This is a genomic window from Anoxybacillus sp. UARK-01 (assembly GCF_002075365.1).
Taxonomy (GTDB): domain Bacteria; phylum Bacillota; class Bacilli; order Bacillales; family Anoxybacillaceae; genus Anoxybacteroides; species Anoxybacteroides rupiense.
Genome location: NZ_NASY01000046.1, coordinates 1 through 57671, shown reverse-complemented (window position 1 = coordinate 57671; position 57671 = coordinate 1). Strand labels below are relative to the sequence as shown.

Below are 57671 nucleotides of genomic sequence, written 5' to 3'. Positions count from 1 at the left end.
ATAATAAGTCGATGGTTTCACATCGTTCTAATGATATAATCGGTGTAATGTTTGGAATATTGGGGAGCGACATATTTCGTTTACCTCCTAAATAAGCTTTTTGTTCCGAATCCTTTACAGGTTTTCCTTTCATCATAAGTCCAAGAATGATGGATGCTCTTTTGCTCGCTAGACATTCCATACATGCAGTTTTTCAATTGAGAACAAAACAAAGAAAGATGGGCCATGCTTTGATCGATAATGGTCTCATCAAGAGGTCTCTTGAAACAATGAGTTCTGTAGCAACCAATCGCTCCTCACCTGTGCCATCTTCCCTGACGCTTTCTATTTCATGCATTTGCCTATATCATATGTAAAAAATAAGCAGATGTTACCCCAGTAGAAAATATGTTAAAAATAAAAAAGCTGGTATGCCATGATGCATCCAGCTTTTCTCACTTGAATTAAGCGATTTGGTGTACAGACCAAACAATTCCAGACGATGTACCACCTAAATTTAACCCGATTGTTAAACCATTTGCGACATAAAATAATCCGATTTGATCCCCTGCTGTCAGTTCAACGTCTCCACTTAATGTAACAGTGCCGCTTCCAAGAACGGCTCTTAAAGTTAAAACTAATGCGACGTTCACGTTTAATACAGGGAATAGGCCCGTTATTAAGTCTGTCGTGGTAGGGGCAATACGCCTGACAACAAACGCTGGATTTACACCTGCTCCTAAACTGATAGTCAGTGCAGCAGATGTCTGATAATTAATAGTGGCTGAAATAGAATATCGACCCGTTGCTGGAACTGTATAGGTTCCTGTCACTTCATTAAAGCTAGGATTATCATAATAAGGGGACGATACGGTCCATCCACCAATCTGAGTAGAAGCCGTAACCCCTGGCGCAGTAGTGAATGCAGAAAAACCATTTGCTGCAAACACCGGACCCGTTGCTCCTGTTGGACCTGTTGCTCCCGTCGCTCCCGTCGGACCCGTTGCTCCTGTCGCTCCCGTCGGACCCGTCGCTCCTGTTGGACCCGTCGCTCCCGTTGGACCCGTCGCTCCTGTTGGACCGATTGGACCCGTCGCTCCTGTTGGACCGATTGGACCCGTCGGACCCGTCGCTCCCGTCGGACCCGTTGCTCCTGCTGGACCCACTGGACCCGTTGCTCCTGTCGCTCCCGTCGGACCCGTCGCTCCTGTTGCTCCCGTTGGACCCGTCGGACCCGTCGCTCCTGCTGGACCCGTCGGACCCGTCGCTCCTGCTGGACCCGTCGCTCCCGTTGGACCCGTCGGACCCGTTGCTCCTGTCGCTCCCGTCGGACCCGTTGCTCCTGCTGGACCCACTGGACCCGTTGCTCCTGTTGGACCCGTCGGACCCGTCGCTCCTGTTGCTCCCGTTGGACCCGTCGGACCCGTCGCTCCTGCTGGACCCGTCGGACCCGTCGCTCCTGCTGGACCCGTTGCTCCTGTCGCTCCCGTCGGACCCGTCGCTCCTGTTGGACCCGTTGCTCCTGCTGGACCCACTGGACCCGTTGCTCCTGTCGCTCCCGTCGCTCCTGTTGGACCCGTCGCTCCTGCTGGACCCACTGGACCTGTTGCTCCCGTCGGACCCGTTGCTCCTGTCGCTCCCGTCGGACCCGTCGCTCCTGTTGGACCCGTTGCTCCTGCTGGACCCACTGGACCTGTTGCTCCCGTCGGACCCGTCGCTCCTGTCGCTCCCGTTGGACCCGTTGCTCCTGTCGCTCCCGTCGCTCCCGTTGGACCAGTTGGACCCGTTGCTCCCGTCGCTCCTGCTGGACCCACTGGACCTGTTGCTCCCGTCGCTCCCGTTGGACCGGTTGGACCCGTTGCTCCTGTCGCTCCCGTCGCTCCCGTCGCTCCTGTTGGACCCGTCGGACCCGTCGCTCCTGTTGGACCCGTCGGACCCGTCGCTCCTGTTGGACCCGTCGCTCCTGCTGGACCCACTGGACCTGTTGCTCCCGTCGGACCCGTTGCTCCCGTCGCTCCCGTCGGACCCGTTGGACCCGTCGGACCCGTTGCTCCCGTTGGACCCGTCGGACCCGTTGCTCCCGTTGGACCCGTCGCTCCCGTCGGACCAATCCCTCCGCTCGGCATAATTTGAGTAACTTGGCGCAATTTGTTATCCAATAATAATTCCTTCTTCATTGCCATCGCCAACGTACTTTGAACACTCTCATTGATTTCTAATATATCTTCAAGTGTCGATGGCGTTGGCAATCCAGGAATGGTACCTAAAGCATATTGAATTTTTTCTCCTTCTGCATTTACAATATGTGCTATTCCTATTTCCTCCATCGCTATTGAAGCTAAAAGCAAATTGATGACATCATCTCGATTTAAAGAAATAGTTGGAGTAATATTTGGTAAATTAGGCTGTGACACTTCTTTCCCTCCACTCGTATTTTTGACGGTTACAGACTTCTCTTCTTAACGATCCATTGCTATAAAACCGTCATCCATAATCAACTCAATACAAGCCGTAATCACTACCCACTATTCTGAGCATATCGACAAATAGATCTTTAACTATCGCCCTGCCATAACACCACCTATTCATAACTCAAATCAATATCTTCTTTAAGTTATTCAATAGTAGAACAAATAGTGTAGGATAATTTCCATTTGTTTGTTAAATTTTCCAAATTAGGCATTCGTCTTATGAAGAGCACATGAAAATACAAGAGAAAATGATTAGGGAACAAATCCATTGAAGAACAAGAAAGGATGATTAGCTGGGGAAAAGGTTGGCCCAAACAAAATAAAAAGACTCTCGAACCATAAAAAGATCGAGAGTCCTGCTTTGAAATATTAACGTTTTGAGAATTGTGGTGCACGACGAGCGCCTTTGAGACCGTATTTTTTACGCTCTTTCATGCGTGCATCGCGAGTTAATAAGCCAGCACGTTTTAATGGTTGACGGTACTCTGGATCTACCTCTAATAACGCGCGAGCAATGCCGTGGCGAATAGCGCCTGCTTGGCCAGAGAAGCCGCCTCCATGTACGTTAACTAATACATCATAGCTGCCTAATGTTTCTGTCAATACAAGCGGCTGTTTTACCACTTCAATCAAAGCCTGAGATGGAATGTACTCTTGAATATCACGATTATTGATGACAATACGTCCGTCACCAGGAACTAAGCGTACACGTGCAACAGAACTTTTGCGACGGCCTGTGCCATAATATTGTACCTGTGCCAAAATAATACCCTCCTTAATCGATTATCCGCGAAGTTCGTAAACTTCTGGTTTTTGTGCTTGATGTGGATGTTCGCTTCCTCTGTAAACATGCAATTTTTTAAACATTTGACGGCCAAGGCGACCTTTTGGAAGCATGCCGCGAATAGCTCCTTCAAGCATTTTCTCAGGATAGTTTGTACGCATTTCAAGCGCTGTTCTTACTTTTAATCCACCTGGATGCAAGCTGTGGCGGTAATATAGCTTATCCGTTAATTTGTTCCCAGTTAATTCAATTTTCTCTGCATTAATAATAATAACATGATCACCAGTATCAACATGTGGTGTGAAAGTTGGTTTATGCTTGCCGCGTAAAATTGCCGCAACTTCGCTTGCAAGACGACCTAACGTTTTGCCTTCAGCGTCAACAACGTACCATTTACGTTCTACTTCGTTTGGCTTTGCCATATAAGTTGTACGCATGATTTTCCCTCCTAAAATAAAAAATAAACGAAACGTTATATATTTATCTGAACACGATTATTTTTCCGGGGCTAATCGTGGCTCTAAAATACATACCATATGATATGATATCTCTTTCCGTTGCCAATGTCAAGAAAATGTTACACCAGGATTAGTTGTCATAAAACACCTGCCATAAGTAGAGTCCATGCGGGGGGGCCGTTCTTCCCGACAGGCGGCGATCTCTTCCTTCTAAAATGGAAGGAATGCAGCTCCAGTGCCTTTTTCCTTGCCCGATTTCCAGCATCGTACCAACAAGGATTCGAACCATATTATATAAAAAACCGTTCCCGATCCATTGAAACTCTATGCCATCATCCGCTACAAGCAGATTCGCTTCATAAATGGTCCGTACCCGATCCTCTATCTCGGTTTTTGCCGAACAAAAGCTGGTAAAATCATGAGTTCCCTTCACAAGCTGTAGTGCTTGCTTTATTGCTTCATCGTTAAGCGGATACGGATAATGATAAGAATAATAGCGAGAAAATACATCTTGTTCAGATGCTGTCCTGATTTTATAACGGTATTCTTTTCCCACTGCGCTAAATCTAGCATGAAACGAAGCATTTACTTCTTGTACTTGGCGAATCACAATATCATCTGGCAACATGGCATTCAGCGCTTTTTTCCATCCTTCTGTCGGAAGCTGCAATGGCGAATCAAAATGAATGACTTGTCCATATGCGTGAACACCTGCATCCGTTCTTCCTGACGCAACTACCCGGATCGGATCTCCTTTATGCATCTGTAATAAAACGCGTTCTAATTCCCCTTGTACCGTTCTTTGGTTAGGTTGAATCTGATATCCACCAAAATGCGTTCCATCATAAGAAATAATACATTTCCAACGTTTCATGTTTCCATTCTCCATTAAGATCGCAATAAAAATAATGCAGCAGCTAATATAGCAACGGCTAACAGCAAGACTGTGTCGATCCCCTTCCATGTCAAGACGCGATATTTAGTGCGCCCTTCTCCCCCTCGATATCCTCGTGCCTCCATTGCGATTGCCAGCTCTTCCGCACGTTTAAAGGAGTGGATAAATAATGGGACCAGCAATGAAACAATCGCTTTCATCCTTTCACCCAACGGCCCGCCGTAAAAATCAACACCCCTAGCCGCCTGTGCCTTCATAATTTTCTCTGTTTCATCCATTAATGTAGGAATAAAACGAAGGGAAATAGACATCATGAGCGCTAGTTCATGGACAGGTATACGAAATCGTTTTAATGGGCCAAATAAGCTTTCGATGGCGTCTGTTACCTCGATCGGAGTGGTTGAAAGCGTCAGCAAGGTAGTGATGAGAACGAACAAGAGAAAACGAAGGGAAATAAATATCCCTTGTTGAATCCCGCCTTCATAAATGGCAAATGGTCCAATCTGATACAGAACACTTCCCTCTTTCGTCATAAAAACATGAAGTAAAAAAGTGAACAATACAACCCAGAGAACGGGTTTGATTCCCTTTAAAACAAATAAAAACGGAACTTGCGATAAGAAAAGGAGCAAAAGCGTAAAAGCCGTTAAAATCGCATAAGTTACCCCATTATTTGCTAAAAAGACGATACCCACATAAAAAAATACTAAAAGAAGCTTAGCCCGAGGATCCATTCGATGGATCACAGAGTTACCTGGAACGTATCGCCCAATAATCATCTTATTCATGCTCATTCACCTTAGCGAATAGCTGCTTAATGCCTGCTATGAGTTGTTCCATTGTTAGACATGGGGAAGGAATTTCTTGTCCCACTTTCTCCTCGAGCCGTCGCTTTAACAACACCGTTTCCGGCACATCTAAGCCTAAATGCAGCAAAGAGTCCAAATCATGAAAAATTTGCTGCGGCGTTCCTGTTTTCCAAACCGTTCCCTTATGCATAACGACGATATAATCTGCATACTTTGCTGCATCTTCCATACTGTGAGTAACTAAAATCGTGGTTAGTTGTTTTTCGCGGTGCAGACGAGCGAACATCTCCATTAAATCTTTACGACCTTTTGGATCTAAACCTGCCGTTGGTTCATCTAAAACAATCACATCTGGTTCCATCGCTAATATACCCGCAATAGCAACACGGCGCATTTGGCCGCCGCTTAAATCAAACGGAGATTTATTCAGCACTTCCTCAGGCAGTCCGACTAATGAGAGAGCTACCTTGGCTCTCCTTTTCGCTTCCTCCTCTGAAACGCCAAAATTGATGGGGCCAAAACAAATATCTTTCTCTACCGTTTCCTCAAATAATTGATGTTCAGGAAATTGAAAAACAATTCCCACCTTTTGACGCAGTGGCTTCAGCTGTTTCGCTTGTTTGGCGCTATGAATGACATAATCACCAACGCATACCATACCTTTTGTTGGCTGCAATAGCCCATTTAAATGCTGCAGCAATGTAGATTTTCCAGATCCAGTATGGCCGATAATCGCCACGTAAGTGCCACTTTTTATCGATAAATTGACATCGTATAAAGCTCTTTGTGAAAACGGTGAATTCGCCTGATAAATATGTTCTACTTGTTCAAATACAATGTCCATAATTCATTCACCAGCCCCTCTAGCGACGCATCATTCAATTGAAGGGGAAGCCCCGCCTGCTTTAATTCATTTCTTATTTTAATGACAAAGGGAAGATCTAAACGAATTTCCTCCAGCTTTTCTCCCAAAGAGAAAATTTGCTGTGGTGTTCCCTCAGACATGGTCTCGCCACGGTTCATCACAATCATTTTATCCGCTTTCATCGCCTCTTCTAAATCGTGGGTGATAGAGATGACAGTCATATGGTGTTTCACTTTTAGCTTTTCGATGGCCCCAATAACCTCTCTCCTTCCGCGCGGATCAAGCATTGAGGTAGCCTCGTCTAAAATAATGATATCTGGCTGTAACGCAATCACTCCAGCAATAGCGACTCTCTGCTTTTGTCCCCCTGATAAATGATGAGGCTCTCTTAACAAAAATTCTTCCATTCCTACTTGCTGAATAGCAGACTTCACACGCTCAATCATCTGTTCCCGAGGAACTCCGTTATTTTCCAAACCAAAAGCAATGTCATCTTGCACAGTAGTTCCAACAAATTGATTGTCTGGATTTTGAAAAACGATGCCCATGCGTTTGCGAATACTCCAAATCGTTTCTTCATTTAGCAACTGATCAAATACTTTGATGATGCCGCTTTTCGGCTTTAATAGACCCATGAGAAGCTTCGCAATCGTCGATTTGCCAGAGCCATTATGGCCAACAATGGCGACCCATTCACCTTTTTTGATTTGAAAGCTAACATTGCGAATCGCATCATTCGGTTGATTAGGATATTGAAAGAAAAGATTTTCTACTGATACCGCTATTTCTTCCACTCTTCTTCTTCCTCTCATCTCGATCTATATAGATGCAACTTAGCCTCTTAACTTTTGCATGGATATGCAGTCATGGTAAGTTACATCTATACACCGTGGCGCTTGTTGAGCATTACGCGTATATGAAGGCTTTACCATTTGTCCCTGTGTGAGCTGGTGATGACCCGATTGCTTCGGCGGTTGCGTGACGGAACGACACCGCTTCCTCACAAATAGGTTGTCTGTAAAGAGGCTTATGGGTCGGCACCAAAGCGTGACCGAGACCAGTCATCTCCTTGTCTCCCAATCATCAATTTTTACACATACCGTTCGTTCCAAGTCATAGAACCCAAGGCTAACCAATGAAGCGATTGGATCTAACACCACGGAATATCTATCTCTACTCTTTACTCTACTACATCACATATTCAAAAGGGAAATAAAAAAAGGGCATAGATCCAGTTCAAAATAAACTGTCTCGCCCTTGTTAGTCAACCGAATCGTATTAAACGAGTTCAATAACAACCATTGGAGCGCCGTCGCCACGACGTGGTCCAAGTTTCATGATGCGAGTGTAGCCGCCTTGACGCTCTTGGTAGCGAGGAGCGATATCGCTAAATAATTTTTGAATCGCATCCTGACCAGTTTCTGTGTTTGCTACCTCTGGGCGGATAAATGCAGCTGCTTGACGACGAGCATGTAGATCGCCGCGTTTTCCTAAAGTAATCATTTTTTCTACTACAGAGCGCAATTCTTTTGCACGAGTTTCTGTCGTTTCAATGCGCTCATTAATAATTAAATCCGTAGCTAAGTCACGAAGTAACGCTTTACGTTGAGCGCTTGTGCGTCCTAATTTTCTGTATGACATGAGAGATGTCCCTCCTTTTTTGAATAACTTGTAACATGAAAATGCCTAGTTAATCAAATGTTAACTAGTCATCTTTACGCAACCCTAACCCTAGCTCCTCAAGCTTTGCTTTGACTTCCTCAAGGGATTTCCGTCCTAGGTTGCGCACTTTCATCATATCTTCTTCTGTTTTCTGTGCGAGCTCTTGAACAGTGTTGATTCCTGCACGCTTCAAGCAGTTATAGGAACGAACGGACAAATCGAGTTCCTCGATTGTCATTTCAAGCACTTTTTCCTTTTGGTCTTCTTCTTTTTCAACCATGATTTCTGCATTTTGTGCTTCATCTGTAAGACCGACGAAAATATTTAAGTGCTCTGTCAAAATTTTAGCGCCAAGAGCAACGGCTTCTTTCGGACCAATGCTTCCATCTGTCCATACATCCAGCGTTAACTTATCATAGTTGGTCACTTGCCCAACACGAGTGTTTTCTACTTGATAAGATACGCGCGATACCGGTGTATAAATCGAATCGATAGGGATAACACCTATTGGCTGATCCTCGCGTTTATTCGCATCAGCTGGAGTATACCCACGTCCGCGTCTTGCCGTCATTCTCATGCGAAGATGACCGCCTTCAGCAAGCGTAGCAATATGAAGATCCGGATTTAGTATCTCAACATCGCTGTCGTGAGTAATATCCGCAGCCGTGACAACTCCTTCACCCTGTACATCAATTTCAAGCGTCTTTTCTTCTTCAGAGTAAATTTTCAACGCAAGTTTTTTAATGTTTAAGATCATTGCTGTCACATCTTCTACGACGCCTTCAATTGTTGAAAACTCATGCAGTACACCATCTATTTGAATAGATGTCACAGCGGCACCAGGGAGTGAGGATAATAGGATACGACGTAAGGAGTTACCCAAAGTTGTACCATATCCACGCTCAAGTGGTTCAACGACGAATTTGCCATACTTGGCATCTTCGCTGATTTCAACCGTCTCGATTTTTGGCTTTTCGATTTCGATCATGATCTATACATACCCTCCTTCAAAACGTCGAAACCCCGACCAAACGATATGCGTCTAATCGAAATTCCCCCATGAATCAGTTCCCGAATGTGCGCATTAAATGAGTAAAGCTTCTCTGCTAGAAAACGATATCATATCCCATTATTGACAAGAGGATACAAAATCTATACAGAGAAATTAAACACGGCGACGTTTTGGCGGACGGCATCCATTATGTGGAACAGGAGTAACATCTTTAATTGCTGTAATTTCCAATCCAGCAGCTTGAAGTGCACGGATGGCAGCCTCACGACCAGCGCCAGGACCTTTTACGTTTACCTCAATAGTTTTCATACCATGCTCCATCGAAGCTTTCGCAGCTGCTTCTGCAGCCATTTGTGCCGCAAATGGAGTAGACTTACGAGAACCTTTGAACCCTAATGCACCAGCACTTGACCAAGAGATTGCATTGCCATGGACATCAGTAATTGTCACGATTGTATTGTTAAATGTAGAACGAATATGAGCAATACCTGATTCAATATTTTTTTTCACGCGGCGTTTGCGTGTATTTGTTTTACGTGCCATTCGTTCATGTACCTCCTTTGCCTAATTATTTTTTCTTATTCGCTACTGTGCGGCGCGGACCTTTACGTGTGCGAGCATTGTTTTTCGTATTTTGACCGCGAACTGGCAAGCCGCGGCGATGACGAAGGCCACGATAGCAGCCAATTTCCATCAGACGTTTAATATTTAAAGATACTTCACGACGAAGATCTCCTTCTACTTTTAAGCGGTCAACAATTTCACGGATTTTCCCTAATTCTTCTTCTGTTAAATCGCGAACGCGAGTATCTTCAGAAACACCTGCTTCTGCTAGAATTTTTTGTGCAGTTGGTTTACCGATACCGTAAATGTATGTTAAAGAAATAACTACACGTTTCTCACGAGGAATATCTACACCTGCAATACGTGCCATAATTTTTACACCTCCTTAAAAATTACCCTTGTTTTTGTTTGTGTTTTGGGTTTTCGCAAATTACCATAACTTTTCCACGTCTGCGAATGACTTTACATTTTTCGCAGATTGGTTTCACTGATGGTCTGACTTTCATGATTTTTTACCTCCTTGTTCATGCGGAGTACTGATTATTTATAACGGTACGTAATTCTGCCACGAGTTAAATCGTACGGAGATAATTCTACCGTAACTTTATCTCCAGGTAAAATACGAATGAAATGCATGCGAATTTTACCAGAAACATGTGCTAACACTGTGTGGCCATTTTCAAGCTCAACCTTAAACATTGCATTAGGCAATGTTTCAACAACTGTTCCTTCCACTTCAATTACATCGTCCTTCGCCATGGATCGGCTCTCCCTTCTTCGAATCAGTAACATATTTCATTAATGCATAACGCAATTTACCGTTTGTCACACGACCAGTTTCAAGGATGCTGTTTTTAACTTCCGGGGAAATAATGTCTAGCAACTTTATATGCTGGACATTCTTCTTTTTCGGGAAGTCAAACTTCCGCTTGCTTCCATCAGCAAGCAGAACAAACCGCTCATCAACGATTCCAACAACGACAGCATATTGCCCTGCTTCACGACCATGTGTAATCAACACAATTTGTCCGATTTGGCATGGTGAGCCTGTATGCAATGATTTCACCTTCGATTAGAGGGTAGTTAAAATCTCATAGCCGGTCTCTGTAATGGCGATTGTATGCTCAAAATGAGCGCACATTTTTCCGTCTACTGTTACAACTGTCCAATCATCTTCAAGCGTTCTTACATAACGGCTCCCCGCATTCACCATCGGTTCAATGCACAATACCATGCCTGGCTTCAGCCGTGGCCCTTTATTTGGCGGGCCATAATGTGGAATTTGCGGGTCTTCATGTAAGTTTTGACCAATTCCATGCCCGACATACTCGCGGACAATTGAAAAATGGTGTGCTTCTACATATGTTTGAATAGCATGAGAAATATTGGATAAGCGGACTCCTGGCTTCGCTTCCTTTAAACCTATATATAAAGATTGTTCCGTCACTTCTAGAAGCTTTTTCGTTTCGTCAGCAATTGGGCCGACTGGATACGTCCAAGCTGAATCAGCGTGGTAGCCATTATATTGAGCACCGATATCAATGCTAATGATATCGCCCTCTTCTAAAACGCGGTTACCAGGAATGCCGTGCACCAGCTCTTCATTCACTGAAGCGCAAATGCTACCCGGGAATCCGTTGTATCCTTTAAAAGAAGGAGTGGCTCCATGCTGGCGAATGACTTTTTCAGCGATTTGATCAAGCTCTTTAGTAGTGATTCCAGGCTGAATATGTTTTTGCAATTCTTGGTGAGTAAGGGCTACGATTCGCCCAGCTTCACGCATCACTTCGATTTCACGAGGGGTTTTGCAAATGATCATTACTTTAAGCCCCCAAGCAATTCACAAATATCCGCAAAAACCTGTTCAATTTCCTGTTGTCCGTTAATGTTGTGCAAATACCCTTTAGACTGATAAAAATCAAGCAACGGCTGTGCTTGCTTCATATTGACTTCCAAACGGTTCGCAACCGTTTCGGCATTGTCATCTGCACGCTGGTAAAGCTCTCCACCACACTTATCACAAACTCCTGATTGGGCAGGTGGATTGAATACTAAATGGTATGTGGCACCGCAGTCTTTGCAAATGCGTCTTCCTGTCAAACGTTCCATTAAAATTTCTTTATCTACTTGAATATTAATAACGGAATCAATCGAACGGCCAAGCTCCGTTAGCATGCTTTCTAATGCTTCCGCTTGAGCTACTGTTCGTGGGAACCCATCAAGCAAAAATCCTCTTTGGCAATCGTCTTTGCTTAAGCGTTCACGAACGATGCCGATTGTTACTTCGTCTGGTACAAGATCGCCACGATCCATGTATTCTTTAGCTTGTAATCCTAATGCTGTTCTTTCTTTAATAGCTGCTCGAAACATGTCTCCAGTTGAAATATGAGGAATCTCATATTTCTCCACAATTTTTTCTGCCTGTGTCCCTTTTCCGGCACCTGGCAATCCCATTAAAACTAAGTTCATCATAGTTCCCCCTCAACTCTAGTGAGGTAGAGGGAATGAACTCCCCCGCAAACCTCTTTACTTAATGAAACCTTTGTAATGTCGTTTAACTAATTGACTTTCAAGCTGCTTCATGGTTTCAAGCGCAACTCCAATCACAATCAGCAAGCTCGTTCCACCGATTCGAGCAGAATCTGGCAAATTAGCAACCTTGACAAAAAATACAGGAAGAACAGCGATTACTGCTAAAAATATTGAACCAACAAATGTGAGACGATAAAGAACTTTGGTTACGTATTCTTGAGTGTTTCTTCCTGGGCGAATGCCTGGAATATATCCACCTTGTTTTTTCAGATTGTCCGCCATTTGCTCCGGGTTCACTTGAACAAAGGCATAAAAGTACGTAAAGGCAATAATTAATGCCACATATATAATCATACCAACTGGCTGTGTATAATCAAACGTTTTCTTGATCCACAATGTTACATCATTCGAGCCGAAAAACGATGCAATTGTCGGTGGTGCAACAATAAACGACACCGCAAAAATAACAGGAATAACCCCTGCCGGATTTACTTTTAACGGCAAATGAGTAGAGTGACCGCCTACCGGACTGCGTCCCTCCAATCGCTTTGCATACTGAATTGGAATCTTTCTAAACGCTTGTTGAACGTAGATGACTCCAACAATGATGGCAATCACAGCTAAAGCGATAAGAAGCACCGTTACAATTCTTAAAAATAGTTGATCACCAGCGTTTTCAAACTGCTGGGCGTAAATTTGGTTAAGAGTAGAAGGGATTCCCGAAACGATACCCGCAAAGATGATAATGGAGATTCCGTTTCCTACTCCCTTTGCTGTAATTTGTTCTCCTAACCACATTAAAAACGATGTACCCGCAGTTAATACAAGCGCGATAAGCAAATATGTCGGCACTCCAGGATTTTTAATTAACATGCCATTTGTCATATTGTTAAAGCCGTATGACATACCGAATGCTTCGATGAAGCCAAGCACAATCGTAAAGTAGCGGGTAAACTGAGCTAATTTACGTCGTCCAACCTCTCCTTGTTTGGACCATTCCGTAAATTTAGGAACAACATCCATCTGTAGCAGCTGTACGATGATGGATGCTGTAATGTAAGGCATAACCCCCATAGCAAAAATGGAGAAGTTTTTTAAAGCCCCTCCCCCAAATGTATTGAGAACGCCGAACACATTTAACTGGTCTTGCATTTTCAATACATCAGCGTTCACGCTTGGAACAGGAATAAACGTCCCAATCCGGAACACAATGAGCATAAGGAGGGTGAACAGAATTTTCTTTCTTATGTCACCCACACGCATAAAGTTGGAGATTGTTCGAAACATTAAATCACCTCAGTTTTACCGCCAGCAGCTTCAATCGCTTCTTTTGCAGCAGAGGAGAATTTATGTGCTTTCACTGTTAATTTTTTCTCAATTTGACCATTTCCTAAAATTTTCAAACCAGCTTTTAGCTTGCTGATTACACCTGTTTCTAAAAGAAGCTCAGGTGTTACTTCTGTGCCATCTTCAAAGCGGTTGAGCGTATCAAGATTTACGATCGCATATTCTTTTCGATTGATGTTTGTAAAGCCGCGTTTTGGAAGACGACGGAATAAAGGAGTTTGACCACCTTCAAAACCAAGTCTTACACCGCCACCTGAACGAGCATTCTGTCCTTTGTGACCTTTACCAGACGTTTTACCGTTACCAGAACCGATACCACGACCCACACGGTTACGCTCTTTGCGGGAGCCTGGTGCTGGTTGTAATTCATGAAGTTTCATCGCGAGGCACCTCCTTATACTAATTATTGTTCTAGCTCTTGTACTTTCACAAGATGCGATACTTTATTAATCATTCCGCGAATCGCTGGATTATCGTTATGAACAACTGTTTGATGCAATTTTCGCAAACCTAAAGTTTTTACAGTGACACGTTGATCTTCAGGACGACCAATCACGCTGCGAGTGAGGGTAATCGCTAATTTTTTCGCCATTTGTATTTCCCTCCTTATCCTAACAGTTCCTCAACTGTTTTACCACGCAATTTTGCTACATCTTCTGCGCGTTTCAATTGTTTTAAGCCGTCGATTGTCGCGCGCACCATGTTGACAGGCGTGTTAGAACCGATGGATTTAGATAGAATGTCACTTACTCCTGCTAATTCAAGTACTGCACGAGCTGGACCACCTGCGATAACTCCTGTACCTTCAGAAGCCGGCTTTAAGATGATTTCACCCGCACCAAAGTGGCCGACTACTTCATGAGGAATGGTTGTACCAACGATCGGCACTGTAATCAAGTTTTTCTTAGCATCTTCAATCGCTTTGCGAATCGCATCTGGAACCTCTTGAGCCTTTCCAGTTCCAAATCCGACATGACCGTTCTTGTCACCAACAACAACAAGAGCAGCGAAACGGAATCGACGTCCACCTTTTACTACTTTTGCTACACGGTTAACGGCAACTACGCGTTCTTCAAGTTCAAGTTTATTTGGATCAATGCGACGCATCTCTGTCCCTCCTTTATAATTAGAATTCTAACCCAGCTTCGCGAGCAGCGTCAGCAAGTGCTTTTACACGGCCATGATATAAGTATCCACCGCGGTCAAATACTACGCTTTTAATTCCTTTTTCTAATGCGCGTTTTGCAACTAATTCGCCCACTTTTTGTGCTGCATCTACATTTCCAGTTGCGTCTAAGTTGAACTCTTTATCAAGTGTAGAAGCACTAACAATGGTTACAGCTTTGACATCATCAATAATTTGCGCATAAATGTGCTTGTTGGAACGGAACACATTTAAGCGTGGACGTTCAGCAGTTCCAAATAATTTTCTCCGAACACGAGCATGTCTTTTTTTGCGAACTGCGTTTTTATCAAGCTTAGTGATCATTTCCGTCACTCCTTTCATTTACCTAAGCAGCATTATTTCTTACCTGTTTTACCTTCTTTACGACGTACAACTTCGCCTTCGTAACGAATACCTTTTCCTTTGTATGGTTCTGGAGAGCGTACCGCACGAATGTTTGCTGCTAATTCACCAACACGTTGTTTGTCCGCACCTTTAACAACAATTTTTGTTTGTGAAGGAACCTCAATTTCAAGACCCTCTTCTGGCTCAATTTCAACAGGATGAGAGTACCCGACACTAAGAACGAGCTTTTTGCCTTGTTTTGATGCACGATAACCGACCCCTACTAATTCAAGGCCTTTCTCGTATCCTTTTGAAACTCCTTCCACCATGTTCGCCAATAAGCTGCGTGTTGTACCGTGAAGAGTACGATGCTCTTTTGCATCACTTGGACGAGAAACTGTGAGAATATTGTCTTCCACTGTGATTGTCATATCAGGATGGAAAGCACGAGTCAATTCGCCTTTCGGTCCTTTTACTGTAACGGTGCTGCCGTTAACTGTTACTGTTACACCTGCAGGAATTTCGATTGTTTTTTTACCAACACGTGACATAACTTGACACCTCCATTCTTAAAAAGACTGATTACCAGATGTATGCTAACACTTCGCCGCCAGTTCCTTTTTGACGCGCTTCTTTATCTGTTAAAATTCCTTGAGACGTAGAGATAATAGCGATACCTAAACCGTTCAATACACGAGGCACTTCATTAGCTTTGGCATAAACGCGCAAACCAGGCTTGCTGATGCGTTTAAGACCAGTAATAACGCGCTCATTATTTGGACCGTATTTTAAGAAAATACGGAGAACACCTTGTTTGTTATCTTCGATGTATTCGACATCACGAATGAAGCCTTCACGTTTTAAGATTTCTGCGATTTCTTTCTTCATTTTCGAAGCAGGGACTTCAAGTTTTTCGTGACGCACCATGTTCGCATTACGAATGCGAGTAAGCATATCTGCAATTGGATCTGTCATCACCATTATGTTTTACCTCCTTCCCAATTCACGGGTTGATTACCAGCTTGCTTTTTTCACACCAGGAATTTGACCTTTATATGCTAATTCACGGAAACAAATACGGCAAAGTTTAAACTTGCGATAAACGGAGTGTGGACGTCCGCAGCGTTCGCAGCGAGTGTACGCCTGAACTTTAAACTTTGGTGCGCGTTTTTGTTTCGCGATCATTGATTTCTTAGCCACATTTTCGCCTCCCTCTTTTTATAAATGGGATTCATTATTTTTGGAACGGCATACCAAGCAATGTTAACAACTCACGAGCTTCCTCATCAGTGTTTGCTGTTGTAACGATCACAATGTCCATACCACGAACTTTGTTGACTTTATCGTAGTCAATTTCAGGGAAAATTAGCTGTTCTTTGATCCCTAATGTATAGTTACCGCGGCCGTCGAATGATTTTTTTGATACGCCGCGGAAGTCGCGAACACGTGGAAGAGAAACAGAGATTAATTTATCAAAAAACTCATACATGCGCTCTCCGCGTAATGTGACTTTCGCTCCGATTGGCATACCTTCACGAAGACGGAAACCAGCGATTGATTTTTTCGCACGAGTGACAACTGGTTTTTGACCAGAAATTAATGCTAGCTCTTCAACAGCATTGTCCAATGCTTTCGCGTTTTGCACCGCATCACCAACACCCATGTTGATGACGATTTTTTCGATTTTTGGAACTTGCATTACAGATTTATAGTTAAACTTGCTCATAAGAGCAGGAATAACTTCTTTTACATATTTTTCTTTTAGGCGGTTCATGTAAGTACCTCCTTTCTCACATCACGATTATTTATCTAAAATTTCACCAGATTTTTTCGCGTAACGTACTTTTTTTCCATCTACTAATTTATAGCCTACGCGAGTTGGAGTTCCTGTTTTAGGATCTAAAGGCATTACGTTTGAAACGTGAATTGGTGCCTCTTTGCTAATAATACCGCCTTGAGGGTTTACTTGAGATGGTTTTGCGTGTTTTTTAACGATGTTTACTCCTTCTACAAGCACTCGGTTTTTCTTAGGGAACGCTGCAAGTACAACCCCTTGCTTTCCTTTATCTTTACCAGAGATTACTTGTACTTTATCACCTTTTTTTACATGCATCGTAGTTCGCACCTCCTTGAAAGGCTTTTCCTATTCATTAAATCACTTCTGGAGCTAGAGAAACGATTTTCATAAAATCTTTTTCACGTAATTCACGCGCAACTGGGCCGAAAATACGAGTTCCGCGTGGGCTTTTGTCGTCACGGATGATCACGCATGCGTTTTCGTCAAAGCGAATGTAAGAGCCGTCTGCGCGACGCACACCACGTTTTGTACGAACCACAACAGCTTTTACAACTTGACCTTTTTTAACAACGCCACCTGGTGTTGCGTCCTTAACAGTCACTACAACAACATCGCCGATGTTCGCATAGCGACGACCGGAACCACCTAACACTTTAATGACAAGCACTTCACGCGCACCAGAGTTATCTGCAACCTTCATACGAGTTTCTTGTTGAATCATTTACGAAACCTCCCTTCGGAATTATATCAATCATCCGAACATCATTAAAGAATAATCGCTTTTTCCACTACTTCTACAAGACGGAAACGCTTTGTTGCAGAAAGCGGACGAGTTTCCATGATTTTTACGATATCGCCAACTTTTGCTACGTTGTTTTCGTCATGCGCTTTATATTTTTTGGAGTATTTAACACGCTTTCCATAAAGCGGATGTTTTTTGTATGTTTCTACAAGAACCGTCACCGTTTTGTCCATTTTGTCAGACACAACGCGGCCAATGTATACTTTACGTTGATTGCGTTCACTCATGTCGCGAACCTCCTCTCAAGCGTTTATTTATTAGCAGCAATCTCTCTCTCGCGAACGATCGTTTTCATGCGGGCAATAGATTTACGCACTTCGCGAATGCGAGCTGTGTTTTCTAATTGGCCTGTCGCTAATTGGAAGCGAAGGTTGAATAATTCTTCTTTTAAAGATTTAATTTTTTGTTCAATCTCGGCAGTGGTAAGGTCACGGATTTCTTTAGCTTTCATTAGATTCACCACCAATTTCTTCACGTTTTACAAACTTACACTTAATCGGAAGTTTATGAGAAGCTAAACGCAATGCTTCGCGTGCTACTTCTTCAGAAACACCCGCAATTTCGAACATTACTTTACCAGGTTTTACAACCGCTACCCAACCTTCAGGCGCCCCTTTACCGGAACCCATGCGCACTTCTAAAGGTTTTGCTGTATAAGGCTTTGAAGGGAAAATTTTGATCCAAACTTTACCGCCACGTCTCATATAACGAGTCATCGCACGACGAGCAGCCTCGATTTGACGGTTCGTAATCCAAGCAGATTCTAATGCTTGTAATCCATATTCACCGAAATGCACTTCTGTACCGCCTTTTGCGCGGCCTCTCATGCGTCCACGATGTTCACGACGGAATTTCACGCGTTTTGGCATTAACATAATTAATTTCCTCCTTCCTCAGTTTTCTTTTTCGCAGGAAGGACCTCTCCACGATAAATCCATACTTTCACACCGATTTTTCCATATGTTGTATCCGCTTCTGCTGTTGCATAGTCAATGTCAGCACGAAGAGTGTGGAGTGGAACTGTTCCTTCACTGTAGTGTTCAGAACGAGCGATATCGGCACCGCCTAGGCGACCAGATACCATTGTTTTAATTCCTTTTGCACCAGCACGCATTGTGCGTTGAATCGCTTGTTTTTGTGCACGACGGAACGATACGCGGTTTTCAATTTGACGCGCAATATTTTCAGCTACTAATTTCGCATCTAAATCCGGTTTTTTGATTTCTAAAATGTTGATATGAACACGTTTTCCAGTTAGTTGGTTAAGAGCTTTGCGAAGCGCTTCGACTTCTGTGCCGCCTTTACCGATAACCATGCCTGGTTTAGCAGTATGGATCGTAATGTTGATACGGTTAGCTGCACGTTCGATTTCTACTTTAGAAACAGCCGCATCGCTTAAACGTTTCGTGATGTACTCACGCACTTTAAGGTCTTCATGCAAAAGATCCGCATAATCTTTTTCAGCATACCATCTTGATTCCCAATCACGGATAATACCGATGCGAAGACCGACTGGATTCACCTTTTGACCCACTGATTATCCCTCCTTCTTTTCTGAAACAACGATCGTAATATGGCTTGTGCGTTTGTTGATCGCGCTCGCACGACCCATTGCGCGAGGACGGAAGCGTTTCAATGTTGGACCTTCATCCACATATGCCTCTGTTACGACTAAATTGTTAACATCCATATCATAGTTATGCTCTGCATTCGCTACAGCAGATTTCAATACTTTCTCAATAATTGGAGAAGCAGCTTTAGGAGTATGACGAAGAATCGCTACTGCTTCACCTACTTGCTTTCCTCGAATCAAATCAATCACTAAACGAGCTTTACGAGGAGCAATACGAACTGTTCTAGCAACAGCTTTAGCTTGCATAAATGAGCCTCCTCTCATTAACGTTTTGTTTTCTTATCATCGCCAGCATGACCTTTGTATGTGCGCGTTGGTGCGAATTCACCAAGCTTGTGTCCTACCATATCCTCTGTAATGTACACAGGTACATGTTTGCGTCCATCATATACCGCGATTGTGTGACCGATGAATTGTGGGAAAATCGTCGAACGACGAGACCATGTTTTAATTACTTGTTTTTGTCCAGTCTCATTTAACTTTTCAACTTTTTTCATTAAATGATCATCACAAAAAGGACCTTTTTTTAGGCTGCGACCCATAAATAAACCTCCCTTCGTGATTGTTCTACGGTTCTTAAGAACCGTAGTTCAACCCCGTTATTTTTTACGACGACGTACAATAAATTTATCGGATTTATTTTTCTTTTTACGAGTTTTGAATCCAAGAGTTGGTTTACCCCATGGAGTCATTGGCGACTTGCGTCCGATTGGTGCTTTACCTTCACCACCACCATGTGGGTGATCAACAGGGTTCATAACGGAACCGCGAACAGTTGGACGGATGCCTAACCAACGAGCACGTCCTGCTTTACCAACATTGACAAGCTCATGTTGTTCGTTACCTACTTGACCAATTGTCGCACGGCAAGCACCTAAAATCATGCGAACTTCACCAGAAGCTAAACGAACAAGAACATACTTGCCTTCTTTACCAAGCACTTGTGCAGATGTACCAGCAGAACGAACAAGCTGTCCACCTTTTCCTGGTTTCAATTCAATGTTGTGTACTAAAGTACCAACAGGGATATTCGCAAGCGGTAGTGCATTCCCTACTTTGATGTCCGCTTCTGGACCAGACATGATTTCCATGCCTACTTCTAAGTTTTTAGGAGCGATAATATAACGTTTTTCACCATCTACATAGTGAATCAACGCAATGTTCGCTGAACGGTTTGGATCGTACTCGATTGTAGCAACGCGTCCTGGAATGCCATCTTTGTCGCGTTTGAAATCGATGATACGATATTGACGCTTATGACCGCCACCTTGGTGACGAACTGTCAACTTACCTTGGTTGTTACGACCACCTTTTTTCTTTAAAGGCGCAAGCAATGATTTCTCTGGCTTGTCAGTTGTGATTTCTGAGAAATCAAGAACTGTCATGCCACGGCGACCGTTGGACGTTGGTTTGTATTTTTTAATCGCCATGTCGGTTTCCCTCCTTCTCTGTTAAACTTATACTTCGAACAATTCGATCTCTTTGCTGTCTGGTGTTAATGTCACAATCGCTTTGCGACGGCGGTTTGTAAGCCCGCTATAACGGCCAACTCGTTTGAACTTTCCTTTGTAGTTCATGATGTTGACTTTCGCAACCTTTACGCCAAAAATTGCTTCGACAGCATCTTTTACTTCTGTTTTGTTTGCTTTTACATCCACTTCGAATGTATATTTTTTCTCAGCCACTAAATTCATTGAGTTTTCAGTGATAACGGGGCGCTTAATAATATCGCGAGGATCTTTCATTATGCAAGCACCTCCTCTACTTTTTCCACGGCTGCTTTTGTAATCACAAGCTTATCGTGGTTTAACACATCAAGCACGTTGATTCCGTTAGCAGCAACCACTGTTACTCCAGGAATGTTGCGTGCCGATAGCATGATATTTTCATTGATGTCCGCTGTTACGATTAACGCTTTGCGGTCTGCAGAAAGATTGCTTAAAATTTTCACCATTTCTTTTGTTTTTGGTGCTTCTAAAGCTAAGTTGTCTAATACAACAATGTTATTTTCAAGAACTTTTGAAGACAAAGCAGATTTAATAGCTAAACGACGAACTTTCTTTGGAAGCTTGTAGCTGTAACTGCGTGGAACTGGACCAAACACAGTACCGCCGCCACGCCATTGTGGAGAGCGGATCGAACCTTGACGAGCACGTCCAGTACCTTTTTGGCGCCATGGTTTACGGCCACCGCCGCTTACTTCAGCGCGATTTTTCGTTTTGTGCGTTCCTTGACGCAAAGAAGCACGTTGCATAATCACTGCTTCAAATAACACATGTTTATTTGGCTCAATACCAAATACGGAATCGTTTAATTCAATTTCTCCAACAGTTGCTCCGTTTTGGTTGTACAATGCTACTTTTGGCATTGGATAATTCCTCCTTTCTTAAAAAAGTTATTTCACTTTTGCTTTAACCGCACTTTTGATCACAACAAGTCCTTTATTTGGACCAGGTACATTTCCTTTAACAAGAAGCAGATTACGTTCTACATCTACTTTTACAATTTTCAAGTTTTGAACTGTAACACGTTCTCCGCCCATGCGACCTGGCAATTCTTTCGATTTAAATACGCGGTTTGGCGCAATAGGACCCATTGAACCAGGACGGCGATGATAGCGAGAACCGTGAGCCATAGGTCCACGAGATTGGCCATGGCGCTTAATTGCACCTTGGAATCCTTTACCTTTTGAAACTCCTGTTACATCGATCATATCGCCCTCAGCGAAAATATCAACTTTGACTTCCTGACCAACTTCGTATTCCGCTGCGTTAGCACCGCGGATTTCACGGATGAAGCGCTTAGGTGCCGTGTTCGCTTTGGCTACATGACCTTTTTCCGGTTTGTTGGCTAACTTTTCGCGTTTATCTTCAAAACCTAATTGGATTGCTTCATAGCCATCATTTTCAACTGTTTTCTTTTGAAGAACAACGTTAGGAGTCGCTTCAATTACCGTTACCGGAATTAGATCGCCGTTTTCTGCGAATACCTGCGTCATACCAATTTTTCTCCCTAAGATTCCTTTGGTCATTTGTCACACCTCCTATAAATTCGTTTTTACAATTAAAGCTTGATTTCAATATCGACACCGGATGGTAAGTCCAAACGCATTAATGAATCCACAGTTTGTGGAGTTGGGTTTACGATATCGATCAAACGTTTATGTGTACGCATTTCAAATTGTTCACGAGAGTCTTTATACTTGTGAACAGCACGTAAAATCGTATAAACAGTTCTTTCTGTTGGTAATGGAATCGGCCCAGATACTTTTGCACCTGAACGTTTTGCTGTCTCTACGATTTTCTCAGCAGATTGATCAAGGATTCGATGATCGTAAGCTTTTAAACGGATACGAATTTTTTCTTTTGCCATTATTTTCCCTCCTTCTTCGCCTATTTTAAAAATAGACATTCTCCGTGGAAATTTCCTCACACTCGCCATGGCAAAGCGGCCGGGTGTGTCAGCAACCTTCCACTTCATCGCAGTCAAAGACCAACATTAGATATTATACAGATATCTATAATGAAATGCAAGCAAAATCTCGCTTTGCATCCATTGTTTTATCGTAAAACTGATTTTCGCTACAGCTTATCAACGCGTGTCAAAAATGCCTGAATCCATTGTAGACGAATGGGGACATTTATAAACCTATTGGCCTGAATTTCATTATTGAGATTTAGGCCCCTATTTCTTGAGTCTATGTTGAAAATACTTTCATATCGACATGATTTGATTCTCATATGAGCGGATGATGATTTACTTTTGCAGTCAAACGATCATGAGTTTTAATAGATATCATCATATGTATACAAGCATGGAGACAATAAGTGATTCGATTAGATCTAGCACCACGAGTTTTTATTATTTATGAGAACCAAAACATAGCAAAACACAATTTTCATCTTTTTGATGGCGACGCAACTTTCCGTCATAGACAAGTAATGAAGACAACGCTGCCCAGATAGATTTTCAACAATAAAAAAGGGTTTGCTTGAAGCAAACCCTTTCTATGATTATTCAATGATAGAAGATACAACGCCAGCGCCTACTGTACGTCCACCTTCGCGGATAGAGAATTTTGTACCTTCTTCAATCGCGATAGGTGCAATCAATTCTACTGTCATTTCGATGTTGTCGCCAGGCATAACCATCTCTACGCCTTCTGGCAGAGTGATGATACCAGTAACGTCAGTTGTACGGAAGTAGAATTGTGGACGGTAGTTAGAGAAGAATGGGGTATGACGTCCACCTTCTTCTTTAGATAATACGTAAACTTCTGCTTTAAATTTTGTGTGTGGTGTGATTGTGCCTGGTTTTGCAAGTACTTGACCACGTTGGATTTCATCGCGAGCAACACCGCGAAGAAGTGCACCGATGTTGTCACCAGCTTCTGCTTGGTCAAGAAGCTTACGGAACATTTCTACACCAGTAACTGTTGTAGATTTTGGCTCATCAGCAAGACCGATGATGTCTACAACGTCACCAACTTTTAAGATACCGCGCTCAACACGACCAGTAGCAACTGTACCACGACCAGTGATCGAGAATACGTCCTCAACTGGCATCATGAATGGTTTATCAGTGTCGCGTTGTGGAGTTGGGATATACTCATCAACAGCGTTCATAAGCTCAACGATTTTAGCTTCCCATTCAGCGTCACCTTCAAGAGCTTTTAACGCAGAACCTTTGATTACTGGGATTTCATCGCCAGGGAATTCGTATTCAGACAATAGGTCACGAACTTCCATTTCAACAAGTTCTAATAATTCCTCGTCGTCTACCATATCGCATTTGTTTAAGAATACTACGATGTATGGTACGCCTACTTGGCGAGAAAGAAGAATGTGCTCACGAGTTTGTGGCATTGGACCGTCAGCAGCAGATACTACAAGGATCGCGCCGTCCATTTGTGCCGCACCAGTGATCATGTTTTTCACGTAGTCAGCGTGTCCTGGGCAGTCAACGTGTGCATAGTGGCGGTTGTCAGTTTCGTACTCAACGTGTGCAGTTGAGATTGTGATACCGCGCTCACGCTCTTCTGGAGCAGCGTCGATTTGATCGTATGCACGAGCTTCTGCTTTACCTTGTTTCGCAAGAACAGTTGTGATTGCAGCTGTTAAAGTTGTTTTACCATGGTCAACGTGGCCAATTGTACCAATGTTAACGTGTGGTTTAGAGCGTTCAAATTTCGCTTTAGCCATTATAGATATCCTCCTTAAATAATAAATTTCATTTTAATTTTTAAGTATATTGAATGCTTGGAAGCAAACATGCAAGCATGTCCGCTCCCAAGTCTTACATAAGTATTTATACTTGAACAATGCTAGAAAATCAATTATTCACCTTTATTTTTTTTGATGATTTCCTCAGCAATGCTCTTTGGAACTTCTTCATAGTGATCGAACACCATGGAGAATACTCCGCGTCCTTGCGTATTAGAACGCAATGAAGTGGCATATCCGAACATTTCGGATAATGGAACCATCGCGTGTACCACTTGCGCGTTACCGCGAGCCTCCATGCCTTCTACGCGTCCGCGGCGAGAAGTAATGTCACCCATAATGTCACCAAGGTATTCTTCTGGAATGACAACTTCTACTTTCATAATTGGTTCAAGTAATACTGGGTCACATTTTGTTGCTGCGTTTTTCAATGCAAGAGAAGCAGCAATTTTGAACGCCATTTCACTTGAGTCTACATCGTGGTAAGAACCATCGAATAGTTTCGCTTTGATATCAACAACTGGATATCCAGCAAGAACACCATTTTGCATTGCATCTTCAAGACCAGCTTGAATTGCCGGGATATACTCTCTTGGAACAACCCCACCGACAATCGCATTCTCAAATTCGAAGCCTTTTCCTTCTTCGTTTGGCGTAAATTCAATCCAAACGTGACCGTATTGACCGCGACCACCAGACTGACGTACGAATTTACCTTCTACTTGAGCAGACTTGCGGAATGTTTCGCGGTATGCAACTTGCGGAGCACCTACATTCGCTTCTACTTTGAACTCACGACGCATACGGTCAACAATGATATCAAGGTGAAGCTCACCCATACCCGCAATAATGGTCTGACCTGTTTCTTGGTCTGTCCATGCACGGAATGTTGGGTCTTCTTCTTGTAGCTTTTGCAACGCTGTGCTCATTTTGTCTTGGTCTGCTTTTGATTTTGGTTCAATCGCAATTTGAATAACTGGCTCTGGGAATGTCATAGATTCCAAAATAACAGGATCTTTTTCATCGCACAGAGTATCTCCAGTCGTTGTATCTTTTAAACCTACTGCTGCAGCGATATCACCCGCATATACTGTAGAAATTTCTTGGCGGTGGTTCGCATGCATTTGTAGAATACGACCGATACGTTCACGTTTACGTTTTGTCGAGTTCAATACGTATGAACCGGAATCTAATATACCAGAATATACGCGGAAGAACGTCAACTTACCAACGTAAGGGTCTGTCATAATTTTAAACGCTAATGCTGCAAATGGAGCATCATCGCGAGATTCACGCACTGTCTCTTCTTCTGTATCTGGAACAACCCCTTTAATTGGCGGGATGTCCACTGGAGCAGGTAGGTAATCTACGACTCCATCTAGCATTAACTGAACACCTTTGTTTTTGAAAGCAGAGCCGCAGAATACTGGGAAGAATTCAACAGAAATAGTGGCTTTACGGATTGCTGCCTTTAATTCCTCTGTTGTAACCTCTTCTCCTTCTAAATATTTCATCATTAATTCTTCATCAAGCTCCGCTACTGCTTCAATCAATTTCCCGCGATATTCTTCTGCTACATCGCGGTAATCTTCTGGAATTTCAATGCGCTCAATGTTTTTACCTAATTCATCGTGGTAATGATAAGCGCACATTTCAACAAGATCAATAATGCCATTGAATTGATCTTCAGCGCCAATCGGCAATTGGACCGGATGAGCATTCGCTTGCAAACGGTCATGAAGTGTTTTAACAGAATATAAGAAATCAGCGCCGATTTTGTCCATTTTGTTAACGAATACAATACGAGGAACACCGTATGTAGTCGCCTGACGCCATACCGTTTCAGTCTGAGGCTCTACCCCAGATTGCGCATCAAGTACTGCTACTGCTCCGTCTAAAACACGTAAAGAACGTTCAACTTCCACTGTGAAATCTACGTGTCCTGGTGTGTCGATAATGTTAATACGATGACCTTTCCATTGAGCTGTTGTCGCCGCAGACGTGATGGTAATCCCGCGCTCTTGCTCTTGTTCCATCCAGTCCATCGTAGCAGCGCCTTCATGCACTTCACCGATTTTATGAACGCGACCTGTATAGAAAAGGATACGTTCCGTTGTTGTCGTTTTACCGGCATCGATATGAGCCATGATACCAATATTGCGAGTGTTTTCTAAGGAGAACTCTCTTGCCATCTTGGTTTTTTCTCCTTCCTTGATAAGTTAAGTATCTTAATTTAATAAATAGTTGCAAATATAGGAAGATAGGTGAGTATACGAACAAGGTCAACACCTGATCGTCTTCACCTATTTTCCTCATTGGACATAAAAGATCCATCGTTTCATTAAGGCAATACGATTACCAGCGATAGTGAGCAAATGCTCTGTTTGCCTCTGCCATTTTGTGAGTATCTTCGCGTTTTTTCACAGATGCTCCTGTATTGTTTGCAGCATCTAAAATTTCGTTTGCTAAACGCTCTTCCATCGTTTTCTCACCACGAAGACGAGCGTAGTTTACTAACCAACGAAGACCTAATGTTGTGCGGCGGTCAGGACGAACCTCTACTGGAACTTGGTAGTTCGCACCACCAACGCGACGTGCACGCACCTCAAGAACAGGCATTACATTTTTTAATGCTTGTTCAAATACTTCCATCGGATCTTTGCCAGTGCGTTCACGAATAATATCGAACGATGTGTAAAGAATTTTTTGCGCCTTTCCTTTTTTACCATCAATCATGATTTTGTTGATGAGGCGTGTTACGAGTTTCGAATTGTAAATTGGATCTGGTAGTACATCTCTTTTCGCAACCGAACCTTTACGTGGCATAGTTTTTCCTCCTTTCAAGAAAAAAATCCTATTTTTTCAATTGTCATCATCTGTTATTTTTTAGCAGCTTTTGGTTTCTTAGCACCGTATTTAGAACGGCCTTGCATACGGTTAGCCACACCTGCAGTATCTAATGCACCGCGAACGATGTGATAGCGCACACCCGGCAAGTCTTTAACACGGCCACCGCGAATTAATACAACGCTGTGCTCTTGTAGGTTGTGGCCGATACCCGGAATGTATGCTGTTACCTCGATTCCGTTTGATAAACGCACACGGGCGTATTTACGAAGCGCTGAGTTTGGCTTCTTCGGCGTCATTGTACCTACACGTGTACATACACCGCGTTTTTGCGGAGAAGCAACGTTCGTTTGTATTTTTTTGAAGCTGTTATACCCTTTATTTAAAGCAGGGGATTTAGATTTCACAACTTTTTTCGTACGGCCTTTGCGTACTAATTGGTTAATTGTAGGCATAATAAAAATCCTCCCTTCACACATAAGTTCAAGTCCACACATCCAGGTGGCTCATTATTTATGCAAAAACAAAGTTTTTGTAGAAAATCCACAAAAACAGTTTTAACGAATAATCGCAACAGCTGCTGCCCTTACTTGGATTTTACATGCTTCTCCAAGCTTCTTCATTGAATCTACCTTTGTTACAGGGACGCCTGCCTTGTTTGCTGCTTCCATAATTTTAGTGGTAATGGCTGGATCAACATCCTCGGCAACCACTACTTCCTGTGCGCTTCCTTCTTTTAGGGCGCGCATTGTTTGCTTTGTTCCCACTAACACTTGTTGAGCCTGTAATACTTTTTCATAAGACATATGCCATATCCTCCAAAGCAACAGGTTTTCGGAACACCTTTATTACATTAACATGTTCTACATGACATTGTCAACTCTTATTTGATGAATTTGTTACCGGCAGGTCTTACCTGCCGGTAACTCCATAAATCATGATTTACTTGGTTGTTACTTGTTCATCCTGATGCTGTTTAACCGCAGGCTTGATTTTTCGATAACGCGCCATTCCCGTTCCGGCTGGCACAAGCTTACCGATGATCACATTTTCTTTTAAGCCAAGCAATTCATCGCGCTTACCTTTGATAGCTGCATCCGTTAACACACGCGTCGTTTCTTGGAATGAAGCAGCGGATAAGAACGAATCTGTTTCGAGTGACGCTTTTGTAATACCAAGAAGCACCGGGCGAGCCGTAGCTGGACGTTTTCCTTCAAGCAGAACCTGCATATTCGCATCTGTAAATTGATGAACATCAAGCAAGGTACCTGGGAGTACATCTGTGTCTCCAGCGTCAATGACTCGAACTTTGCGAAGCATTTGACGCACCATCACTTCAATATGCTTATCGCTAATTTCTACTCCTTGCATCCGGTATACTTTTTGCACTTCACGCAATAAGTACTCTTGAACAGCCGTGATGTCTTTTACTTTGAGGAGCTCCTTCGGATCAATCGATCCTTCTGTCAACTCTTGACCTCTCTCAACTTGCTTTCCTTCTTGAACTTTTAATCTTGCGTTGTATGGAGCCGTATATGTCCGTGTCTCAACCTCGCCTTTTACGACGATTTCTTGTTGACGGTCTCTCGTTTCATTAATAGCAACGACGACACCATCGATTTCAGAGATGACCGCTTGCCCCTTCGGATTACGCGCTTCAAATAGCTCCTGAACCCGAGGCAAACCTTGTGTGATATCGTCTCCTGCTACCCCACCTGTGTGGAATGTACGCATCGTTAGCTGTGTACCAGGTTCACCGATGGATTGGGCAGCGATAATGCCAACTGCTTCTCCTACTTCTACTTCTGCACCAGTAGCAAGGTTGCGGCCATAACATTTTTTACATACTCCATGGCGAGTGTTGCATGTAAAAGCAGAACGAATCCATACTTGATCAATGCCGGCTTTAATAATAGCGTTAGCAATATCCTCCGTGATCATTTCGTTCTCTTTTACTAGAATTTCTCCTGTTTCTGGATGTTTCACTGTTTTCCGCGCATAGCGTCCTACTAGACGCTCCTCTAGCTTCACAATCACTTCTGTTCCATCAGTTAGTGATTTCACAAGCATACCACGGTCTGTACCGCAATCATCTTCACGAACAATGACATCTTGGGCAACGTCGACAAGTCGGCGCGTTAAATAACCAGAATCCGCTGTTTTTAGTGCTGTATCAGCAAGTCCTTTACGCGCACCGTGTGTGGAAATAAAGTATTCCAATACTGTTAAACCTTCACGGAAGGATGATTTGATCGGCAATTCGATAATGCGTCCCGCCGGGTTCGCCATCAATCCGCGCATACCTGCAAGCTGTGTAAAGTTAGAGGCGTTACCACGCGCTCCAGAATCACTCATCATAAAGATCGGGTTACGCTTATCTAAGGACTCCATCAGCTTGCTTTGAATTTTATCCTTCGCAGCGCTCCACACGGAAATGACACGTTCATAACGCTCTTCATCTGTAATTAAACCGCGTCTAAACTGCTTTAACACTGTATCTACTTTCGTTTGCGCTTCTTGAAGGATTTCTTGCTTTTCCGGCAATACGACGATATCGGCTACACCAATAGTAATACCAGCTTTTGTCGAATACTTAAATCCAAGATCCTTCATCCGGTCTAACATTTTAGATGTTTCCGTGATTTTGAACCGTTTAAATACTTCAGCAATAATATTACCGAGTATTTTCTTTTTAAACGGAGGCACAAGCTCGCGCTTGCGGATTTCTTCTTTTACGTTTACGCCTTTATCAAGGAAGTATTTATCCGGCGTTCTTTCTTCAATATTTTCCTGCGTCGGCTCGTTAATATACGGGAAAGACTTCGGCAGAATTTCGTTAAAGATCAACTTCCCGACGGTTGTAATGAGCAACTTCTGATTTTGCTCTTCTGTGAACGTTTCATTTTTTAACGAACCCGCATGGATGGCAATTCGAGTGTGCAAATGCACGTAGCCGCTATGGTAAGCGAGCAACGCCTCATCTGTATCTTTGAAGATCATTCCTTCACCGACCGCACCCTCGCGTTCCATCGTCAAGTAATAGTTTCCTAACACCATATCTTGTGAAGGAGTAACAACTGGTTTTCCATCTTTCGGATTCAAAATGTTCTGGGCCGCCAGCATAAGCAAACGCGCTTCCGCTTGTGCTTCTGCTGATAACGGAACGTGTACAGCCATTTGGTCTCCGTCAAAGTCCGCATTATAGGCTGTACACACAAGCGGATGCAGACGAATTGCCCGTCCTTCAACAAGCGTTGGTTCAAACGCTTGAATTCCAAGTCTATGCAAAGTTGGAGCACGGTTTAAAAGCACTGGATGTTCTTTAATGACAGACTCCAATACATCCCAAACTTCCGGGTGCACACGCTCGATTTTTCGTTTCGCGCTTTTAATATTATGAGCCAAACCACGCTCAACCAGCTCTTTCATAACAAATGGCTTGAAGAGTTCCAACGCCATTTCTTTTGGCAAACCGCATTGATACATTTTTAAGTTCGGGCCGACGACGATTACAGAGCGGCCAGAATAGTCCACGCGTTTACCAAGTAAGTTTTGGCGGAAACGCCCTTGTTTACCTTTTAGCATATGCGATAAAGATTTAAGCGGACGGTTCCCTGGCCCTGTTACCGGACGGCCACGGCGTCCATTGTCAATTAACGCATCCACCGCTTCTTGAAGCATCCTTTTTTCGTTTTGCACAATGATGCTTGGCGCACCCAGATCTAATAAACGCTTCAAGCGATTGTTCCGGTTAATGACACGACGATATAAATCATTTAAGTCTGAAGTCGCAAAACGGCCACCGTCTAATTGAACCATTGGGCGCAATTCAGGCGGAATAACCGGAAGTACGTCAAGCACCATCCATGCTGGATCATTTCCGGAATTACGGAAGGCTTCCAACACTTCTAAGCGTTTAATCGCCCGAGCGCGCCGTTGTCCTTGCGCTGTTTTTAGCTCTTCTTTTAATGTTTCTACTTCTTTTTCAAGATCAATATCCTGTAAAAGCTTTTTAATGGCTTCTGCTCCCATTGATGCTTGGAACGAGCTTCCGTATTTTTCACGATAGGCACGATACTCCTTCTCGGAAAGAAGCTGCTTTTTCTCAAGCGGTGTATCTCCGGGATCTGTAACAACATATGAGGCAAAATAAATGACCTCTTCCAAAGCCCGCGGGGACATGTCTAGGACAAGTCCCATGCGGCTCGGAATCCCTTTAAAATACCATATATGCGAAACAGGGGCAGCCAGTTCAATATGGCCCATACGCTCACGGCGAACTTTCGCTCGAGTAACTTCTACACCACAACGATCGCAAACAACACCTTTATAACGTACGCGCTTATATTTTCCACAATGGCATTCCCAGTCTTTCGTTGGTCCAAAAATGCGCTCGCAGAACAACCCGTCTTTTTCAGGCTTGAGTGTACGATAGTTAATCGTTTCTGGTTTTTTCACTTCGCCATAGGACCAAGAGCGAATTTTTTCCGGCGAAGCGAGTCCGATTTTCATATACTCAAAGTTATTTACATCTAGCAAGGGGCCTACCTCCCTCTCAATCTCCAGGTTTTACCCTTTTTGCCTTATCGGTTTATTCCTTTGTCACTGCATCTTTTTCTTCTTCTTTTTCCACTTCTATTCCAACGGCAATGGCTTCTGCTGGTTGGACATCATCATCTTCGTCAAAGTTTTCCATGTTGATTTCTTTCTCGTCACTTGAAAGGATCGTCACATCCATTCCTAAGCTTTGAAGCTCTTTGATTAAAACTTTAAATGATTCCGGAACGCCTGGTTCTGGAACATTTTCACCTTTGACAATGGCTTCGTAAGTTTTTACGCGACCCACTACATCGTCCGACTTCACAGTCAAAATTTCTTGTAGCGTATATGCCGCACCATAAGCCTCAAGAGCCCAAACCTCCATCTCACCAAAACGCTGGCCGCCAAATTGAGCTTTACCGCCAAGCGGCTGTTGCGTGACAAGCGAGTATGGACCTGTAGAACGAGCATGGAGCTTATCGTCAACCATGTGCGCAAGTTTAATCATGTACATGATTCCGACAGAGACACGATTATCGAACGGCTCACCAGTTCTTCCATCATAAAGCACCGTTTTGGCATCACGTGCCATTCCAGCTTCCTCCAAAATGGCCCAAACGTCTTCTTCGCGAGCTCCATCGAATACTGGTGAAGCAACATGAAGGCCAAGCTTTCTCGCAGCCATTCCCAAATGCAATTCAAGCACCTGACCAATGTTCATGCGTGAAGGAACGCCCAATGGGTTTAACATGATATCCACCGGTGTTCCATCTGGTAAAAATGGCATATCTTCTTCCGGAAGAATTCTTGAGATAACCCCTTTGTTTCCGTGACGACCAGCCATTTTATCTCCAGCAGAGATTTTCCGTTTTTGAACAATGTATACACGCACAAGCTGGTTCACGCCGGGAGGAAGTTCATCCCCATCTTCTCGGTTAAAGACTTTGACATCCAGTACGATCCCGCCGCCACCGTGTGGTACACGAAGCGAGGTGTCGCGCACTTCACGCGCTTTTTCTCCGAAGATAGCATGAAGCAGACGTTCTTCCGCTGTCAGCTCTGTCACCCCTTTTGGTGTGACCTTCCCTACTAGCAAATCTCCGTCTTTTACTTCTGCGCCAATTCGCACAATGCCGCGCTCATCTAGATTGCGCAACGCGTCTTCTCCAACGTTTGGAATATCGCGGGTGATTTCCTCTGGTCCCAATTTTGTGTCACGAGATTCTGATTCATATTCTTCAATGTGAACAGACGTATATACATCTTCTTTTACAAGACGTTCGCTCATAATGATCGCGTCTTCGTAGTTATAACCATCCCATGTCATAAAGGCAACTAATACGTTGCGACCGAGCGCCAGTTCACCTTTTTCCATTGATGGTCCGTCTGCGAGAATTTCTCCTTTTTCAACAATATCGCCTTTTTTCACAATTGGGCGTTGATTATAGCATGTTCCTTGGTTGGAACGAACAAATTTAAGCAGACGATATTTGTCCAGATCGCCTTTTATCTCTTTCCCGTCAACTTCCACCAAACGGCGAACCCAAATTTCTTTTGCTTCCACCCGCTCAACAATTCCACGATGCTTACAAATAACAGCAGCACCTGAATCTTTAGCTGATACATATTCCATTCCTGTACCAACAATTGGTGCTTCCGGCTGCAATAACGGCACCGCTTGGCGTTGCATGTTTGCTCCCATCAACGCTCGGTTGGAATCGTCATTTTCTAAGAATGGAATACACGCAGTCGCCGCTGATACGACCTGTTTCGGCGATACGTCCATATAGTCGACGCGATCGCGTTTAACGACAATGTTTTCACCACGGAAGCGCGCTACAATATCTTCATCTAGGAATGTTCCATCCTCAGCAATTCTGGCATTTGCCTGCGCTACCACATAGTTATCTTCTTCGTCAGCCGTTAAATAGTCGATGCGGTCCGTGATTTTTCCTGTTTCAGGGTCAACTCGGCGATAAGGTGTTTCAATGAATCCAAATTTATTAACTTTGGCATACGTAGATAAAGAGTTAATTAAACCGATGTTTGGCCCCTCAGGTGTTTCAATCGGACACATGCGTCCATAGTGAGAATAGTGTACGTCACGCACTTCCATACCCGCACGTTCGCGAGTTAAACCGCCTGGTCCTAATGCGGATAAACGGCGCTTATGAGTCAGCTCAGCAAGCGGATTGGTTTGATCCATAAATTGTGAAAGCTGTGAGCTGCCAAAGAACTCCTTAATAGCAGCAATCACTGGACGAATATTAATAAGCTGTTGAGGTGTGATCGTATTTGTGTCCTGAATCGACATGCGCTCGCGAACTACCCGTTCCATGCGCGATAAACCGATACGGAATTGGTTTTGCAACAGCTCTCCTACAGAACGAAGGCGCCGGTTTCCTAAATGATCGATATCATCCGTGTCACCTACTCCATGGAGAAGGTTGAAGAAATAGCTAATGGACGCAATAATATCGCTTGGCGTAATGTGTTTGACATCTTCAGCAATGTATCCGTTGCCAATGACATTAATGACTTGCTCACCATCAGGATCATTCGGTGCATAAATTTTAATGGACTGAAGCGTAAACTCCTCATCTACTACACCACCGAATGGCTTATATGTCCGGAAGCCGATCCCGTTTTCGAGATAAGGTAGAATTCGATCAAGCGTTCTGCGATCAATCATCGTTCCTTTTTCAGCGATAATTTCACCAGTCTCCGGATGAACGAGCGTTTCAGCAAGCCGTTGATTGAAAAGTCTATTTTTGATATGAAGTTTTTTGTTAATTTTATAGCGGCCGACGCTCGCTAAATCATAGCGTTTTGGATCAAAAAAACGAGAAATAAGCAAGCTTTTCGCGTTTTCTACTGTCGGCGGCTCGCCAGGACGTAAGCGCTCGTAAATTTCTAGTAACGCTTTCTCCGTATTTTCTGTATTATCTTTTTCAAGCGTATTACGAATATACTCGTTTTCACCGATTAAATCGATAATCTCTTGATCGGATCCAAATCCAAGAGCACGCAAAAGCACGGTGACAGGCAGTTTACGAGTACGGTCAATGCGAACATAGACAACGTCCTTTGCATCTGTTTCATACTCCAGCCATGCGCCTCGGTTTGGGATAACAGTGGCTGAGAATCCGCGTTTGCCGTTTTTATCTACTTTTCCGCTATAATATACGCTTGGAGAACGTACAAGCTGCGAAACAATGACCCGTTCGGCACCGTTAATAATAAACGTTCCCGTCTCTGTCATTAGAGGGAAATCGCCCATGAAAACATCTTGCTCTTTTACTTCGCCTGTTTCTTTATTAATCAGGCGCACTTTTACGCGAAGAGGTGCCGCATATGTAACATCGCGTTCTTTCGACTCTTCGACTGAGTATTTCGGCTCTCCTAGGCTATAGTCGATAAATTCAAGAGATAGATTTCCGGAAAAATCCTCAATTGGCGAAATTTCTTTGAACATTTCTCTCAGACCTTCATCAAGAAACCATTGGTAAGAGGAGGTCTGAATTTCGATAAGGTTTGGTAATTCCAATACCTCACTAATACGCGCGTAACTTCTTCGTTGGCGGTGTCGTCCATATTGAACTAGTTGACCTGTCAACTGATTCACCCCTCAAATTCAAGCGTTGATAAAAAAGTAGAAGGCTGCCTTGCTGATGAAGGCATTTTTTGCCTTACTATCAGACAAAAGAAAAATGGTTTCTATAACAAGAAAACCACATTTTCACCTATTTATTGATTTTATAATTTTCCCCATTAGAAATAAAATTATACATATGAATTATAGATAGCTACATAAGGTTACACATTTGGCATTTTATAATGCTATCATAGCTAAAAAAAACTGTCAATATTTTTTTGCCTTTATGATATAATATCCTTTTTTCTTTGTTATTACTTCTACTTCTGGAAATAGTGATTGGAGTTTTTCAAGAGCGGAAGGAGCCCCTTGCTTCTTCTGAATCACAATCCATAATTCTCCACCAGAAAGGAGATGATCCACACTTTCTGCAAAAATAGAATGAACGATCTGCTTTCCCGCACGAATGGGGGGGTTCGTTAAAATGGCGGCGAACTTTTTCATTCCGACCTCTTGAAACAAATTGCTTTCATAGATGATGGCATTATGAACTTGATTTTGCTGCTGATTTTGGCGGGCTAACGCAATCGCTCGTTCATTAATGTCAACCATCTCCACCTTGCGCTCAGGGAAAGCTTTTGCTAAAGCTAAACCAATCGGACCGTAGCCGCAGCCAACATCCAAAAAGTCCCCTTGAATCAACGGCTCTTCAAACGTTTCAATGAGCAATCGTGAGCCAAAATCCACCTCACGCTTAGAAAAAACACCTTGATCAGTTGTAAAGAGCAAATCATTTCCTCTAAGTGTGTAACTCCATGTATGTGGATCACTTGAAGAAGACGGAGCTTTGGAGTAGTAATGTTCACTCAATGATTCTCATCCTTTCATTGGCTTTTTACCATTCTCTCCATACTTGATAGCAGAATATGCTGTAAAATCCATGTATATAGATATATAGCCGGATGCCTCCACATTAATTCCCAAGTGAGCAGGTGATGATCCTGCTTCGTCCGATTTCGACGGTCAGACAACCATAGTTTTTTACACATACCATCCATTTCATCTTTGTATTGATGCCGTACAAGGACAACAAAGTGAATCGATTTTATTTGACTGATACGATAAGTGCTGTAAAGATGAAAAAGCCCGCTATCATTAGCGGGCTTTTTCATTCCACATAAAGAAAAGAGAAATTACTTCACTTCTACGCTAGCGCCAGCTTCTTCAAGTTTAGCTTTGATTTCTTCAGCTTCTTCTTTAGAAACGCCTTCTTTAACTGGCTTTGGAGTGTTGTCAACTAAGTCTTTTGCTTCTTTTAAGCCAAGACCAGTAAGTTCACGCACAACTTTGATAACTTTGATTTTTTGCGCGCCGCCATCTGTAAGAATAACATCGAATTCTGTTTTTTCAGCAGCAGCTTCGCCACCAGCAGCACCGCCACCAGCAACTACTACAGGAGCAGCAGCAGTTACGCCGAACTCTTCTTCAATTGCTTTTACTAAATCGTTTAATTCTAAAACTGTCATATTTTTAACCGCTTCAATGATTTGTTCTTTCGTCATTGTAATATTCCTCCCTTAATATCAAGATGTTTAGCATTGTTTTTCAAATGGGCTAAGCCACTATAAGATTAAGCACCTTGTTCTTCTTTTTTCTCTGCAACTGCTTTTGTAACAAGCGCGAAGTTGCGGATAGGAGCTTGAAGAACGCTAAGCAACATAGAAAGCAAGCCTTCGCGAGAAGGAAGATTAGCAAGTGCTTTCACTTCTTCAACTGTAGCTACGTTGCCTTCAATAATTCCTGCTTTAATTTCCAACGCTTCATGCGCTTTTGCAAAATCGTTTAGAAGCTTGGCTGGAGCTACTACATCTTCGTTACTAAACGCGATCGCATTTGGACCAGTAAGTACTTCATCTAACCCTTCTAAACCAACTTCTGCAAGCGCACGGCGAGTTAACGTATTTTTGTATACTTTGAACTCAATACCAGCTTCGCGAAGCTGTTTGCGAAGTTCAGTAACTTCTGCTACGTTTAGACCGCGATAGTCTACAATAATAGTTGATTTGCTTGCGCGGAATTTCTCTGCGATTTCTGCGACTACTTGTTTTTTGAGTTCGATTGCGCTGCTCATTTTCACACCTCCTGTAGAAGATAAGATGAAATACCACTTATACCGTTCATAAGAAAACCTCCATGCCACGTAGACATGGAGGTACTGTAAAGCACCACAAGATGCACTTTGCTTTCTATAAACAAAACACCTCGGTAGGAAATTAAGCTCATGCCGAGCACCTACTGTCTACGGTACAAATGATATTCTCTTTTCAGACAAGTTTTATGATACTAAATGACTGCCCGAAAGTCAACAGCCACTTATTTTGCAACAGCAAATGTTGAAGGATCGACTTTGATGCCAGGTCCCATCGTTGAAGTTACTGTTACATTTTTTACATACGTGCCTTTAGCAGCAGCAGGCTTCACTTTTAAAATTGTTTCGTAAATTGTTGTGAAGTTGCCCACTAGCTTTTCGTTATCAAACGAAATTTTGCCAATTGGCACATGAATGTTTCCAGCTTTATCAACACGGTACTCTACTTTACCAGCTTTGATTTCTTTTACCGCTCTTGCTACATCAAATGTAACTGTTCCTGTTTTTGGATTCGGCATTAATCCTTTAGGTCCTAGGATACGACCTAGCTTACCGACTTCACCCATCATGTCAGGAGTAGCTACGATTACGTCAAAATCAAACCATCCTTGTTGGATTTTGTTGATGTACTCTGTATCGCCCACATAATCTGCTCCCGCAGCTTCAGCTTCTTTTGCTTTTTCTCCTTTTGCAAATACGAGCACGCGTTGTACTTTACCTGTTCCATGAGGCAACACAACGGCCCCACGAATTTGCTGATCCGCTTTTTTAGGGTCAACCCCTAAACGGAAAGCAACTTCTACAGTGGCATCAAATTTCGCAATGCTTGTTTTCTTCACTAATTCAATTGCTTCAGTTACAGAATAAGCTGTATAGCGGTCCACAAGCTTCGCCGCTTCTAAATATTTTTTTCCTCTTTTAGCCATTTAAATTTCCTCCTTATTGTGGTTTTAGCGGAATAACCTCCCACGAATAAAGGTTGCGAAACAGATTATTTCTGTACTCGCAACCTTCAGCAGCCAGATACCATAACACGATTAGTCTTCGATAACAATTCCCATGCTGCGTGCGGTACCTTCCACCATACGCATTGCTGCTTCAATGCTAGCAGCATTGAGATCTGGCATTTTTGTTTCAGCAATCTCACGTACTTTGTCACGCTTGATTGTTGCTACTTTATTACGGTTTGGCTCACCAGAACCTGACTCAATGCCAGCCGCTTTTTTAAGCAAAACAGCAGCAGGCGGAGTTTTTGTAATAAATGTAAATGAACGGTCCTCGTATACCGTAATTTCAACAGGAATGATCAAACCTGCTTGGTCAGCTGTACGAGCATTGAATTCTTTACAGAATCCCATAATGTTTACACCAGCTTGACCTAAAGCTGGACCAACTGGTGGTGCCGGATTCGCTTTACCCGCAGGAATTTGTAGCTTTACAACTTTGATTACTTTTTTAGCCACGAGACACACCTCCTTAAGTCCGTGATGTGGTATTAGGGACGTTCCCTCCCACTCATATAAGGTTATGAATAATGCAGCATTTGCATTATTCTTTCGTAAGGCAGGACGTAACCTTTCGCCCTTCTATTTCCTATCATGCTTAAAGCATAGGAAATGCCACTGATTTATCATTGATTATAAAAAAGTTCATATGATCAGCTTGTATCATGAGATACACTGACTATAAAATATTATCACTTTTCCTTTTTGATTGCAAGTTGTTTCAGCAATTATATTTTTTCAATTTGCGAAAAATCAAGCTCTACTGGGGTTTCACGCCCAAACATATTCACAAGCACTTTAACCTTCCGCCGATCCATATCAATTTCTTCAATCGTTCCTGTGAAATTAGCAAAAGGCCCTTCCTTAACCTGTACCGTTTCTTTTAGCTCATAATCAAAATCAAGCTCATTAAGCGGCACGCCCATACGTTTTAAAATCAAGTGAACCTCTTCTTCAAGAAGAGGGGTTGGCTTTGATCCTGCTCCGCTTGATCCGACAAATCCAGTAACTCCTGGTGTATTGCGCACTACATACCAAGAGTCATCCGTCATAATCATTTCAACCAACACATATCCAGGGAATACCTTCCGCTTTGTTACTTTTTTCTTTCCGTTTTTCATATCTGTTTCTTCTTCTTCAGGAACGACAACGCGAAAAATTTTATCCTGCATCCCCATCGATTCTAAGCGTTTTTCCAGATTGGCCTTCACTTTATTTTCATAGCCTGAATATGTATGGATAACATACCAGTTTTTCTCCATTGGCTGGGACTTAAACGTCCTTCCCTCCCCTTAAACAGCAATTAAGTTTTATAAGCAAAACAAAAACCCGTTTCCGGGCCTTTTATTTCTACCTTATTATCTTTTATTATACCATAACAAAGCGCCAGTTATTCAAGCACAAAACGAATTAAAGAAGAAATCCCTAGATCCACAACCGCAAAAAAAATGGTCATGAAAGCAACGGTGGCTAACACGGTAATGGTATAATTGACTAACTCTTTTCTTTTCGGCCAACTGACTTTTTTCATCTCACGTGCGACTTCATTAAAAAAGTTGATAATACGTTGCATGATTAATAACCTCCAACAACTTAGAGCTGCTTTGCCAGTCATTGGCATGATCGTAAAACTTATTTCGTTTCCCGGTGAATTGTATGTTCATTGCAAGTTTTGCAAAACTTTTTGATATCTAGACGCTCTTGAGTATTTGCGGTATTTTTCATCGTTGAATAATTACGGGTATTGCATTGACTGCAGGCTAATATCACCTTTTTACGCATATGCCTCCCACCGTTCTACGAGATGTCTTTAAAAATTTAACATATCCATCTTTCTTATGTCAATGACAAATAGTGCTTTAGCCTGTTGCCCAGCATGCCCTTTTCATTTATAGACTGATTTCGCGATATTCCAAATATCTTTCCAACTTTCGCTTCACTCTTTGTAAAGCGTTATCAATCGATTTAACATGGCGGTTAAGCTCTTCAGAAATTTCTTGATATGACCGCCCATCTAAATATAGAACAAGCACCTTTCTCTCTAAGTCACTTAACAGCTCGGCCATTTTAATTTCAATATCATCGACTTCTTCACGATTAATAATCAACTCTTCTGGATCCGTTGCTTTTGTTCCGGAAATAACATCCATCAGTGTTCGATCGGATTCATCATCATAAATAGGCTTATCAAGCGAAACATATGAGTTGAGCGGAATGTGCTTTTGCCTTGTGGCCGTTTTGATTGCGGTAATCATTTGCCGAGTAATGCATAATTCCGCAAAGGCTTTAAAAGAAGTAAGCTTGTCCTCTTTAAAATCCCGAATCGCTTTATATAGGCCAATCATTCCCTCCTGAATAATGTCCTCTTTATCTGCTCCAACTAAAAAATAAGAACGCGCTTTCGCTCGGACAAAGTTTTGATACTTATGAATCAAAAAGTCCAAGGCATCGCTGTCTCCTTGGTGCACCCGTTCGACTAATACTTCATCCTCAAACTGTTCCAACTTTTTCTCATCTTTGCTTTTGAAGCCTTCGCCCACGCCGATCCCTCCGACCGCACAAATCGATAAAATTATTATACAGTACAAAATTTTACAGCGTCAACCTCTCATTTTTCGCCTCTTCGCCATCTTTCGAAAATTCTTGCCACTTCATCTGTTAAAGGAATTTTTGAGACTGGTTTTTGTTCGTGAATGGCTTTTACTTTTTTAGAAATTCCTTGTTCAATTGATTCCATTTCGGTCAAAAGCTCACGAGCCGACTTTCGCAAAGCACCTTGTCCAAAAATCGCCCATTGTTCTGTGTAATCAGAGGTCGCTACATATACTTTTGTCCGAATATTAATTAGCTGCTTTGCAAGCTTTTCAATTCGCTCATCTGCTGTTTCATTCTCTTTTGTAAAAATAACATCTACTTGATAATTGGTATATTTTTTCTCAACGCCTTGTACGAGGTGTGCATCAAAAACAATGATCACTTTATATCCAGTAAACCCTTGGTACTCAGCCATTTTAGAAATTAATACATCTCTTGCTGAAGCAAGATCATGCTCTTTTAATTTGCGAAGCTCAGGCCAAGCACCAATCACGTTGTAGCCATCCACAATGAGAATATCCATAGAGTTATTCTCCTAAAGGATATCGTTTACGGTACACCTCATACATTAATAAACTGGCTGCCACTGAAGCGTTTAGCGATGTCACCTTCCCCTTCATCGGAAGGCGAATTAAAAAGTCACATTTTTCCAAAATCAACCTCCCAATTCCTTTCCCTTCACTTCCAATTACGAGGGCTAAAGGCATTGTTCCATCCAGCTGGCGATAATCGTCTTGTGCTTTGGCATCCGTGCCGACAATCCAAATTCCCCGTTCTTTTAGCTCATCAATCGTTCTTGCTAAATTCGTCACACGGGCAACTGGAATATGTTCAATCGCTCCTGTGGAAGCTTTGGCCACTGTTGAGGTTAAGCCAACTGAACGACGCTTCGGGATAATAATGCCATGTGCTCCGACCGCATCGGCTGTGCGCATAATAGAGCCTAAATTATGAGGGTCTTCCAGCTCATCAAGCATCAAGAAGAAAGGAGGTTCATTTTTTTCTGCCGCACGGTAAAATAATTCATCGATATCATAATATTGGTAAGCAGCTACTTGAGCAATAACTCCTTGGTGATTTCCATCAACCATCTGATCCAGCTTTTTTTTCGGAACATATTGCACAATCACTTTTTGCTGCTTAGCCAGCTCAATGACCGATTGCATCGCTCCCCGCTGCGCCCCTTCGGCAACCCAAATTTTATTTACTTCCCGTTCCGACTTTAACGCTTCTAATACAGGATTTTTTCCGATAATAAGGTCCATTTCTTTACGTCTTCCTTTCTTAGCCTTCAGTAATATCAAATGAATAACGGATGAGCTCTTTCAGTCTTTCCTCATTATTTCCTAAGAAATGATACCCAATCAACGCTTCAAAGGCTGTACTGTATCGATACGTTTGAACATCGGTATTTTTAGGAATTGTAGCTGATTTAGCATTTCTTCCTCTGCGCAAGACCGCTTGCTCTTCCTCCGTTAAGATCGCTTGTTCTAGTAACGCCAATACCACTTTTGCCTGCGCCTTGGCAGAAACATACCGGATGGCTTGCTTGTGTAATTGATTTGGCTTAACGCTTCCTTTGGCAAGGAGGCGATGCCGCACATACAATTCGTAGACAGCATCACCGATATAAGCAAGAGCTAAACCATTAAGCTGTTTTACATCTTTTATATCTACAAAAAAGTCTTTCACACTCTTATCCTCTTTTCCATCTCGTTCCTTGCGGCGTATCTTCTAAAATAATATTTTTTGCTTTTAGTTCATCCCTAATTTGATCAGCTAAGGCAAAATCGCGATTTTTTCTAGCTTCATTTCGCTTCTGGATCAATGCTTCGACTTCGTCATCGAGCAATTCATCCTCTGTTAAAGAAATTCCCAATACACCTAATAGCTCTTCAAACTCATGTATGAAAGCAGAAATGACTTTTTCAGCTGTATTTTTTTCAAGCAAATATAAATTTGCCTGTTTAGATAGCTCAAATAATACAGCAATGGCATTTGCCGTGTTAAAATCATCATCCATCTCCGTAATGAAAACATTGCGGCATTCATTAATCTTATCTAACCATTGCCCATCGTTATCGGTTAAATTGCTGCAGCTCGCAAGACGATGTTTTAAATTAAGGTAGGACGTTTTTAAACGTTCCAATCCGTTCTTTGTGCTTTCTAACAACTCTTGACTATAGTTAATCGGATGACGGTAATGAACAGATAGCATAAAAAAGCGCAATACTTTCGGATCTACTTGCTGAATGATATCGTGTACAAGAACAAAGTTCCCGAGAGATTTAGACATTTTTTCATTATTGATATTAATGTAGCCATTATGCATCCAATATTTCGCAAATGTCTTTCCTGTCAACGCTTCTGACTGGGCAATCTCGTTTTCGTGATGTGGAAATGTTAAATCTTGGCCACCTGCATGAATATCGATAGTATCTCCTAAATATTTGTGCGCCATCGCTGAGCATTCGATATGCCAGCCCGGCCGTCCTTTTCCCCAAGGGCTATCCCAAGCGATTTCGCCCTCTTTCGCTGCTTTCCATAAAGCAAAATCAAGCGGATCTTTTTTCTTTTCTCCAATTTCAATACGGGCCCCCGCTCGAAGCTCATCAACCGATTGATGTGAAAGTTTTCCGTATTCTGCAAACGCTCTTGTTTTATAATAAACATCCCCATCTACTTCATAAGCATATCCTTTTTCGATCAGCTGCTCAATAAATTCAATAATAATGTCAATATTTTCGGTTACACGCGGATGAACATCGGCTTTTCGGCAGCCTAATGCGGATACATCTGCAAAATAAGCCTCAATAAAACGTTCAGCAATCGTTGGAACATCTTCTCCTAATTCTTTAGCCGCCTTAATCAATTTATCATCAACATCAGTAAAGTTCGAAACATATTGCACATCATAGCCGCGAAATTCTAAATAGCGGCGGACGGTATCAAATACAATAGCTGGACGCGCATTTCCAATATGAATATAGTTGTACACCGTTGGACCACAGACATACATTTTTACCTTATTTGGTTCAATCGGTTCAAATTTCTCTTTCTTTCGTGTCAATGTGTTATAAAGCTGAATGCTCATTTTGTGCCTTCCCTTCTTTAAGTTGTTGAATTTCCATTTGTAGCTTTTCAACCTGATTCTCTAGCTCTTTTAAACGATCGGCAATAGGATCCGGTAAATCCGTATGGTTTAAATCTTTGTTCACTCTGACTCCATTATGCACCACGACTTTCCCTGGAATACCAACAACAGTGGAGTTCGGGGGTACATCTTTTAAAACAACCGATCCTGCTCCTATTTTTGAATTTTCTCCAATTGTAATGGAACCAAGCACCTTAGCTCCTGTTGCAATCAAACAGTTATCTTTAATGGTCGGATGGCGCTTTCCTTTTTCTTTTCCTGTCCCACCCAATGTCACTCCTTGATATACCGTTACATTATCGCCAATTTCACATGTTTCTCCAATCACAACACCCATGCCATGGTCGATAAAAAAGCGACGACCGATCTTTGCACCTGGATGAATCTCAATGCCTGTAAAAAAGCGACTAATTTGTGAAATCAGCCTTGCAAGAAAGTACAGTTTCCGTTTATAAAAAGCATGAGCAATGCGATGCGCCCAAATAGCATGTAATCCTGAGTAAGTCAAAATAACTTCTAAATAGCTTCTTGCTGCCGGATCTTGTTCAAACACAACTTCAATGTCCTCTTTCAAGATTTTAAACATCTCTCTCCCTCCTCCTCAGACTTCCAGAATATCGGAATAATAAAAAGCGTCTCTGTGTTTGCAAACACAGAGACGCTCGGACGCGCGGTTCCACTCTGTTTAGCCAAATGAAAAGCTTGGCTCCCTCAGCTCTTATAACGGAAGAGAATCCGCTCCATTCTACTACAGAGCATCTCTGCTTCGAAAGGAGGCTCCGAGGCGCATTTCAAAAGCATTAAGCATGAATCACTTCCAGCCAAGGCGACTCTCTCTGTAATGTTAATGCTTTTTACTTCTCCTCATCTACGCTTTATATATGGATTTGTTAATCATCATATTACAAAAAAGAAAAAATGTTAGTCAATTAGTTTTTCTAAGCGTTGAATCACTTTTTCTTTTCCAAGCAGCTGTATCGCGAGCGGCAGCTCCGGTCCGTGAGTTTGTCCTGTGGTAGCTACACGGATAGGCATAAATAATTTCTTGCCTTTCTGTCCCGTTGTTTTTTGTACCGCTTTAATAGCGGCTTTAATGGACTCCGCATCCAATGTTTCCAGATTTTTCACTGCCTCTAAAAACGCCTTCAATACGGCTGGAACTTGTTCTTCCACTAATACAGCCCGCGCTTCTTCGTCATACTCGACATCTTCTTTAAAAAACAGCTTGGACAATTCTACAATCTCTGCTCCATAGCTCATCTGTTCTTGATATAAAGCAATTAATTGCCGAGCCCATTCCCGCTGCTCTCCGGTCATTTGCGCCGGCAAACAGCCTGCCTTGATTAAGTGAGGCAAAGACAGTTCTACAAGCCGATCTAAATCAAGCTTTTTAATATATTGGTTATTCATCCATGTCAGCTTCTGTTTATCAAACATCGAAGGAGATTTAGATAGGCGAGATACATCAAAAATACGAATGAGCTCTTCCTTCGTAAAGAGTTCTTCTTCTCCTTCTGGCGACCACCCTAATAAAGCAAAAAAGTTAAACATCGCTTCAGGAAGGTAGCCAAGCTCTTTATATTGAGAAACAAATTGAATAATCGATTCATCGCGTTTGGATAACTTTTTGCGCTGCTCATTTACAATCAATGTCATATGACCGTAGCGCGGTGGCTCCCAACCTAAATACTCATAAATCATCAACTGTTTTGGCGTGTTCGATAAATGTTCTTCGCCGCGAAATACATGAGTAATCTTCATTAAGTAATCATCTATGACCACCGCAAAGTTATAAGTCGGAATTCCGTTAGCTTTGACGATGACCCAGTCACCGATATCTTTTGATTCAAACACTACTTTGCCACGAACCATGTCTTCAAACTCGTATACTTTCCCTTCAGGTACTTTTATACGCAATGTATACGGCTTGCCTTCCGCCTCCAACTGCTGTACCTGTTCAGGCGTTAGATGACGGCATTTGCCACTATATTGCGGTGCTGCAATTCCCGCCGCCTTTTGGGCTTCACGTTCTTGCTCCAATTCTTCGGGCGTACAGAAGCATTTATAGGCATATCCTTTTTCTAATAGCTCATTTGCATACTGACGATATATATCAAGACGCTCTGTCTGGCGATAAGGTCCATATCCTCCATCTTTGTCTACCGATTCATCGTAATCAATGCCGAGCCATTTTAAATTCTCCAATTGAGACTGCTCTCCGCCGGGCACATTCCGTTCGATATCAGTGTCTTCGATTCGCACAATAAATTTCCCATTATGGTGGCGAGCAAACAAATAATTAAATAGAGCTGTGCGCGCTCCTCCGATATGTAAATGGCCAGTCGGACTCGGCGCATAACGCACTCTTACCTCTTGTGACATGTTAAGACCTCCATCAACATTTAACTGTGTATCGTTATTTTAACATTATACCACCACAAAGTTAAGCCATTATTGCCTTTGCAATAAAACAACCGCTTGAGCAGCAATGCCTTCTTCACGCCCAGTAAATCCAAGTTTTTCTGTCGTCGTCGCCTTCACATTTACTTGAGAGCGCTCCGCTTCTAATAACTCAGCCATTCTCTCTATCATTTGTTCAATATAAGGAGCCATTTTCGGTTTTTGTGCAATAATGGTACAGTCTAGATTGGCAAGCTTATACCCCTCTTTCTTAACGAGGTTCCAAACTTGCTGTAGCAATCGCGCGGAGTCGGCATCTTTATATTGTTGATCCGTATCTGGAAAATGCGTCCCAATATCGCCAGCACCAATGGCTCCTAAGCACGCGTCTGCCACAGCATGCAACAACACATCTGCATCTGAGTGACCAAGCAATCCTTTTTCATAAGGAATGCAAACACCGCCAATTATTAAAGGGCGGCCTGTTACTAATTGATGAACGTCAAATCCTTGCCCTATCCGAAACATATATTCACCTTGCTTCCTTTAATGATAAAATCGCTTCCGCAAATAGTAAGTCATCTGGCGTTGTTAATTTAATATTTCGATAATCTCCCTCCACAATTTTCACTTTTTTTCCCATCCGTTCAACAAGACTGGCATCATCTGTTCCGATATACCCTTCTTCCTGTGCCCGTTTATGCGCTTCTAAAACAAGGGAAACACGAAAAGCTTGTGGAGTCTGTACAGCCCACAAGCTAGAGCGCTCCACCGTTTCCTCAGCCATTCCATTCCTAACTTTTTTAACGGTGTCTTTCATAGGTACAGCGGGAATTGCCGCACCATGCTCTTGCGCTTCCTTCACTAATTCGTGTATTTTTTCTAGCCTAATAAACGGGCGGGCACCATCATGAATGAGGACAATCTCACCTTCTTTAACTGCCTGCAACCCATTGTAGACGCTATGTTGCCGTTCGATGCCACCACTGACGATCGAGATCACTTTTTTGATCCCGAACTTTTTCAGTAGCTCAACAAACAGCGGTCTTTCCGCTTCGTTTACTACCATAATAATTCCGCGACAATCGTCATCTTGTTCAAACACCTTTAACGTGTGTATAATGACAGGCTGATGCTGCAATTCAATCAGCAGTTTGTTCATGCCAGCCTTCATTCGCTTTCCCTGTCCTGCTGCCGGAATGACTACTTGATATAACATATGACTTATTCTCCTAGTCTACACTTATAATGCCTTTTGGAGAAGCTTGAGCTTCGCAAAAATCATTCTCCCTGCTGAAGTTTGTAACACACTAGTGACTAAGACGTCAACCCGTTTGCCTATATAATCTCTGCCATCTTCGACAACAATCATCGTTCCGTCATCTAAATAGGCAACGCCCTGGTTATGCTCTTTTCCGTCCTTAATGACTTGTACATTCAATTCTTCTCCCGGTAAAACAACCGGTTTAACTGCATTGGCCAAGTCGTTTATATTCAGGACTCTCACATTTTGCAGTTCACAGACTTTATTTAAATTGAAATCGTTCGTCACGACCACTCCTGATGTTAATTTCGCTAATTTCACTAGCTTGCTGTCCACTTCCTGAATGTCATCAAAATCACCTTCATAAATCTCTACTTTCATTTCCAATTCTTTTTGAATGCGATTCAAAATATCAAGCCCGCGGCGGCCGCGATTTCGCTTCAGTACATCTGAGGAATCAGCAATATGCTGTAATTCTTCTAGAACAAAACGAGGAATAACAATCGTTCCCTCTAAAAATCCTGTTTGGCAAATATCAGCAATTCGTCCGTCAATAATCACGCTTGTATCAAGAATTTTTAAAGTACTGTTTTTTTGCTTGTCGCTTTCTTCTTCTGTTCCTTTTTTCTTAGACATGCGACTAGAAATGGAAAATAAATTCATCAACTCATGGCGTTTCTTAAATCCTACCTGAAACCCTAAATAACCAAGCAAAATCGTTAAAAAAACTGGCAGCACGGTATTAACGACTTGAAATTGAAATGCTTTAAGCGGCATCACCACTAAAAATGCAACAAACAATCCAAAAATTAACCCTAAGCTTCCAAACAAAATATCTGTGACAGGTGCTTTTACCAGAGATTCTTCAATCCAGTGAATTAAACCCACTACATAATCAACTAGCCAAAAAGTCATGATAAAGAAAATAAGTGCTCCCAAAATCGCCAGCATATATGGATTGTTAAAAAATGAAAGATGATGGATATTCAGCAGTCGAAATATATTCGGAAGAAAAATAATTCCTAAGGTCCCTCCGACGACTAAGAAAAATAATTGGACTACTCTCTTTAACATCATACTTTCACCTCCTCAACTACATTATAAACAGTTTCCAATGTTTGAAACCAATGATAACACAGTTTTTAATCTTTTTTAAAAATTTGATACATGTTTGTAACGTTTATTCATACAGATTTTCTGTCTCCTAACGTGTATTCCAACGCTTCAGCGACATGAGACACCCCGATAATTTCCACTCCTTTTGGCGCCAGCCATCCTCCCAAATTATTTTTTGGAATAATAATACGATGAAATCCAAGCTTTACTGCTTCTTGAACTCGCTGCTCGATACGAGAGACTCGACGTACTTCTCCTGTCAGCCCCACCTCTCCGATGATGACATCTGATGGATTCGTCGGCAGATCGCGAAAGCTGGAAGCAATGCTTACAGCGATGGCTAAATCAATAGCTGGTTCATCTAATTTGACTCCCCCGGCTACTTTTAAATAAGCGTCTTGGTTTTGCAGAAGCAACCCAACTCTTTTTTCTAGTACAGCCATCAGCAATGATACGCGGTTATGGTCAATTCCCGTCGCCATTCTTCTTGGATTGCCAAAGCTTGTTGGGGAAATTAACGCTTGAATTTCCACGAGCACGGGTCTTGTGCCCTCCATTGACGCTACTACCGTTGATCCTGCCACTCCGCTTGATCGTTCTTCCAAGAATACCTCTGAAGGGTTTTCAACCTCTAGCAGCCCCGTTTCTCTCATTTCAAAAATACCAATCTCATTAGTCGATCCAAATCGATTCTTCACTGCTCGTAAAATTCGGTACGTATGATGGCGCTCACCTTCAAAATACAAAACTGTATCTACCATATGCTCTAAAATTCTCGGTCCAGCAATGGAGCCTTCCTTTGTTACATGGCCGACAATAAAAATCGCAATTCCTTTTGTTTTAGCGATTCGCATCAATTCCCCTGTACACTCCCTGACTTGAGAAACGCTGCCGGGAGCTGATGTAATCTCGGCTCGATAGATCGTTTGAATGGAATCAATTACTACAAAGTCAGGTTGAATTTCTTCAATCGCTTGATGAATATATTCCAAGTCTGTTTCTGATAATACATACAGCTCATTAGCGGAAATGCCCAAACGGTCAGCACGCAGCTTCGTTTGCTTGACTGATTCTTCCCCGGAAATATATAGCACCTTATATTGATTCAACGCCAATTGTGCAGACACCTGCAAAAGAATGGTTGATTTTCCGATACCAGGATCACCGCCGATAAGAACGAGAGAACCTTTAACGATTCCGCCACCTAACACGCGATTAAACTCCGCAAGATCCGTTACCATTCTTGGCTCCTGTGCTGTTGCTACGGTTGTAATCGACACTGGCTTGGATATAGAAGAAGGAGCAGTATGAACAAATACTCCCCTTGCTGCTGGTTTTCCTTTCTCAATTTCCTCAATCATAGAGTTCCACGTCTGACAACCTGGACACTTTCCCATCCATTTGGCTGATTCATATCCGCATTCTTGACATACAAATTTCGTTTTCTTTTTCATAACAGCTAATTCCTCTCTATTCGCAAATGCAAAAAGAAGGTATGCGCCAATCTACTTCTGCCGCATACCTTGCTGCCACCTTTTACTGAACGGTTTGTTCTGATAAAACTACAAATTCTCCGTCTTTGACATCTACAATGACTTTTTGCCCTTTTGTGATCGTTCCTTTCAACAGCTCTTCAGATAAGCGGTCTTCAATGTGTTTTTGTAAAGCTCGGCGCAATGGACGAGCACCATATTCTGGGTCATGTCCTTCTTCAGCAATTTTTGCAATCGTTTCTTCCGTCAATTCTAATTCAATATCTTGCTCTGTTAAACGTTTTACAAGCTGATCGGCCATAAGATGAACAATTTTTGCTAAATGTTGTTTTTCTAATGAGTGGAATACAATAATTTCGTCAATACGATTCAAAAACTCTGGACGGAACGCTTTTTTCAATTCATCCATGACTTTACCCTTCATGTCTTTATATTTCTGGCTTTCATCTTGAACATTAAAGCCTACATACTTATTTCGTTTCAGGGCATCAGCTCCCACATTGGATGTCATAATCACAATCGTATTGCGGAAATCAACCGTTCTTCCTTTTGAATCTGTTAAACGTCCGTCTTCTAATACCTGCAGAAGAATATTAAATACATCTGGATGTGCTTTTTCCATCTCATCCAATAAAACGACCGAGTATGGTTTACGGCGAACTTTTTCTGTCAATTGTCCTCCTTCTTCATATCCGACATATCCAGGAGGAGAACCAACAAGTCGAGAAGTAGAATGCTTCTCCATATACTCAGACATATCGATGCGAATCAACGCATCCTCATCTCCAAACATCGCTTCTGCCAATGCTCGTGCTAACTCTGTTTTTCCTACCCCAGTTGGTCCAAGGAAGATAAATGAACCGATTGGACGCTTTGGATCCTTTAATCCTGCACGGGCGCGTCGGACCGCCTTCGCCACTGCTTTCACTGCTTCTTCCTGTCCAATCACTCGCGAATGCAAAATTTCTTCAAGCTTTAACAACCGTTCTGTTTCTGTTTGCGCCAATTTCGATACAGGTATTCCTGTCCAGCTAGATACAACCAAAGCAATATCCTCTACTGTTACTTCCGAATTTTCCTGACCTTGCTTTTCTTTCCAAGCGCGTTTTGTTTCTTCTAATTCCTCACGCAAACGTTGTTCCGTATCGCGCAATGAAGCAGCTTTTTCAAATTCCTGACTCTGAACAGCAGCGTCTTTTTCTTTACGAACCTCTTCTAACTTTTGTTCCAACTCTTTTAAATTAGGCGGAGCGGTAAAAGAACGAAGACGCACTTTTGAGCATGCCTCATCAATTAAATCAATGGCTTTATCTGGGAGAAAGCGATCTGTAATATATCGATCTGATAGCTTCACTGCTTGAATAATTGCTTCATCAGAAATCGAGACACGATGATGCGCTTCATATCGGTCACGTAACCCTTTTAAAATTTGAATGGACTCTTCAACAGTCGGTTCATCAACATAAATTGGCTGGAAACGGCGTTCTAGCGCAGCATCCTTCTCTATATATTTCCGGTATTCATCTAACGTTGTAGCACCGATACACTGCAATTCACCACGAGCTAATGAAGGTTTTAAAATGTTTGAAGCATCAATAGCTCCTTCCGCTCCCCCTGCGCCGATGAGCGTATGCAGCTCATCAATAAATAAAATAATATTTCCTGCTTGACGAATTTCATCCATAACTTTTTTCAAGCGGTCTTCAAATTCACCGCGATATTTGGTTCCGGCAACAACTGTCCCCATGTCTAACGTCATGACTCGCTTGTCTCGTAACGTTTCAGGAACTTCATTATTGACAATTTGCTGCGCCAATCCTTCTGCAATCGCTGTTTTACCTACACCGGGTTCACCGATTAATACCGGGTTGTTTTTCGTGCGTCGGCTTAATACTTCAATTACACGTTGAATCTCTTTACTTCTTCCAATGACAGGATCTAAGCTGCCTTCGCGAGCAATGGCTGTTAAATCGCGAGCAAGACTGTCTAACGTCGGTGTACTCACATGGGAAGCACTGCCTTGGTGTCCGGAAACAGACTCATTGCTTCCCAATAGTTGTAACACTTGTTGACGTGCTTTATTCAAGCTTACTCCTAAATTATTGAGAACACGAGCGGCGACTCCCTCTCCTTCACGAATTAAGCCAAGCAAAATATGCTCTGTACCTACATACGAATGTCCAAGCTTTCTGGCTTCATCCATAGAAAGCTCAATCACTTTTTTGGCACGTGGCGTATAATGAATCGTTTGCGACACCTCATGTCCTCGACCAATCAATGCCTCTACTTCCTTCTGAATCTTTTCTGGTCCTAACCCCAAAGCAATTAAAGCTTTAGCGGCAATCCCTTCCCCCTCGCGAATCAATCCAAGCAAAATATGCTCCGTGCCAATGTTATTGTGACCAAGACGTACCGCTTCTTCTTGAGCTAAAGCCAACACTTTTTGCGCCCGTTCTGTGAATCTACCGAACATCATTTTCATCACCCTCCATTGCTTTTCGTTCTTCCATTTTTAAACGTTCTCGAATCAAAGTAGCTCGAAGAACATCCCGTTCATTAGGTCTTAATGCTCCGCCAGCATATTGCTGCAAGAATCCCGGCTGCATTAAAATCATCAGCTCATTTAGAATGCTCCGAGAAATGTTTTTAATATACCCTAAATCAATTCCCAAACGTACATCCGATAAACATTGGGCCGCTTCCTTCGATTCGATAACACGGCAATTGGTCAAGATGCCATAGGAGCGAAAGACTCTGTCTTCTAATTGTATGTTTAAAGTTTTGACTAATGCCTCTCTTGCCATTCTTTCCTGAGCAATTAATTGTTGAACAACACTTTTTAAATCCTCCACAATATCTTCTTCTGATTTGCCAAGCGTAATTTGATTTGATATTTGGAATATATTCCCTAAGGCCTCACTTCCTTCTCCATACGTTCCTCTTACCACTAATCCTAGTTGGCTAATGGCTGGAATGATTTGGTTCATTTGCTGTGTTAGAGTCAGAGCCGGTAAATGCATCATTACCGATGCTCTTAATCCTGTTCCTACATTTGTAGGACAGCTTGTTAAATAACCTTTCTTTTCATCAAATGCGTAATTGACATGCATTTCAATCCAATCATCCAGCGCATTGGCCATCTCTAAAGCTTCTGTCAGTTGCAGTCCTGGAAATAAACATTGAATACGAATATGGTCCTCCTCGTTAATCATAATGCTTACCTCTTCATTTTCCGACAGCAAGCATGCTCCGAATGGGCAATCTTCCGCTAAATGTGGACTAATTAAATGTTTTTCAACCAATACCCTTTTTTCGATCGTTTGGAGCTCATTCATTTTTAAAAGCTCAAATCTACCAACTACAGGATGTGATTGGCGTGCAAATGTCTGTTCAAATTGCTGTACGATATGCTGGGCTTCTTCGTTGCCAAAAACAGTGGGAAACTGGTAATCTACAATATTCCTTGCAAGCCGAATCCGACTGCTCAATACAATGTCTGAGTCCGGACCTTCTTGGTTCATCCAAGAGCTTACTGCTGTATTCAAAAACTTCTCAAGCGACACAATCAGCCCTCCTCCCCATGTTTACTTACACGTGATTCAAGCAAACGAATTTGATCGCGAACTTCAGCTGCTTTTTCAAACTCTTCTCTGGCAATAAGCTCTTGCAGTTTTTGTTTTAAATGAGCGATTTGTTTACGAATATAAATACTGCCACCGATTCGTCTTGGAATTTTCCCTGCATGAGTAGTATTGCCACTATGAAGTCGTTTCAATATCGGCTGCAGTTGTTTAGCGAATGTATGATAGCAATGAGAGCAGCCAAAACGGCCAATTTTGGCGAATTGATTATATGTCATGTTGCAGCGTTCACATTGCAAAATTTCAATGCTTTGAAATGCATTTTGCTTGGCTCCCTTTGTAGGAGCTTCAAAATTTAATAGACCTGCCAATAAATTTTGCAGAGAGAATCCTGCATTTCCATGAAACATAAAAACGTCCCCGTGCTCTTGAGCACAATGTTCGCAAAGATGAAATTCTGTCTTTTCACCATTGATAATTTTCGTAAAATGCATCGTGGCCGGTCTCTGCTTACATTCTTGACATATCAAAGATCTCACCTCTTTCTATTTATACTTCAAAGACATTAACATGGCTTTTAACATTCTAGCTCTCAACTCATCTCTTTGAGGCAAGTCAATATATAAAACAGATCGATCCATTACGCTCAACATAATATTTGCCTCTCGTTCAGAAATGACTTTTTCTTCAACAAGTCGGCGAATAATATCCTCTGCACTCGATTGACTGACATGATGACGAATTAAAGATAATAGCTGATCAATTAATTGCGATTCATTTTTTGTTTTCACTTTTATAATTCGAATATAGCCTCCACCGCCGCGCTTGCTTTCTACAATATAGCCTCGTTCCAAAGTAAAGCGTGTATTAATGACATAATTAATCTGTGAAGGAACGCACTGAAATTTATCGGCGATTTCACTTCGTTTAATCTCAACAATTTCTTGTTCACTCATATTTAAAACTTGCTTTAAATATTGTTCGATAATATCAGAAATGTTTCTCACCCTACCCCTCCTTGCTTAGGTAGTTGACTTTGACTATATTTGACCTTAATTTTACTATATAGCAGATATAAAAAAAATGCAACAAACAAGAGCAGATAATCATATGATTGCCGATTTTCCGAATTTAAAACAAAAGCAGTATGAATTAATTCGATAACATATGCTAAAAATCCTTTATATCAAGAAAAAAGTTATAATTATGAAGCAAGGACATATCTCAACATGACACATGCTCAAAGATCCATCTTTGAAGCAGTAAACCATTCAACGATGGAAACAGACACCAGCACTTTTTTAGAGTTTTCGCATGTGCAGCAAAGCATATTCAATCCGTAGAATATGTCAATTAAGCTGTTTTTGAATGAGAGAGAAGCACAGGAACCGAGGAGTTTGACGTGGTCATTCACATGATTTAACGTTTAATATGCTCGAGGATATGATATGGGGTGAATAGAGGTTCAAATTTTAATCAGTGAAAACCAATCGTATCGAAAAAACGAAATGTACAATTTTATTGTGAATATGTCGCAAAGCGCATCATAAATGAATAAAGACATATAAAAACCCACTCACTCCCTTGAAAATCCTATACAGCGACCAATAAGCTCCAAAGAGTGGACATTATGCGTTCTAATTTGATTAAAGAACATGCATGTAGGAGATGAAATCTCTTTTGATGCATTCTTCCAATAGATCCATCGGCTTTCTTTGTTTGGCACGCCGTATACAACAGAGAGGCCGCCGATTTTAAAAAGGCATTACTCAGGTGCTTATTTTTAAAAACGTATTTTGCGCTCGATTCGTTGCGAGAGTTGATGTGAGTCCTTCAGTGGTTTGATTATTGTCGCCGCCTTTGTAGACTAACAGCGTTCTGCATGTTTCGACGCTTTCTCGTACAAAACAATGGTTTCAAGAGCAAGAGTTTCCGGAATCTCATGCTCAACTGCTTATGCATTTAAGTGTCAAGCAGCCTTCAGCTGTGTGGATTGACAACATGGCACTCCGAAGCAGCCCCTATGATTCTCAAATGATGGGAAGGATGATGCCCACTCTTATCACTTGTTTAAGGGCTATCAACTTTATACAGGTATCACCGCAGGCGAAATCGTGGTCTCCCATATGCTTACACCCCCCAATCGACATGACGCGGCAGTCACGCCAGAGGTTTTTTGAGCTCTCAAAGACTGGAACATTCGGTTTGCTTTAGGAGATGCCGCCTATGACAGCAAGAAGGTTCAAACTATCGCCCGCCGAGAACATAGGAGTGTTTTTGGGTCACCTCGAAATCAAAAGAACGAATATGACTCCAGGGTTGTTGAAGGTGACATTTGGAAAACAGTTATGGGGCTTGCATACCAACATTGAACGAATAGGCCATCAGCTCAAAATGAAAGGACAAGGATCAGCATGAGTTATGGAGGTTATCGCCATCCGTTGCATGGTCAATAGTATATTTTTATTTAGCAACACCATCATTAGTAGTGTAAAGCATTTACAGATGGTTTCAATATATTAAACAAAAAAGCATGTTTCATAATGAAACATGCTTTTTATATACAGCCTAGCAACGTCCTACTCTTGCAGGGGCGTTAGCCCCAACTACCATCGGCGCTGGAGAGCTTAACTTCCGTGTTCGGGATGGGAACGGGTGTGACCTCTCCGCCATCGTCACTAGACTATTCGAAGGATGGTTCCTTCAAAACTAGATAACAGATCAGAGAAGAAAGGATAGGCGGTGCTTTTCTTGATGTCTTGCTCCGCTTTTCGTATTGTCTAGTTCCGCAAGCTGCATCCTACGGTCGTTTCCACTTCTTCTGTCCAAGTCTCCTGACTTGTCCGTCAGAAGCTTGAACGCCCTATGGATGCAAGCGAGCTTGCTCCGCTTTTCGTATTGGTTAAGTCCTCGATCGATTAGTATCCGTCAGCTGCACGTGTCGCCACGCTTCCACCTCGGACCTATCTACCTCGTCATCTTCGAGGGATCTTACTTGCTTATGCAATGGGAAATCTCATCTTGAGGGGGGCTTCACGCTTAGATGCTTTCAGCGCTTATCCCTTCCGCACATAGCTACCCAGCGGTGCCCTTGGCAGGACAACTGGTACACCAGCGGTGCGTCCATCCCGGTCCTCTCGTACTAAGGACAGCTCCTCTCAAATTTCCTGCGCCCGCGACGGATAGGGACCGAACTGTCTCACGACGTTCTGAACCCAGCTCGCGTACCGCTTTAATGGGCGAACAGCCCAACCCTTGGGACCGACTACAGCCCCAGGATGCGATGAGCCGACATCGAGGTGCCAAACCTCCCCGTCGATGTGGACTCTTGGGGGAGATAAGCCTGTTATCCCCGGGGTAGCTTTTATCCGTTGAGCGATGGCCCTTCCATGCGGAACCACCGGATCACTAAGCCCGACTTTCGTCCCTGCTCGACTTGTAGGTCTCGCAGTCAAGCTCCCTTCTGCCTTTACACTCTTCGAATGATTTCCAACCATTCTGAGGGAACCTTTGGGCGCCTCCGTTACTCTTTGGGAGGCGACCGCCCCAGTCAAACTGCCCACCTGACACGGTCTCCCACCCCGATCAGGG

69 protein-coding genes, 2 rRNA genes and 2 other annotated features (1 of these 73 running past the window's edge) are annotated in these 57671 nt (G+C 42.5%); all 71 genes read right to left on the bottom strand.

Features of this window, described 5'->3' with window-relative positions:
- Positions 1–136 carry the beginning of an alpha-helical endospore appendage domain-containing protein gene (locus B6A27_RS18835; RefSeq protein ID WP_197431029.1) on the bottom strand. 329 nt of this gene lie to the left of the window's left edge, so only the first 136 of its 465 coding nucleotides appear in the window; its start codon is at positions 134–136; its stop codon lies beyond the left edge, outside the window.
- Positions 137–443: 307 nt separating this feature from the next.
- Positions 444–2393 carry an alpha-helical endospore appendage domain-containing protein gene (locus B6A27_RS12030; protein WP_080862226.1) on the bottom strand — a complete coding sequence of 650 codons (1950 nt, stop codon included), beginning with the start codon at positions 2391–2393 and terminating at the stop codon, positions 444–446.
- Between the two features lie 426 nt (positions 2394–2819).
- Positions 2820–3212 (bottom strand): 30S ribosomal protein S9, encoded by a 393-nt coding sequence (gene rpsI, locus B6A27_RS12025; RefSeq protein WP_044744035.1) that lies wholly within the window; start codon positions 3210–3212, stop codon positions 2820–2822.
- Between the two features lie 21 nt (positions 3213–3233).
- Positions 3234–3671, bottom strand: coding sequence for a 50S ribosomal protein L13 (gene rplM / locus B6A27_RS12020; protein WP_044744036.1), 438 nt, complete (start codon positions 3669–3671; stop codon positions 3234–3236).
- A 151-nt stretch (positions 3672–3822) separates the two neighbouring features.
- The gene (truA, locus tag B6A27_RS12015) at positions 3823–4566 is read right to left on the bottom strand and encodes a tRNA pseudouridine(38-40) synthase TruA (protein ID WP_066150261.1); all 744 of its coding nucleotides are present in this window, start codon (positions 4564–4566) and stop codon (positions 3823–3825) included.
- Between the two features lie 14 nt (positions 4567–4580).
- Positions 4581–5375: an energy-coupling factor transporter transmembrane component T family protein gene (locus tag B6A27_RS12010; protein WP_044744038.1), complete on the bottom strand. Its 795-nt coding sequence runs from the start codon at positions 5373–5375 to the stop codon at positions 4581–4583.
- Positions 5368–6240: an energy-coupling factor ABC transporter ATP-binding protein gene (locus tag B6A27_RS12005; protein WP_080862225.1), complete on the bottom strand. Its 873-nt coding sequence runs from the start codon at positions 6238–6240 to the stop codon at positions 5368–5370. The genes B6A27_RS12010 and B6A27_RS12005 overlap by 8 nt, the downstream gene beginning before the upstream one ends.
- On the bottom strand, positions 6216–7055 hold the full coding sequence (locus B6A27_RS12000) for an energy-coupling factor ABC transporter ATP-binding protein (RefSeq protein WP_080862224.1): 840 nt from the start codon (positions 7053–7055) through the stop codon (positions 6216–6218). The genes B6A27_RS12005 and B6A27_RS12000 overlap by 25 nt, the downstream gene beginning before the upstream one ends.
- Positions 7056–7539: 484 nt before the next feature.
- Complete coding sequence (gene rplQ, locus B6A27_RS11995) at positions 7540–7902, bottom strand: 50S ribosomal protein L17 (RefSeq protein WP_080862223.1); 363 nt, start codon at positions 7900–7902, stop codon at positions 7540–7542.
- A 64-nt stretch (positions 7903–7966) separates the two neighbouring features.
- Positions 7967–8911, bottom strand: a complete 945-nt coding sequence (locus B6A27_RS11990) for a DNA-directed RNA polymerase subunit alpha (RefSeq protein ID WP_066150252.1) — start codon at positions 8909–8911, stop codon at positions 7967–7969.
- Positions 8912–9088: 177 nt separating this feature from the next.
- The gene (rpsK, locus tag B6A27_RS11985; protein WP_066150249.1) at positions 9089–9478 is read right to left on the bottom strand and encodes a 30S ribosomal protein S11; all 390 of its coding nucleotides are present in this window, start codon (positions 9476–9478) and stop codon (positions 9089–9091) included.
- A gap of 25 nt (positions 9479–9503) precedes the next feature.
- On the bottom strand, positions 9504–9869 hold the full coding sequence (rpsM, locus tag B6A27_RS11980; RefSeq protein WP_027410257.1) for a 30S ribosomal protein S13: 366 nt from the start codon (positions 9867–9869) through the stop codon (positions 9504–9506).
- Positions 9870–9891: 22 nt separating this feature from the next.
- Positions 9892–10005 (bottom strand): 50S ribosomal protein L36, encoded by a 114-nt coding sequence (gene rpmJ, locus B6A27_RS11975; RefSeq protein ID WP_000868344.1) that lies wholly within the window; start codon positions 10003–10005, stop codon positions 9892–9894.
- A gap of 34 nt (positions 10006–10039) precedes the next feature.
- Positions 10040–10258: a translation initiation factor IF-1 gene (infA, locus tag B6A27_RS11970; RefSeq protein ID WP_003178377.1), complete on the bottom strand. Its 219-nt coding sequence runs from the start codon at positions 10256–10258 to the stop codon at positions 10040–10042.
- Complete coding sequence (locus B6A27_RS11965) at positions 10236–10556, bottom strand: KOW domain-containing RNA-binding protein (protein ID WP_066150243.1); 321 nt, start codon at positions 10554–10556, stop codon at positions 10236–10238. The genes infA and B6A27_RS11965 overlap by 23 nt, the downstream gene beginning before the upstream one ends.
- 15 nt (positions 10557–10571) lie before the next feature.
- Positions 10572–11318, bottom strand: a complete 747-nt coding sequence (gene map, locus B6A27_RS11960) for a type I methionyl aminopeptidase (protein ID WP_044744043.1) — start codon at positions 11316–11318, stop codon at positions 10572–10574.
- Positions 11318–11968, bottom strand: coding sequence for an adenylate kinase (locus tag B6A27_RS11955; protein WP_066150238.1), 651 nt, complete (start codon positions 11966–11968; stop codon positions 11318–11320). The genes map and B6A27_RS11955 overlap by 1 nt, the downstream gene beginning before the upstream one ends.
- A gap of 57 nt (positions 11969–12025) precedes the next feature.
- Positions 12026–13318: a preprotein translocase subunit SecY gene (gene secY / locus B6A27_RS11950; protein ID WP_066150236.1), complete on the bottom strand. Its 1293-nt coding sequence runs from the start codon at positions 13316–13318 to the stop codon at positions 12026–12028.
- The gene (gene rplO, locus B6A27_RS11945) at positions 13318–13758 is read right to left on the bottom strand and encodes a 50S ribosomal protein L15 (protein ID WP_044744046.1); all 441 of its coding nucleotides are present in this window, start codon (positions 13756–13758) and stop codon (positions 13318–13320) included. Before rplO ends, secY begins: the two co-directional genes overlap by 1 nt.
- A 23-nt stretch (positions 13759–13781) precedes the next feature.
- Positions 13782–13970: a 50S ribosomal protein L30 gene (gene rpmD, locus B6A27_RS11940; protein WP_044744047.1), complete on the bottom strand. Its 189-nt coding sequence runs from the start codon at positions 13968–13970 to the stop codon at positions 13782–13784.
- 14 nt (positions 13971–13984) lie between these two features.
- Complete coding sequence (rpsE, locus tag B6A27_RS11935; protein WP_044744048.1) at positions 13985–14485, bottom strand: 30S ribosomal protein S5; 501 nt, start codon at positions 14483–14485, stop codon at positions 13985–13987.
- Between the two features lie 19 nt (positions 14486–14504).
- On the bottom strand, positions 14505–14867 hold the full coding sequence (rplR, locus tag B6A27_RS11930) for a 50S ribosomal protein L18 (RefSeq protein WP_044744049.1): 363 nt from the start codon (positions 14865–14867) through the stop codon (positions 14505–14507).
- A gap of 32 nt (positions 14868–14899) precedes the next feature.
- Positions 14900–15439 (bottom strand): 50S ribosomal protein L6, encoded by a 540-nt coding sequence (gene rplF / locus B6A27_RS11925; RefSeq protein WP_080862222.1) that lies wholly within the window; start codon positions 15437–15439, stop codon positions 14900–14902.
- 31 nt (positions 15440–15470) lie between these two features.
- Complete coding sequence (gene rpsH, locus B6A27_RS11920; RefSeq protein ID WP_044744051.1) at positions 15471–15869, bottom strand: 30S ribosomal protein S8; 399 nt, start codon at positions 15867–15869, stop codon at positions 15471–15473.
- A gap of 33 nt (positions 15870–15902) precedes the next feature.
- Entirely contained in the window at positions 15903–16088 is a 186-nt protein-coding gene (locus B6A27_RS11915; RefSeq protein WP_066150233.1) for a type Z 30S ribosomal protein S14, read from the bottom strand.
- A 34-nt stretch (positions 16089–16122) separates the two neighbouring features.
- Positions 16123–16662, bottom strand: coding sequence for a 50S ribosomal protein L5 (gene rplE / locus B6A27_RS11910; protein WP_080862221.1), 540 nt, complete (start codon positions 16660–16662; stop codon positions 16123–16125).
- 27 nt (positions 16663–16689) lie between these two features.
- Positions 16690–17001 carry a 50S ribosomal protein L24 gene (gene rplX / locus B6A27_RS11905; RefSeq protein ID WP_044744053.1) on the bottom strand — a complete coding sequence of 104 codons (312 nt, stop codon included), beginning with the start codon at positions 16999–17001 and terminating at the stop codon, positions 16690–16692.
- Between the two features lie 37 nt (positions 17002–17038).
- Positions 17039–17407: a 50S ribosomal protein L14 gene (gene rplN / locus B6A27_RS11900; RefSeq protein WP_044744054.1), complete on the bottom strand. Its 369-nt coding sequence runs from the start codon at positions 17405–17407 to the stop codon at positions 17039–17041.
- Positions 17408–17451: 44 nt separating this feature from the next.
- Positions 17452–17715 carry a 30S ribosomal protein S17 gene (rpsQ, locus tag B6A27_RS11895; RefSeq protein ID WP_044744055.1) on the bottom strand — a complete coding sequence of 88 codons (264 nt, stop codon included), beginning with the start codon at positions 17713–17715 and terminating at the stop codon, positions 17452–17454.
- Positions 17716–17738: 23 nt separating this feature from the next.
- Positions 17739–17939, bottom strand: coding sequence for a 50S ribosomal protein L29 (gene rpmC, locus B6A27_RS11890; protein WP_044744056.1), 201 nt, complete (start codon positions 17937–17939; stop codon positions 17739–17741).
- The gene (rplP, locus tag B6A27_RS11885; RefSeq protein WP_044744057.1) at positions 17929–18363 is read right to left on the bottom strand and encodes a 50S ribosomal protein L16; all 435 of its coding nucleotides are present in this window, start codon (positions 18361–18363) and stop codon (positions 17929–17931) included. Before rplP ends, rpmC begins: the two co-directional genes overlap by 11 nt.
- 2 nt (positions 18364–18365) lie before the next feature.
- Positions 18366–19022: a 30S ribosomal protein S3 gene (gene rpsC / locus B6A27_RS11880; protein ID WP_044744058.1), complete on the bottom strand. Its 657-nt coding sequence runs from the start codon at positions 19020–19022 to the stop codon at positions 18366–18368.
- Positions 19023–19025: 3 nt separating this feature from the next.
- Positions 19026–19367, bottom strand: a complete 342-nt coding sequence (gene rplV, locus B6A27_RS11875; protein ID WP_044744059.1) for a 50S ribosomal protein L22 — start codon at positions 19365–19367, stop codon at positions 19026–19028.
- Positions 19368–19384: 17 nt separating this feature from the next.
- The gene (gene rpsS / locus B6A27_RS11870) at positions 19385–19663 is read right to left on the bottom strand and encodes a 30S ribosomal protein S19 (RefSeq protein ID WP_044744060.1); all 279 of its coding nucleotides are present in this window, start codon (positions 19661–19663) and stop codon (positions 19385–19387) included.
- Between the two features lie 57 nt (positions 19664–19720).
- Positions 19721–20551 (bottom strand): 50S ribosomal protein L2, encoded by an 831-nt coding sequence (gene rplB / locus B6A27_RS11865; protein WP_044744061.1) that lies wholly within the window; start codon positions 20549–20551, stop codon positions 19721–19723.
- 27 nt (positions 20552–20578) lie between these two features.
- Entirely contained in the window at positions 20579–20866 is a 288-nt protein-coding gene (rplW, locus tag B6A27_RS11860; protein WP_044744062.1) for a 50S ribosomal protein L23, read from the bottom strand.
- Complete coding sequence (gene rplD, locus B6A27_RS11855) at positions 20866–21489, bottom strand: 50S ribosomal protein L4 (protein ID WP_044744063.1); 624 nt, start codon at positions 21487–21489, stop codon at positions 20866–20868. Before rplD ends, rplW begins: the two co-directional genes overlap by 1 nt.
- Positions 21490–21516: 27 nt before the next feature.
- Positions 21517–22152, bottom strand: a complete 636-nt coding sequence (rplC, locus tag B6A27_RS11850) for a 50S ribosomal protein L3 (RefSeq protein WP_066150227.1) — start codon at positions 22150–22152, stop codon at positions 21517–21519.
- A 32-nt stretch (positions 22153–22184) separates the two neighbouring features.
- Positions 22185–22493 (bottom strand): 30S ribosomal protein S10, encoded by a 309-nt coding sequence (gene rpsJ, locus B6A27_RS11845; RefSeq protein ID WP_003247558.1) that lies wholly within the window; start codon positions 22491–22493, stop codon positions 22185–22187.
- A 641-nt stretch (positions 22494–23134) separates the two neighbouring features.
- Complete coding sequence (gene tuf / locus B6A27_RS11840; protein WP_066150224.1) at positions 23135–24322, bottom strand: elongation factor Tu; 1188 nt, start codon at positions 24320–24322, stop codon at positions 23135–23137.
- A gap of 134 nt (positions 24323–24456) precedes the next feature.
- A complete protein-coding gene (fusA, locus tag B6A27_RS11835; protein WP_080862219.1) occupies positions 24457–26535 on the bottom strand; it encodes an elongation factor G in 2079 nt (692 codons plus the stop codon).
- 163 nt (positions 26536–26698) lie between these two features.
- Entirely contained in the window at positions 26699–27169 is a 471-nt protein-coding gene (rpsG, locus tag B6A27_RS11830) for a 30S ribosomal protein S7 (protein WP_044744067.1), read from the bottom strand.
- A 53-nt stretch (positions 27170–27222) separates the two neighbouring features.
- A complete protein-coding gene (gene rpsL / locus B6A27_RS11825) occupies positions 27223–27645 on the bottom strand; it encodes a 30S ribosomal protein S12 (protein ID WP_080862218.1) in 423 nt (140 codons plus the stop codon).
- Between the two features lie 102 nt (positions 27646–27747).
- On the bottom strand, positions 27748–27996 hold the full coding sequence (locus B6A27_RS11820) for a 50S ribosomal protein L7ae-like protein (RefSeq protein ID WP_080862217.1): 249 nt from the start codon (positions 27994–27996) through the stop codon (positions 27748–27750).
- A 136-nt stretch (positions 27997–28132) separates the two neighbouring features.
- Positions 28133–31729, bottom strand: a complete 3597-nt coding sequence (gene rpoC, locus B6A27_RS11815; RefSeq protein WP_044744070.1) for a DNA-directed RNA polymerase subunit beta' — start codon at positions 31727–31729, stop codon at positions 28133–28135.
- Positions 31730–31781: 52 nt separating this feature from the next.
- Positions 31782–35345 carry a DNA-directed RNA polymerase subunit beta gene (gene rpoB, locus B6A27_RS11810; RefSeq protein WP_044744071.1) on the bottom strand — a complete coding sequence of 1188 codons (3564 nt, stop codon included), beginning with the start codon at positions 35343–35345 and terminating at the stop codon, positions 31782–31784.
- A gap of 246 nt (positions 35346–35591) precedes the next feature.
- A complete protein-coding gene (locus tag B6A27_RS11805; protein WP_080862216.1) occupies positions 35592–36194 on the bottom strand; it encodes a class I SAM-dependent methyltransferase in 603 nt (200 codons plus the stop codon).
- Between the two features lie 323 nt (positions 36195–36517).
- Complete coding sequence (rplL, locus tag B6A27_RS11800; RefSeq protein ID WP_044744073.1) at positions 36518–36886, bottom strand: 50S ribosomal protein L7/L12; 369 nt, start codon at positions 36884–36886, stop codon at positions 36518–36520.
- A 68-nt stretch (positions 36887–36954) separates the two neighbouring features.
- Positions 36955–37455, bottom strand: a complete 501-nt coding sequence (gene rplJ, locus B6A27_RS11795; protein WP_044744074.1) for a 50S ribosomal protein L10 — start codon at positions 37453–37455, stop codon at positions 36955–36957.
- Between the two features lie 42 nt (positions 37456–37497).
- Positions 37498–37647, bottom strand: a sequence feature (ribosomal protein L10 leader region).
- A 50-nt stretch (positions 37648–37697) separates the two neighbouring features.
- Positions 37698–38399: a 50S ribosomal protein L1 gene (gene rplA / locus B6A27_RS11790; protein ID WP_066150214.1), complete on the bottom strand. Its 702-nt coding sequence runs from the start codon at positions 38397–38399 to the stop codon at positions 37698–37700.
- A 111-nt stretch (positions 38400–38510) separates the two neighbouring features.
- Positions 38511–38936 carry a 50S ribosomal protein L11 gene (gene rplK, locus B6A27_RS11785; protein WP_027410223.1) on the bottom strand — a complete coding sequence of 142 codons (426 nt, stop codon included), beginning with the start codon at positions 38934–38936 and terminating at the stop codon, positions 38511–38513.
- Between the two features lie 269 nt (positions 38937–39205).
- Entirely contained in the window at positions 39206–39739 is a 534-nt protein-coding gene (gene nusG, locus B6A27_RS11780; RefSeq protein WP_044744076.1) for a transcription termination/antitermination protein NusG, read from the bottom strand.
- A gap of 128 nt (positions 39740–39867) precedes the next feature.
- Positions 39868–40050 carry a preprotein translocase subunit SecE gene (gene secE / locus B6A27_RS11775; protein WP_044744077.1) on the bottom strand — a complete coding sequence of 61 codons (183 nt, stop codon included), beginning with the start codon at positions 40048–40050 and terminating at the stop codon, positions 39868–39870.
- A gap of 59 nt (positions 40051–40109) precedes the next feature.
- Positions 40110–40259: a 50S ribosomal protein L33 gene (gene rpmG, locus B6A27_RS11770; RefSeq protein ID WP_080862215.1), complete on the bottom strand. Its 150-nt coding sequence runs from the start codon at positions 40257–40259 to the stop codon at positions 40110–40112.
- A gap of 107 nt (positions 40260–40366) precedes the next feature.
- Complete coding sequence (gene sigH, locus B6A27_RS11765) at positions 40367–41017, bottom strand: RNA polymerase sporulation sigma factor SigH (RefSeq protein WP_066150211.1); 651 nt, start codon at positions 41015–41017, stop codon at positions 40367–40369.
- A gap of 68 nt (positions 41018–41085) precedes the next feature.
- Positions 41086–41595 (bottom strand): NYN domain-containing protein, encoded by a 510-nt coding sequence (locus tag B6A27_RS11760; RefSeq protein WP_066150205.1) that lies wholly within the window; start codon positions 41593–41595, stop codon positions 41086–41088.
- A gap of 4 nt (positions 41596–41599) precedes the next feature.
- On the bottom strand, positions 41600–42337 hold the full coding sequence (rlmB, locus tag B6A27_RS11755; protein ID WP_066150202.1) for a 23S rRNA (guanosine(2251)-2'-O)-methyltransferase RlmB: 738 nt from the start codon (positions 42335–42337) through the stop codon (positions 41600–41602).
- 19 nt (positions 42338–42356) lie between these two features.
- Entirely contained in the window at positions 42357–42764 is a 408-nt protein-coding gene (locus B6A27_RS11750) for a Mini-ribonuclease 3 (RefSeq protein ID WP_231734667.1), read from the bottom strand.
- A 4-nt stretch (positions 42765–42768) separates the two neighbouring features.
- Positions 42769–44166 carry a cysteine--tRNA ligase gene (gene cysS, locus B6A27_RS11745; protein WP_066150199.1) on the bottom strand — a complete coding sequence of 466 codons (1398 nt, stop codon included), beginning with the start codon at positions 44164–44166 and terminating at the stop codon, positions 42769–42771.
- Positions 44147–44812 carry a serine O-acetyltransferase gene (gene cysE / locus B6A27_RS11740; RefSeq protein WP_066150196.1) on the bottom strand — a complete coding sequence of 222 codons (666 nt, stop codon included), beginning with the start codon at positions 44810–44812 and terminating at the stop codon, positions 44147–44149. Before cysE ends, cysS begins: the two co-directional genes overlap by 20 nt.
- Before the next feature lie 65 nt (positions 44813–44877).
- Positions 44878–45106, bottom strand: a binding site (T-box leader).
- Between the two features lie 41 nt (positions 45107–45147).
- Positions 45148–46608, bottom strand: a complete 1461-nt coding sequence (gene gltX / locus B6A27_RS11735; protein ID WP_080862214.1) for a glutamate--tRNA ligase — start codon at positions 46606–46608, stop codon at positions 45148–45150.
- A 69-nt stretch (positions 46609–46677) separates the two neighbouring features.
- The gene (gene ispF / locus B6A27_RS11730) at positions 46678–47154 is read right to left on the bottom strand and encodes a 2-C-methyl-D-erythritol 2,4-cyclodiphosphate synthase (protein ID WP_044744084.1); all 477 of its coding nucleotides are present in this window, start codon (positions 47152–47154) and stop codon (positions 46678–46680) included.
- A gap of 4 nt (positions 47155–47158) precedes the next feature.
- Complete coding sequence (ispD, locus tag B6A27_RS11725; protein WP_044744085.1) at positions 47159–47845, bottom strand: 2-C-methyl-D-erythritol 4-phosphate cytidylyltransferase; 687 nt, start codon at positions 47843–47845, stop codon at positions 47159–47161.
- Between the two features lie 24 nt (positions 47846–47869).
- The gene (locus tag B6A27_RS11720; protein ID WP_044744093.1) at positions 47870–48964 is read right to left on the bottom strand and encodes a PIN/TRAM domain-containing protein; all 1095 of its coding nucleotides are present in this window, start codon (positions 48962–48964) and stop codon (positions 47870–47872) included.
- Positions 48965–49074: 110 nt separating this feature from the next.
- A complete protein-coding gene (radA, locus tag B6A27_RS11715; protein WP_066150187.1) occupies positions 49075–50460 on the bottom strand; it encodes a DNA repair protein RadA in 1386 nt (461 codons plus the stop codon).
- An 82-nt stretch (positions 50461–50542) separates the two neighbouring features.
- The gene (gene clpC, locus B6A27_RS11710) at positions 50543–52975 is read right to left on the bottom strand and encodes an ATP-dependent protease ATP-binding subunit ClpC (RefSeq protein WP_066150184.1); all 2433 of its coding nucleotides are present in this window, start codon (positions 52973–52975) and stop codon (positions 50543–50545) included.
- Entirely contained in the window at positions 52962–54062 is a 1101-nt protein-coding gene (mcsB, locus tag B6A27_RS11705; RefSeq protein WP_066150182.1) for a protein-arginine kinase McsB, read from the bottom strand. The genes clpC and mcsB overlap by 14 nt, the downstream gene beginning before the upstream one ends.
- A gap of 2 nt (positions 54063–54064) precedes the next feature.
- Positions 54065–54610: a protein-arginine kinase activator protein McsA gene (gene mcsA, locus B6A27_RS11700; RefSeq protein ID WP_044744089.1), complete on the bottom strand. Its 546-nt coding sequence runs from the start codon at positions 54608–54610 to the stop codon at positions 54065–54067.
- A gap of 15 nt (positions 54611–54625) precedes the next feature.
- Positions 54626–55087 carry a CtsR family transcriptional regulator gene (locus B6A27_RS11695; protein ID WP_044744090.1) on the bottom strand — a complete coding sequence of 154 codons (462 nt, stop codon included), beginning with the start codon at positions 55085–55087 and terminating at the stop codon, positions 54626–54628.
- Between the two features lie 1559 nt (positions 55088–56646).
- A 5S ribosomal RNA gene (gene rrf / locus B6A27_RS11685) occupies positions 56647–56763 on the bottom strand.
- Between the two features lie 215 nt (positions 56764–56978).
- Positions 56979–57671 (bottom strand): 23S ribosomal RNA (locus B6A27_RS11680); the annotation flags it as partial.

Excerpts from the sequence above, each read along its gene's own strand:
- ispF (WP_044744084.1), bottom strand. The coding sequence starts at position 47,154 with ATGTTTCGGATAGGGCAAGGATTTGACGTTCATCAATTAGTAACAGGC.
- rplC (WP_066150227.1), bottom strand. The coding sequence starts at position 22,152 with ATGACCAAAGGAATCTTAGGGAGAAAAATTGGTATGACGCAGGTATTC.
- rpsM (WP_027410257.1), bottom strand. The coding sequence starts at position 9,869 with ATGGCACGTATTGCAGGTGTAGATATTCCTCGTGAGAAACGTGTAGTT.
- rpsL (WP_080862218.1), bottom strand. The coding sequence starts at position 27,645 with ATGCCTACAATTAACCAATTAGTACGCAAAGGCCGTACGAAAAAAGTT.
- B6A27_RS11955 (WP_066150238.1), bottom strand. The coding sequence starts at position 11,968 with ATGAACTTAGTTTTAATGGGATTGCCAGGTGCCGGAAAAGGGACACAG.
- rplP (WP_044744057.1), bottom strand. The coding sequence starts at position 18,363 with ATGTTAATGCCAAAACGCGTGAAATTCCGTCGTGAACATCGTGGACGC.
- rplM (WP_044744036.1), bottom strand. The coding sequence starts at position 3,671 with ATGCGTACAACTTATATGGCAAAGCCAAACGAAGTAGAACGTAAATGG.
- fusA (WP_080862219.1), bottom strand. The coding sequence starts at position 26,535 with ATGGCAAGAGAGTTCTCCTTAGAAAACACTCGCAATATTGGTATCATG.
- nusG (WP_044744076.1), bottom strand. The coding sequence starts at position 39,739 with ATGGAGAAAAACTGGTATGTTATCCATACATATTCAGGCTATGAAAAT.
- rpsQ (WP_044744055.1), bottom strand. The coding sequence starts at position 17,715 with ATGAGTGAACGCAATCAACGTAAAGTATACATTGGCCGCGTTGTGTCT.
- secY (WP_066150236.1), bottom strand. The coding sequence starts at position 13,318 with ATGTTTCGAACAATCTCCAACTTTATGCGTGTGGGTGACATAAGAAAG.
- infA (WP_003178377.1), bottom strand. The coding sequence starts at position 10,258 with ATGGCGAAGGACGATGTAATTGAAGTGGAAGGAACAGTTGTTGAAACA.
- rplJ (WP_044744074.1), bottom strand. The coding sequence starts at position 37,455 with ATGAGCAGCGCAATCGAACTCAAAAAACAAGTAGTCGCAGAAATCGCA.
- rplQ (WP_080862223.1), bottom strand. The coding sequence starts at position 7,902 with ATGTCATACAGAAAATTAGGACGCACAAGCGCTCAACGTAAAGCGTTA.
- rplE (WP_080862221.1), bottom strand. The coding sequence starts at position 16,662 with ATGAACCGCCTAAAAGAAAAATATGTAAAAGAAGTTATTCCTGCTCTT.
- tuf (WP_066150224.1), bottom strand. The coding sequence starts at position 24,322 with ATGGCTAAAGCGAAATTTGAACGCTCTAAACCACACGTTAACATTGGT.
- B6A27_RS12010 (WP_044744038.1), bottom strand. The coding sequence starts at position 5,375 with ATGAATAAGATGATTATTGGGCGATACGTTCCAGGTAACTCTGTGATC.
- rpmJ (WP_000868344.1), bottom strand. The coding sequence starts at position 10,005 with ATGAAAGTCAGACCATCAGTGAAACCAATCTGCGAAAAATGTAAAGTC.
- rpsJ (WP_003247558.1), bottom strand. The coding sequence starts at position 22,493 with ATGGCAAAAGAAAAAATTCGTATCCGTTTAAAAGCTTACGATCATCGA.
- rplL (WP_044744073.1), bottom strand. The coding sequence starts at position 36,886 with ATGACGAAAGAACAAATCATTGAAGCGGTTAAAAATATGACAGTTTTA.
- rplO (WP_044744046.1), bottom strand. The coding sequence starts at position 13,758 with ATGAAACTTCATGAATTACAACCAGCACCAGGCTCCCGCAAAGAGCGT.
- rpsE (WP_044744048.1), bottom strand. The coding sequence starts at position 14,485 with ATGCGTCGCATTGATCCAAATAAACTTGAACTTGAAGAACGCGTAGTT.
- secE (WP_044744077.1), bottom strand. The coding sequence starts at position 40,050 with ATGCAACGTATTATCAACTTTTTTAATGAAGTCGCACGTGAGATGAAA.
- rpsS (WP_044744060.1), bottom strand. The coding sequence starts at position 19,663 with ATGGGTCGCAGCCTAAAAAAAGGTCCTTTTTGTGATGATCATTTAATG.
- rpsG (WP_044744067.1), bottom strand. The coding sequence starts at position 27,169 with ATGCCACGTAAAGGTTCGGTTGCGAAAAGAGATGTACTACCAGATCCA.
- rplN (WP_044744054.1), bottom strand. The coding sequence starts at position 17,407 with ATGATTCAACAAGAAACTCGTATGAAGGTTGCAGATAACTCTGGTGCG.
- rpmC (WP_044744056.1), bottom strand. The coding sequence starts at position 17,939 with ATGAAAGCTAAAGAAATCCGTGACCTTACCACTGCCGAGATTGAACAA.
- ispD (WP_044744085.1), bottom strand. The coding sequence starts at position 47,845 with ATGTTATATCAAGTAGTCATTCCGGCAGCAGGACAGGGAAAGCGAATG.
- B6A27_RS11720 (WP_044744093.1), bottom strand. The coding sequence starts at position 48,964 with ATGTTAAAGAGAGTAGTCCAATTATTTTTCTTAGTCGTCGGAGGGACC.
- rplB (WP_044744061.1), bottom strand. The coding sequence starts at position 20,551 with ATGGCGATTAAAAAATACAAACCAACGTCCAACGGTCGCCGTGGCATG.
- rplD (WP_044744063.1), bottom strand. The coding sequence starts at position 21,489 with ATGCCAAAAGTAGCATTGTACAACCAAAACGGAGCAACTGTTGGAGAA.
- B6A27_RS11760 (WP_066150205.1), bottom strand. The coding sequence starts at position 41,595 with ATGGATATTCTCATTGTGGATGGCTACAACGTGATTGGTGCTTGGCCT.
- clpC (WP_066150184.1), bottom strand. The coding sequence starts at position 52,975 with ATGATGTTCGGTAGATTCACAGAACGGGCGCAAAAAGTGTTGGCTTTA.
- rplR (WP_044744049.1), bottom strand. The coding sequence starts at position 14,867 with ATGATCACTAAGCTTGATAAAAACGCAGTTCGCAAAAAAAGACATGCT.
- rpmD (WP_044744047.1), bottom strand. The coding sequence starts at position 13,970 with ATGGCGAAAAAATTAGCGATTACCCTCACTCGCAGCGTGATTGGTCGT.
- cysE (WP_066150196.1), bottom strand. The coding sequence starts at position 44,812 with ATGTTTAAAATCTTGAAAGAGGACATTGAAGTTGTGTTTGAACAAGAT.
- gltX (WP_080862214.1), bottom strand. The coding sequence starts at position 46,608 with ATGTCACAAGAGGTAAGAGTGCGTTATGCGCCGAGTCCGACTGGCCAT.
- rpmG (WP_080862215.1), bottom strand. The coding sequence starts at position 40,259 with ATGCGTAAAAAGGTGATATTAGCCTGCAGTCAATGCAATACCCGTAAT.
- B6A27_RS11820 (WP_080862217.1), bottom strand. The coding sequence starts at position 27,996 with ATGTCTTATGAAAAAGTATTACAGGCTCAACAAGTGTTAGTGGGAACA.
- map (WP_044744043.1), bottom strand. The coding sequence starts at position 11,318 with ATGATCATTTGCAAAACCCCTCGTGAAATCGAAGTGATGCGTGAAGCT.
- rplA (WP_066150214.1), bottom strand. The coding sequence starts at position 38,399 with ATGGCTAAAAGAGGAAAAAAATATTTAGAAGCGGCGAAGCTTGTGGAC.
- rplW (WP_044744062.1), bottom strand. The coding sequence starts at position 20,866 with ATGAAAGATCCTCGCGATATTATTAAGCGCCCCGTTATCACTGAAAAC.
- rplV (WP_044744059.1), bottom strand. The coding sequence starts at position 19,367 with ATGCAAGCTAAAGCTGTTGCTAGAACAGTTCGTATTGCTCCTCGTAAA.
- cysS (WP_066150199.1), bottom strand. The coding sequence starts at position 44,166 with ATGAGCATTCAGCTTTATAACACATTGACACGAAAGAAAGAGAAATTT.
- truA (WP_066150261.1), bottom strand. The coding sequence starts at position 4,566 with ATGAAACGTTGGAAATGTATTATTTCTTATGATGGAACGCATTTTGGT.
- rpsH (WP_044744051.1), bottom strand. The coding sequence starts at position 15,869 with ATGGTGATGACAGATCCAATTGCAGATATGCTTACTCGCATTCGTAAT.
- rlmB (WP_066150202.1), bottom strand. The coding sequence starts at position 42,337 with ATGGACCTTATTATCGGAAAAAATCCTGTATTAGAAGCGTTAAAGTCG.
- rpsK (WP_066150249.1), bottom strand. The coding sequence starts at position 9,478 with ATGGCACGTAAAACAAATACACGCAAACGCCGCGTGAAAAAAAATATT.
- radA (WP_066150187.1), bottom strand. The coding sequence starts at position 50,460 with ATGAAAAAGAAAACGAAATTTGTATGTCAAGAATGCGGATATGAATCA.
- B6A27_RS11990 (WP_066150252.1), bottom strand. The coding sequence starts at position 8,911 with ATGATCGAAATCGAAAAGCCAAAAATCGAGACGGTTGAAATCAGCGAA.
- rplX (WP_044744053.1), bottom strand. The coding sequence starts at position 17,001 with ATGCATGTAAAAAAAGGTGATAAAGTACAAGTAATCTCTGGTAAAGAT.
- B6A27_RS12005 (WP_080862225.1), bottom strand. The coding sequence starts at position 6,240 with ATGGACATTGTATTTGAACAAGTAGAACATATTTATCAGGCGAATTCA.
- rplF (WP_080862222.1), bottom strand. The coding sequence starts at position 15,439 with ATGTCACGTGTTGGTAAAAAAACAATCGAAATTCCTGCAGGTGTAACA.